The organism is Comamonas sp. B-9 (assembly GCF_000410635.1).
In the GTDB taxonomy this organism is placed as follows: Bacteria; Pseudomonadota; Gammaproteobacteria; order Burkholderiales; family Burkholderiaceae_C; genus Comamonas.
Window position 1 is genome coordinate 58,313 of the sequence record NZ_KE148657.1, and the last position, 55,197, is coordinate 113,509.

Consider the following 55,197-nt stretch of genomic DNA (forward strand, 5'->3'; position numbering starts at 1 on the left):
CAGCCCGTGGTGGTCGACAACCGGCCCGGTGCCAGCGGCAATATCGGCGCCGACCAGGTGGCCCGCGCGACCGATGACCACAGCTTTGGCATTGTGGGCAATGGCCCGCTGACCTCGTCGCAGGCGCTGTATGCCAAGCTGCCCTACGACCCGGTCAAGGACTTTGCGCCGCTCGCCCTGGTGGGTGTATCGCCGCTGGCCTGGGTGGTGCCGGCAAGCGCAGGTGCGCAGACCGACAAGGCGCTCGCCAGCCTGCGCCAAAAAGGCAATGCGGCCAGCTACGGCTCCACCGGCCTGGGCTCGGGCGGCCATCTGGGCATGGAGCTGCTCAAAGATGCGCTGCATTTCGATGCCGTGCACATCCCCTTTACCGGTGCGCCCGGTGTTGTCGGCGCGCTGATGGGCGGCCAGCTCGACTGCGCGCTGCTGCCCATCTCGTCGGTGCTGCCGCTGGTGCAAAGCGGCAAGCTGGCGGCCCTGGCCGTCACCTCGGCCCAGCGCACGCAGCTGATGCCGCAGACGCCATCGATGCGCGAAATCGGCGCCCAGGATGTGAATATCGAAGTCTGGAACGCGCTGATGGCCCCGGCCAGCATGCCTGCCGCCATCCGCAGCCAGCTGAGCGACGCGCTGCTCAAGGTGCTCAACACCGCTGACATCCGCGATCAGCTGCTGCGCCAGGCCTGGACCTTAGAGGAAGCATCGCCCGCAGCGCTGCAAACGCGCATCAGCAGCGACCGCAAGATGTACAACGCCTTGATTGCGAAAAAGAAACTGCAGCTGGAGTGATACCCGCACTGCTGCAACACCAAGGGCCATCGCAGGGCCCTTTTCTGTGACTAAAACAGTTTCAGCGGCGCACCTGCAAGGCCCCCGGGTTGACGATGTTCGATGGCCGCCCTTTGATGAAGTTGACCACGTTGTCAAAGGCCACGCCAAAGTACTGCTCGTAGCTGTCCTGCTCGACATAGCCAATATGGGGCGTGCAGATGCAGTTCTCCAGCCGCAGCAAGGCATGGCCCTGCAGGATGGGTTCGCTCTCGAACACATCGACGGCCGCAATGCCGGGGCGTCCCCGGTTGAGTGCAGCAATCAGCGCATCGGGCTGCACCAACTCGGCCCGCGAGGTGTTGACGAAGGTGGCCGAGGGCTTCATCTGCGCCAGATCGTCAAAGCTGATGCAGCCCTTGGTCTGCTCGCTCAGGCGCAAATGCACGGTCAGCACATCGCTGTTGGCAAAGAAGAACTGCTTGCTCGAGGCCACCTTGTGGCCATCGGACAGTGCCTTGGCGCGCGAGCCATCGCTGCCCCAGACCAGCACCTCCATGCCAAAGGCCTTGCCATAACCGGCAATCAGCTGGCCAATGCGGCCATAGCCCCAGATACCCAGGGTGCGGCCGCGCAGCACGTTGCCCAGGCCAAAATTGGGCGGCATATTGGCCGCCTTGAAGCCCGACTGCTGCCAGGCGCCATGCTTTAAGTTGGCGATGTACTGCGGCAGGCGGCGCGCTGCGGCCATGATCAGCGCCCAGGTCAGCTCGGCGGGCGCCACGGGCGATCCCACACCCTCGGCCACCGCCACACCGCGCTCGGTGCAGGCTGTCAAATCCACATGGGAGCCGATGCGCCCGGTCTGGGCAATCAGTTTGAGACGCGGGAGCTTGTCGAGCAGCAGGCGGTTGATATGCGTGCGCTCGCGGATCAGAACGATGATGTCGGCATCCTTGAGACGCACCGACAGTTGCCCCAGACCCTTGACCGTATTGGTATAGACCTTGGCCGAATAGGCGTCGAGAACGGATGCACACTGCAGTTTGCGCACTGCATCCTGATAATCGTCCAAGATCACAATATTCATAGGAAGACCATTCTCATCGAACGCCAACCAGGCGGCTTTGCCCCACGCAAGCCCCCTGTACACGGCAGCGCGCTGGCAACATTCACCGAAAAACCGGTTTCCGAGCACCGCTGAGTACCGCATCAGCTATGAACATCATAGCATTGAATAATCTCAGCACTCTGCCATGCCCACCAGCGGGCGACAAGGCTGCAACAGCGATCACCTGGCGGCAGCAGCCATCGATGCCGCCGGCTGCTATGCAAATCTTTGCACAGGCCCGTGCCTGGCCGCTGTCATCGCTCCGGCTGCCTCCTGCGTTGTGCACTGTGCGTACAGCGCCCGCCAGACTGTTGCTTTCAACGCAAATTTAGATGCCGGGGCGCTGCAACGCTAGCGCTGGCTCACGCCGAGCGCTATAACAATTGCTTGTTACTTTGCTTTGTTGGTTGATAGCACTATGACGAATTTGGTCGCTCCATCCCGCAGTCGTTGCCCACAACAGATGTTGGCGCAAACCATGCAGGAATGGGGAGGAGCGGAGGATCTCTGGGTATTTGCCTACGGCTCGCTGATCTGGCGCCCGGAGTTCGAATTTCTGGAATGCCGCCACGCGCGGGTCTTTGGCTGGCACCGCGCGCTCAAGATGTGGAGCCACATCAACCGGGGCACGCCCGAGTGCCCCGGCCTGGTGTTTGGCATGTTCTCCGGTGGCAGTTGCCGAGGCATGGCCTTTCGCATCGCCCGTCAGCATGTGCCCGAGATGATGCCTCGCCTGTGGCAGCGCGAAATGGCCACCGACTCCTACGATCCCAAGTGGCTCGATTGCCAGACCGAAGACGGCCCCGTCAAGGCGCTGGCCTTTACGCTGTCCAAATCCAGCCCGCGCTGCACGGGCACCTTGAGCGAAGAAGACTACCGCCGCATCTTTGCCCAGTCCTGCGGCATCTATGGCACCACCTTGGATTACGCCGAGTCCACCTACACCGCCCTCAAAAGCCGGGGTATCCAGGACCGGGCGCTGGAGCGCCTGCTGCGCCTGTCGGCCTCACGTGCCCATGCAGGCCAGGAAGCGCGCAGCCTGCTGGGCCAGCCAAGCCGCAGCACGGCCAGCTCTGCCGCATAAACCCGATTGCAAAGGCCCAACCAGCGCGCCAGAGGCGCTGGTCTGAGGGCTGGTCTCCCAAAACTGCGGCACAAAAACAAACACCCCGCCTTTCTACAGCCAGATGGCCCGAAAGCGAGGTGCATGTTGAGAGGGGATGGACGGTCTTTGGGCCATCCCGGGCGGGAATGTGCAGCTTCCGCGCCCTATTCGCAAGTAACGGCTCCATGGAGGAGCCGTCTACTGGGGTGGGTTGCCGGCTTCAGTATCGGCAAGCAGGAAAAAAGAGCTACTGGCGCCAGTGCTTAGCGCTTGCGATCACGTTCGTCTTCTGGCCAGATGCTGAAAACATTTGCGGTGGTCATGTGAACAATCTCCTAAAGATGCGTGTTCAACGCCGGGGATGACGAGGCGGTTGACAGCAGGCCCCAGAAATTTGCATGTTTACATATGGTTTACTTAAATATATTTAACCCATGAAAAACAACACTGGAAAATGTATCGAAAGCTTGATTCAGGCTACATTTTTCGCATGTTATTGATATATATCATTGGCTTAAATCGTAAACGTAGAAAGTAACTTAAGTTAACAGCAACGCCATTTGATGTTCAATAAATATTGCATTTCGTCGTAGTATCGACAAATTTCAGGTCATTTCGATTTCAAATGGTCAATTATTTAGCCATTTAGACGTAAATACGGGCAAAAAATCGGCTACCTAGCCACCCTGACCGCTGCTTACAGAACCCGCCAAACGCAGGTGTTCAACGCACAATCACCTGCTTTTGCGGGTTCCAACCATGGTTCAGCGGGCCATGGCCCTGGCCGGTATGCACATCGGCACCCGATTCAATGGCGCCCAGAATATACTGCCGCGCCAGGCTGACGGCGGCCGGCAGCGGCTGCCCCAGGGCCAGCTGGCAGGCAATGGCCGATGACAGGGTGCAGCCCGTGCCATGGCCGTTATGGGTGTGGATGCGGGTGGAAGCCAGGCGCAGACGCTCGCCGTCGGCAGTGGCCAGCAGGTCCACCACCTCATTGCCGGGCAGATGGCCGCCCTTGATCAGCACAGCCTTGGCGCCCAGGGCCAGCAAATCCTGCGCGGCCTGCTCGAGCTGGTCGGCATGCACCAGGCTGCGGCCCAGCAGCAAACCCGCTTCGTCCAGATTAGGGGTGATGAGCGCAGCGCGCGGAAACAGCTCGCGCACCAGCTCAGCCACGGTGGCCTCGGCAATCAGCCGGTCACCGCTGGTGGCGACCATCACCGGGTCCAGCACCACATGGGGCAAGGCATAGCGGTCAATCGCCGAGGCCACCACGGCGACAATCTCGGGCGCATGCAGCATGCCGATCTTGACGGCATCGCAGCCAATGTCCTCCAGCACCGCATCGAGCTGCTCTTGCAGAAAGACTGGTGGCACGCCATGGATGGAGCGCACGCCCTGCGTGTTTTGCGCGGTCAGCGCCGTGATCGCGGTCATGCCAAAGCAGCCCAGCGCCGACATGGTCTTCAGATCGGCCTGGATACCTGCCCCCCCGCCACTGTCGGAGCCGGCAATCGACAGCACCCGGGCATAGCGCGGCAAGGAGACGGGAGAAGAGGGGTTCAGTGAGGCCATGGCTGCAGTCCAAAAACAATGCCGGGCAACACTGGCCCGGCCTGGGCAAAATTATCCACGATTGTGACGACGGCTTGACGCAGCCCCATGCCCCCGGCGCAGCGCTGTGTTTTAATGCAGCCTGAGACGAAACAGGGGTGTCCCTGCAGCAGTTTGGCTGCAGCGCGACTGAGATCAGACCCTGGAGCGCGCCGCCATGGCAGCGCTCCGCAACCCGATCCAGGTCATGCTGGCGTGGGGAGTTTTCGGCAGCTGCGCGCACTGTTTTGTCTATTGCCAACTACAAAACATGCCCTCTCAGCCCTTCATTTCTCCCCAATCCCGTATCACCATTTTGGGCGCTGGCCTGCTGGGCCGGCTGATGGCGCTGGAGCTGTCGGGCCGGGGCTTCTCCATCGATCTGTATGACCGGGGTGGGCCGGATGCCGAGCATGCCGCAGCGCGTGTGGCCGCCGCCATGCTCGCGCCGCTGGCCGAATCGGCCGTGACCGAGCATGGCGTGGTGCGCATGGGCCAGTATGGGCTGCAGCGCTGGCCCGCGTTGCTTGCGCAGCTGGAGGCGCCGGTGTTTTTGCAGCAGGCCGGCACCATGGTGGTCTGGCACCGCCAGGATGCGGCGGAAGCCCAGCGCTTCCATGGCATCTTGCAGCGCACCCAGGCGGCCATCCCCGAGCTGCCGCCTTTGCAGACCCTGGGTGCCCCCCAAATCGCCGAGCTGGAGCCAGCGCTGGCCAGACATTTTCAAGCCGCCTACTACCTGCCAGGCGAAGGCCAGCTGGACAACCGCCAGCTGCTGGCTGCGCTGGTGCCTGCACTGCAGGCGCGGGGCGTGCGCCTGCACTGGCAGCAAGCGCGTGAGCTGAATGACTTTGCGCCCGGCACGCAGGGCCAGCCCGATCTGCTGATCGACACACGTGGCCTGGGTGCCAAGCCGCAGTGGAGCCAGCTGCGCGGCGTACGTGGCGAAGTGCTGCGCGTACATGCGCCCGAGGTGCAGCTGCGCCGCCCCACCCGCCTGATGCACCCGCGCTACCCGATCTATATCGCGCCCAAGCAGGACCACCACTTTGTCATTGGCGCCACCGAGATCGAGTCCGACGACATGTCCCCGGCCAGCGTGCGCTCGGCGATGGAGCTGCTGAGCGCCGCCTACACCGTGCACAGCGGCTTTGCCGAGGCGCGCATCCTGGAGATCAACACCCAGTGCCGCCCGACTTTGCCCGATAATCTGCCAGCCATCCGCCAGGTGCGGCCCCGGGTGCTGGAGGTCAATGGCCTCTACCGCCACGGCTTCATGATCTCGCCCGCCGTGCTGGACTGCGCGGTCGAGCTGCTGCTGACGGGCGAGGCCCCCCTGGCAGCACGCTTTGGCATGGATGTGCGCCTGCTCGCGACGGCCTGATGGCCCGCAGCCCTATGATGAGCCTTGAATGATGACGATACAGATCCTCTTGAACAACCAGGCCACGGCCTTGCCCGAAGGCGCGACCATTGCGGTGGCGCTGGCCCAGCTGCAGCCGCGCCCGCCTTTTGCCGTGGCCGTCAACACCGAATTTGTACCCAAGGGACAGTACGACAGCCGCCAGCTGCAGGCAGGCGACAAGCTCGAAGTCATCTCGCCTGTCACCGGCGGCTGAGCTCGCGCGCCATTTGCCCGGGCTACCTCGCCAGCGCCCCTGACCCGTATTTACCCAAGGCCTTTGCCATGAACGCCAATCTCTCCTCCGACGACGCCCTGGTGCTCTATGGCCAGCGTTTTCAAAGCCGCTTGCTGCTGGGCACCTCGCGCTATCCATCGCCCGCCGTGCTGGAGGCAGCGGTCGCCCGCGCCCAGCCGGCCATGGTCACCGCATCGCTGCGCCGCCAGGGCAGCAATGCCGCCGAGACCGGCAGCGATTTCTGGGCGCTGCTCAAGCGCCTGAATGTGCCGGTGCTGCCCAACACCGCCGGATGCATGCGCCTGCAAGAGGCCATCACCACCGCGCAAATGGCGCGCGAGGTGTTCGAGACACCCTGGATCAAGCTGGAGCTGATTGGCGACGACTACACCTTGCAGCCCGATACCTTGAATCTGGTGGAGGCCGCCTCCATCCTGATCAAGGACGGTTTTCAGGTGCTGCCCTACTGCACCGAGGACCTGGTGCTCTGCCAGCGCCTGGTCGATGTGGGCTGCCAGGCCGTCATGCCCTGGGCTGCCCCCATTGGCACGGGCCGTGGCCCCGTCAACCCGTACGCGATGCAGACCTTGCGCGAGCGCCTGGATGTGCCGCTGATCTGTGACGCGGGCCTGGGCCTGCCCAGCCATGCCTGCCAGGTGATGGAATGGGGCTTTGACGGCGTGCTGCTCAACACGGCCGTCGCGCTGTCGCAAGACCCGGTTGCCATGGCCGGCGCCTTTGCCGATGCCACCGCCGCTGGCCACGCCGCCTTCCGCGCCGGCGCGATGCAGGCGCAGGACATGGCCCAACCCAGCACCCCGGTGCTGGGCACGCCGTTCTGGCACCAGAGCAACTAAAAGGCCATGCCAATGCAGCCCACCACCACGGCCACCACCCCAGCCCAGATCGCAGAGGCCATCACAGCGGCCCACCAGGCCGCCTTTGCCAGCTTTCCGCCGCAACCCACGCCCGCGCTGCCCGCAGACCGCCAGCACGATGCCGTCTATGCCGGCGCCTTGGCCGCTTGCAGCGCACTGGGCTTTATTGCCATCGATGCCGAATGTCTGGCCAGCGCCTGGAGCGCGCAGAGCGGCCGCACCGGCCAGTTCGATCCCCAGGCCTGGCCCACGCAAGCCGCCGATTTTGGCCTGCTGACCAGCGGCGGGCCCGAGGCCTTTGCACCCTGCCCCCAGCGGCTGGGCCTCTATGCCGTGCTGCCAACGGCCGAATGGGTGGGCCGTCTGGCGCGCGCAGGCGTGCCGACGGTGCAGCTGCGCTTCAAATCCGACGATGCCCAGGCCATTGCTGCAGAGATTGCCGCTGCCGTGGCCGCCGTTGAAGGTACCGGCGCCCTGCTCTTTATCAACGACCACTGGCGCCAGGCGATTGCAGCGGGCAGCTATGGCGTGCACCTGGGCCAGGAAGACCTGGATGCGCTCGGCGCAGCAGAGCTGGCCGAGCTGCGCGCCAGCGGCGTGCGCCTGGGCGTCAGCACCCATGGCTATGCCGAGATGGTGCGTGCCAGCCAAGCGCAGCCCAGCTATATCGCGATGGGGGCGGTCTTTCCGACCACCTTGAAGAAAATGGCCACCGTCCCGCAAGGCTTGGCGCGCCTGGAGCGCTATGCCGCCTTGACGCGCAGCTACCCCCAGGTCGCCATTGGCGGCATCTCGGCAGCGGAGTTTGCGCAGGTGCGCGAGAGCGGTGTTGGATCGATTGCCGTGGTGCGCGCCATCGTCAACGCGGACAAGCCCGAGGCCGCAGCCGCCGCCTTGATGGCGCTGATGGGCTAAGCGCGGCCCGCGCTACACCACATACAGCAGCACGGCATCACGCCGCTGGGCCGCTGCCTGCCAAAAGCCGCGCAACGCGGCCTGCCGGCGCACCCACAGCCGCAGGGCTTCCAGATCGGGCGCGCTGCCATCCTGCGCCTTTTGCCAGGCATGCATGCGCTGCACCAGCTGGGCCGCGCTGATGGCGGCCAGCCTTTGCGCACTGTCCGTCACCAGGTCGGCCGGCCAGGCCCAGCACTGCTGGGCCAAGGTGCCCTCCACCGCCACACCGGGCTCGATCTCGGGCAGGCGCTGCATGTCCTGCTGCCACAGGCTGCCCTGGTCCATCATGGCGAGCGGCCCGCCTTGCGCAGCACTGCGCTGCAGGTAGTCATCCATCGCCGAAGGCTCGACCAGCAAGCCCCGCAGGCCATGGCGCGGCAGCGCATAAAAAAGTCCTTGCACGCTCATACCGCCTCCCTGATCGCTGTTTTTAACTGCTGCAGATGCAAGGCGTTATCCGGGTCACAGATCTGCACCAGCAGCAGCGCTTTTTTCAGGTAGCTGCGGCGGGCATCGGTCTGCCCATGCACCGCCAGAAATGCGGCAAACACCTCATAGGCCCGCGCTGCTGCCAGCGAGTAACCCCGGCAACTGCGCTGCTGTATGCGCAAGGCCTGCTGCACCAGGGGCTTGACCCGCGCGGGCTGGTGGCGGATGGCAAACGCGGCGTAGCCGGCCAGCATGACAGACACCGCCTCCGGATCGGGCATGCGCTGGCCTTGCTGGTCCAGCCGGTCAAAGCTGTCCGGGTACGGCCCCAGCCGCTGCCAGCATTGCAGCGCCTGCGCCGTCTCGCCCAGCGCTGCATGGCTGGCGGCCATGCGCTGCAACAGCGCGCACAGTGCCAGGGCCTGGGCTGCGGCGTTGCCCCCGCTGCGCACATCGACCAGGGCCTGCGCTTGCGCATAGTGCTGCACAGCACGCTGGTGGTCGGCCTCCGCCTGGTATCCATCGCCCAGGCGTTCCAGCGCCTGGCGCCGCAGCGTGGCGGGCACAGCAGCCCCCTCGCGCGCGGCCAGCGCCAGCAAGGCCTGGCCATGCCCACGTTGGCGCGCCGTATCGCCCAGATGCTGGGCCATCTCCATCGCATGCAGGTGGTGCTGCGCCAGATCGGTCAGATCGCCGCTCTGGGCGGCCTGCAAGGCAATGGTCTGCTCACACAGTGCCAATGCCTGGGCCCAGTCCTGCGCTTGCATCAGCAGCGGGTACTGCCCTGGCTGCAGTGCAGGGGTGGCAGCGGCGCCCGGCGCCATCTTGGGCGAGCGCAGGCGCTGCAAGCAGGCTTGCGCCTGCTGCACCGGTTGCGCCAGCTCGGCAAAAGCCACGCCCAGATGCACACCCATCTGCAGCTTTTTGCGAGCGGCATCGAGGTGTTCGGTTTGGTAGAAGGTCATCCCCTGCAGCAGATAGGCCATTGCCAAATGGGGATCGCTTTGCGGTTTGCGGCTGCGCTGGGCCAGGTACCTGACCAAGGTGTCCGCCTCGGCATGCGCGGTCTGCACATCCCGGTGTGCCAGCGCATCGCCAATATGCTTTTGCGCCATCTGGATGGCCAGCGACTTTTTGTCGGCCTGCAGATCCACTACGGGCTGCGACCTGGCGTCCGGCAAGACGGCTGCGGCTCCCAAGGCCTGGGCCACAGGGGCAAGCGCCGGCGCTGCGGCAGCCTGCGCGCTGGCTGCTGGCTGCGATGCCTGCGCATCGAGCTGGGACTGCGCAAAGGCGGACAGGCGCGAATCCATGTCTTCTTCGACCCGAAAGTAGTCGAACAGCCAAAAGCCGTCCCGCAGCAGCCAAAAGACCACCGGCCCGAGCAGGTAAGGCACGTAGCGTGCAAGGGGGCCTCCCCATAGCCACAGCACCGCGCACAGTAGGCTTAAGCCCAGTTGCGCCACGGCGCTTGCATAGCGTCCCAGATAAAAGCGGTGAGCGCCCAGCCACCCCACCGCCAACAACAGGCCCAGAGCCCATCGCGGATTTTTTTCCCCCATCCCTCATCCCTTGTGCTTTGTTTGGTCTGCACTTTGCCGCCCAGGCATGCACCGCATTAGCGCTGCACAAGGCGGCATATATCGCGGGAAGTATAGCAACCGCTACCGGCTGCGCCAGGGCTGCCAGCGGACGTTTGCAGCGCCTGTCGCTGGGGCGCCGGAAGGTCTGGGAGAGGATTTCGAGGCCTAAAAATCAGGCCTGCGCGAGGGCGTTACAGAGGCCAGCCGCTGCGCCGCTGCCGCGCAATACCCGTTGGCAGCGGCCGGCAACGACCAGCTGCCGCCGGCATTGCCGTATCAAATATTTACCAAAACGGGGGCGCCGGTTTGGCGCTCGGGCTTGGTGCGGGCCGCTTGCATGACTTCATGCGCTGGCAGATGCTTCATGCGGTGGTCGCTCCAGACCTGGCGCCAGCGGCGTGCACCAGGCATGCCCTGGCGCAGGCCCAGCATATGGCGGGCAATGGCGTACCAGTGCGTGCCATGCTCGGCAGCTTCACGCTCCATATAGCGCACCATCGCCTCTTCAACCGATTCGCGGCTGATGCCGCTGTTGAGCTCGGCGCCATAAAACTGGGCATCCCAGGTCGCGAGCCACCAGGGGTTGTGGTAGGCCTCGCGCCCCACCATCACCCCATCGACCTGTTCGAGCTGTGCCAGCACGGTGGCGTTATCGGCAATGCCACCATTGATCGCGATGGTCAGCTGCGGAAAGTCTTTTTTCAGCTGGGCCACGACGTCGTAGCGCAGCGGCGGAATCTCGCGGTTCTCCTTGGGCGACAAGCCCTTGAGCCAGGCATTGCGGGCATGCACGACAAACACCTCGCAACCCGCATCGGCCACCGTGCCGATGAAGTCACGCACAAAGCCATAGCTCTCGTTTTTGTCGATGCCAATGCGGTGCTTCACTGTCACGGGGATATCCACCACATCGCGCATGGCCTTGACGCCATCGGCCACCAATTCCTTCTCATTCATCAGACAGGCGCCAAAGGCACCGCGCTGCACACGCTCACTGGGGCAGCCGCAGTTGAGGTTGACCTCGTCATAGCCCCAGTCCTGCGCCAGCTTGGCGCATTGGGCCAGGTCCGCAGGCTCACTGCCGCCCAGTTGCAAGGCCACCGGGTGCTCCTCTGCAGAAAAGCGCAAGTGCCGCGCCACATCCCCATGGATCAGCGCACCGGTCGTCACCATCTCGGTGTAGAGCAAGGTCTGGCGCGTGAGCAGACGGTGAAAATAGCGGCAATGGCGGTCGGTCCAGTCCATCATCGGCGCAACGGACATTCTCCATGGGCTATGTTGTTGATTTTTAATCATTTTATAAAAAGCAATTTTCTTAAATTGGCCAACATGTGCAAAGATAGCACACGATTTGCACACGTTTCTGCTACATTGAGGGCACTGTTTTTCACACATCAACTGCACAGTGCCCACCCTCACTCAACTACCTAGCGGCAAGTGGCGCGCACAAGTACGAAAGCTCGGTTTCTACAAGAACCAGACGTTCGACAAGAAACGCGACGCTCAAGACTGGGCCAATGCAATCGAGGCCGAGTTCTCACAGGGCGTCAACAATGGCTATCGCCCCATTCCCAAAGAAGCAACCGTCGAAAACCTTATCAATAAGTACAGGAAAGAGGTTAAGCAGGACTATGGGCGCACAAAGGCCGCAACGCTCGACATGCTGGTGCGCGAGTTGGGGGCCATCAAGCTCGCAAGACTTAGCCCACTGCATCTCCAAGACTTCATCGATCGGCGTCTTGAGCAAGGTGCTGGCGGCGTGACAATCGCGGCTGATCTCAGCTTTCTGAGCGCAATTTTAAAGTGGGCGCGTCATTCCCGCCGACTAAGCATCAATGACCGCATGGCACTTGAGGCAAGAGCCAGCATCAAGCATCGCGGCATCAAAACCCGAAGCAAAGAGCGCGACCGAGAGCCAACCCCTGCAGAATTAGACAGGCTATACACCTTCTGGCGAGCCTCCAATAGCAGCGTGCCTATGGAGGACATATCCCGCTTCGCCCTGGCAACAGGAATGCGCCTGAACGAAATTTGCTCTATCGCCATAGAGGACATTGATACCGCTATTCCCGCAGTCTGGATACGCAACCGCAAAGACCCAAAAGAGAAGCAAGGCAACGACCAACAGGTGCCCCTACTGCCTGACGCATGGGCGTTGGCGCAAAAGCATATGGGAAGCCGACAAGTGGGGAAAGTGTTCGACTACAACGCGGGCACCTGTAGCACGTACTTCACTAGAGCTTGCACAGCCGTTGGTATTGAAGACTTGCACTTCCACGATCTGAGACACGCTGCCACCGCCGCGCTATTCCGTATAGGGCTCGACATTCCACGAGTTGCGCTGATGACTGGTCATAAAACCTGGGCCATGCTCGCACGCTACACCAAGATCAAACCGGAGGATATCTTGGAGAAACTGAAGGAAAAGGAGCGCGAGAAGGAAGGCTAGAACTACGACAACCTGTACAACCAACACAAGATTCTTTTGCAAGAAAAATTGTAATTTCTCATCAAAAAAACAACACAACTCAGGACAAGGACAGACAACCGTAGTTGATCGGATATCCGATTTGATCCGTGAGCCTATCCACAAATCAAATTTTCAGATGCCGAAGGACTGTCGTGTGACGGATTGGGAATTAGCTCTCGGGGGTATGGCATGGATACTAGCTGCGCAAAGGATTTCCATCACTTGCGCGAAAGAGTCCAAAAAAATGCACACACGTTATCCACAGATGAATTAGTCACCAAAAGGTTTAGCTACGCCTAACATAGCAAATTGCTTCTAGTAGCTGCTACTCTTGTCCACAGGTGTCTCTTCTTGTCATTTTTGACGGGTTACTGGGTACACTATGTGCAGTGTCCACACCATATGTGGACACGAAAACGACAAACCCCAGTTCCTAGGCTGGGGCTAGTCGACGGAAGCCAGAGCTACCTTGAGTGAAGTTTGGTCGCCTCACAAAAGGAAATTATGGACTGACACCTGTATGTGTCAACACTAGTTTTACATACAGGTAGGTCTTTGCTCTGGCGTTTTTCAACCTTGTAGAAGGCAAAACGCCATGTCAATCGATACCTCTAACGCCAGTCTTAAAGAGCTGGCACGTCACCTTGAATGCTTCACCGAAGCTGAGCTTGCCTATCTGGGTGGGTACAGCGATGGGAGCATTGACTCGCTACGCCGCCGTGGCGCGCTGCCTAGCCACATTCGCTTCGGCAACAACCGCTTCTACCCCATCCACGCTGTTCGTGAATTCTTCAAGGGCCGGATCAACGTCCGTTCGCTCTCTGTCGAAGATCGTCTGTAACGCAGGAGGCGGTACTCATGAACACGTACAAAGAAGCTGCCCCTGTGGCAGTAAAGGCGCAGCCTTGCCAAAAAGCGGCACATAGCTGTATCGACCAACTGGATGCCCTCAACGAATCTATTGCCAAAGCACGGGCCATGATCCATATGACCTTTGGCGAGTCTGGCGATAACTTCCGGGGTTTTAACCGTGAGTTTCAGGACAACTATCTATGGGCTCTCTCTGACCATATAGAGACCGCCAGCAAACACCTGGCCCAGCTGCAGGACGAGTTGACTGGCACGAGGGGAGGTGCCGATGGCAGTTGATCAATCTCGCAAACCTGATCCCCAGGGCTACTTCGAGGCCGAAGGCTTGAAGCTGAGCAAGGGCAAGAAGTGGGTCACCACGGGCTGTGCATTCCATGGTGGCAGCGACTCCATGCGGATCAATCTGCACAGCGGTGCATTCGTATGCATGGCCGGTTGTGGTGCCCGAGGTGGCGATGTGCTGGCCTATCACATGGCGGCTTATGGAATGGGGTTCATAGACGCGGCAAAGGCGCTGGGATGCTGGATCGAGGATGGCTCCCTCGCACCAGCAAAACCAACGCCTTTTACTGCCCGCCAAGCCTTGGACGTTTTGGCAGTCGAGAGCAATTTGATTGCGATTGCAGCCGCAAATATTGCCCATGGCATGGTGCTGTCGCAAGACGACCGACAGCGCGTTCTGCTGGCTGCAAACCGCATCCATCAAGTGGGGGAGGTGTTTGCATGAATAACCTCAGCACAGCATTTAATGCCGTCGATTCAAGCATGGCCGAGGCGCTGGCCTACCGCCCACCAATACGTGAACTCACTTTCCCGCCCATGGAGGACGACGGCCACCATACACAGCCAGACAGACTCGCCAGCCGTGTGATTCTCCAGCGCGGCACAGACCTGCACCCCGAGCCGATCCGCTGGCTGTGGCAGCACTGGCTGGCGCTGGGCAAGCTGCATATCTTGGCCGGTGCACCTGGTCAGGGTAAAACCACCTTGGCGTTGACCATGGCCGCGACCGTGACCATTGGCGGGCGCTGGCCAGACGGCACGCGGGTTGAGAAAGGCAACATTCTGATCTGGAGTGGAGAGGACGATCCGGCAGATACCTTGCTCCCCCGCCTGCTGGCCGCTGGTGCTGACCGTGACCGCTGCTACTTTATTCAGGGTGCTCAGGGCGTGGATGGAAAGATGCAGCCATTCGACCCTGCCCGCGACCTGGACGGGCTGCGCCAGGCAATCGCAGAGATCGGCGGCATGCGCCTGCTGATTGTTGATCCGGTAGTTTCGGCAGTGACTGGCGACAGTCACAAAAATACTGAGGTTCGCCGAGCTTTGCAGCCGCTGGTCGATCTCGGTGCGGAATGCGGCTGCGCTGTGCTGGGTATCAGCCACTTCTCTAAGGGTGGTCAAGGCTCAGACCCGGCGCAGCGCGTGGTGGGCTCTGTGGCCTTTACCGCTGTGGCTCGTGTCGTGCTGGTGGCTGCCAAGGTCAAGAGCATGGAGACCGGCGAGGACGCCCGCATTCTGGCGCGGGCCAAGTCCAACATCGGCCCAGACGATGGCGGCTTTGAATACGCGTTGGAGCAGGTCGAGCCAATCCCAGGCATCCAGGCATCGCGTATTGGGTGGGGTAAGGCGGTGGACGGCACTGCCCGCGATCTGCTGACCGATCCAGACGATGACGGCAGTGCGGAGGACAGCAACGACATTTGCGAGATGCTCAGAGCGTGCCTGACTTCAGATTGTTGGACACCCGCCGATGAAGCACAGCGAAGTGTTCTGAAAGCTGGTTTCAGCAAAAAGCAAGTCTGGACGGCCAGCAAGAAACTCGGAGTTATCCGCAAGAAAGGGGAAAACGGGGCGCGTGACGGCTGGTACTGGCGACTGCCCCAAGATTCCAGTTCTGTCCAAGATTCCGCCCAAGATTCCAAGATTCCCAACTTTCAAAACGTGGAATCTTGGAATCTTGGCAAGGAATCTTCTCCAAATGATCCAGGTGAAAAGACCGAGAAGGAGAAATTCTGATGACCGCAGAAACCATCCTTTTCGAGCTGCTGGAGTGCGGCATCACCCCCACTGTGACGCCAGACGGCGATGGCATAGAGGTTGATGCGGGCTTGCTCAACGATGCCCAGCGGGCGGCAATCCGGGCTAACAAATACGAACTGATTGCCTGCATCCAGGACGCTGTCCGGATCACTTCGGAGCTGATAACCGCTGCCATGCGTGCATGCGACTTCTGGAACGACTCACCTCAGGCCCGTGAGCAGATGCGCCGGGAGATTCTGGAAACCCGGCCCGAGCACCGTGAGGAGCTATTGCGGATGTTCAAATCCGACTACCAATAAACAAAGCACCTTCGGGTGCTTTTTTGTTGACTTTCGGTGCCCCAAAGTGTTATTGCAACTTAGTTGCGATTGCCTATTTTTTGTGCAACAATCAGAGCTAGAGATTACTGTATATAAAAACAGCTTTCTCAAGCTGCGAGGGAGGGAGCCTCTATCGCAGGGTTCACGAACCTACTCAACAAAAAATATGCGAATCAATGACATCAAAGAGCGCAAAGCTCTCAAGACCGCCGAGCTGCGTGCCCTGGCCGACAAGGCCACCACCGAGAAGCGCAACCTGTCCGCCGACGAGGCGGGTAAGTTCGACGCCATCAAGCAGGAAGTAGTCGCCCTGGAAGCCGACGAGGCCCGCGCACAATTCCTGCACGACCAAGAGCTGCGCAGCAATGGAACCCCGGTGGACGAGCGCCGCCGCGACCTGGAAAAGTCTGTCAGCGTGGCCGATGCGATCCGCGCCCAGGTGGAGCAGCGCGCCCTGACTGGTGCCCTGGCCGAGTACAACCAAGAGCAGGCCCGCAGCGGCAATGGCCCCAAGCGGGGCGGCGTCCTGGTGCCATCCTCTATCTTTGAGAAGCGCGCCACAATGGCCACGGCCGGCAATGCCGCTATCAAGCCCGACGACTACCGCCCCCAGGAAATGATCGGCCTGCTGCGCAACTCCGCTATCGTCCGCTCGCTGGGTGCCCGCGTGTTGACCGGCTGTGTCGGCGATGTGGTGCTGCCAAAGCAGACCGGATCGAGCACGGCTCAATGGATTGCCGAGGGCGAAGCGCTGACCGAGAGCAACCCCACCTTCGCCAACATCAAGCTGACACCGAAGCATGTGGGCGCGCTGGCCTCGTACAGCCGCCAACTGCTGCAACAGGCCAACCCCTCAATTGACCAGCTCCTGCGTGACGACTTTGTGCAGATCGTGGGCCTGGCCGTCGATAAGGCGCTGATCCACGGCCTGGCTGCGAATGACGAGCCGGTGGGCATCCTGAACACCGCTGGCATCCAAACCGCATCCCTGGCGACTCTGAGCTGGGCCGCTGTGGTGGCGATGCTGGAAAAGCTGGGCCTGGTCAACGCAACCCCCAATGCTTTCCTGACTCATGCGGGCGCTGCCACCAAGCTGCAAACCACCTTGAAGGCATCGAGCGCCGGTAGCGCGTACCTGATGGAGTCTGGCCGCATGGCTGACCTGCCAGTGCATGTGACCAACCAGCTCGACGCCAAGGGCACCACCACCAAGACGGGCCGCATCATCCTGGGCGACTTCTCGCAGATGGTCATCGCCGAGTGGGGCAGCACCGAAATCTTGGCAAACCCGTATGGCGCGGGCTTTGACAAGGGCGAGGTGCAAATTCGCATCCTGCACACGATGGACGCGGCTGTACGCAACCCGCAAGCCTTTGTTGTCGCTGACGACGTAGCGCTGTAAAGGAGGCCCACCAATGGAGTTCCGCTCTATTGGTGGCATCCAAGCCCAAGGCCGCAAGGTGGAGGGCTATGCCGCCGTATTCAATTCTGAGGCTGAGCTGGGCGAGTTCCGCGAGTGCATCGCGCCCGGTGCATTCCGTTCTTCCATCGCCAGTGGCCGGTCTATCCGCGCCCTCTACAACCACGACTCGGGCGCTGTGCTGGGCAGCACCCAGGGCAAGACTTTGGAGCTGCAAGAGGATGCTAAAGGACTTCGTTTTTCTCTTGAGCTGCCAGATACCACGGTGGGCCGCGATGTGGCCGAGCTGGTCAAGCGTGGCGACGTTAGCGGGTGCTCTTTTGGTTTCCGCGTAGCACCTGGTGGCGACAAGTGGGAGCAGCGTGGGCACACGATGGTGCGCACGTTGACCGACGTCGACCTGGCAGAGATCACCCTGACGGCTGACCCGGCCTATCGCGACACCACCCTGGCACTGCGCTCTATGCCGCGTGAGCAAGAGCCAACGCATGAGCCGCGCATCCTTTGGCTGGAGACCGTGCGATGAACCTGATTACTCGCGCCCTCTCCGCTGTGGGCCTGGAGCGCCGCAGCACCACCAACCCAAACGACATGTGGGGGCCGTACCAAGCCCTGCGCAATGGCCCGGTGAACGACCAGACGGTGCAAGGTGTGAGCGCTGCCTATGCCTGCGTGCAAGCCGTATCCGAGGCCGTGGCAACGATCCCCCTGGCCGTGTACCGCCGCAATGGCCCAGACCGTGAGGCTGTGGAGGATCACCCCCTGCACCACGCCATGAACATGCAGGCCAACCCCGAGCAGTCTGCACTGGAGGCCAAAGAGTTCGTGCAAGCCAGCGTGATGCTGCGCGGCAATGGCTATGCCCGCCTGGAGTTCGGCAGCAATGGCCAGCTCAAGCACTGGTGGCCGTGGGACGTTGACCGCGTGCGACCTATGCGCCTGGCCAATGGTGGCATTGCCTACGACTACACCGACCGCGACGGCAGCGTGAAGCGCTACGGCCATGACGAGGTGCTGCACATTCGCCACCGCCTGGGGCCTGATGGCGTGCTGGGCATCTCCCCTGTTGAGGCATGCCGCGCCTCGATGCAACTGGCGATCACCGAGCAAGAGCATGGTGAGGACACCTACCGCAACGGCGCAAAGCTGCTGGGCGTGCTGCAAGTACCCGGCAAGCTGGCACCTAACCAGAAGCAGGACATCAAGGAAGGCTGGCAGACCAACCGCAGTGGACAGACTCCGATCCTGGAGCATGGTGCCGAGTACAAGCCTCTGTCTATGAGCCTGGCTGACGCCCAATGGCTGGAGGCGCGCAAGTTCTCTGTGGAGGAAATAGCCCGCATCTTCCGTGTACCGCCTAGCGTGGTGGGCCACCTGGTGGACAGCAACTACAGCACTTCTTCTGAGCTGTACCGCCAATGGGTGAGCATGGGCCTGCGCCGTCCTTTGGTGAGCTGGGAGCAAGCGATCACTGCCAAATGCCTGACAGCTTTGGGCCGCAAGACCTACACCCTTGAGATGGACTACGAGAACCTGCTGCGCGGTAGCTCGACCGAGCGGGCCGAGTTCTATGAGTCTGCTATCGGAGCGGGCTGGATGGACGCAGCAGAGGTACGCCGCAAGGAGTATCTGCCCAAGATGGAGGTAAGCAATGGCAAAGCTAAAGATGCATGACTCCATCAAGGCGCGCGGCCTGCGCATTATGGGGACGCCCTTCGAGGAAAGGGGCTACAAGATGCTGCACGAGGTTAAGCGCAAGCCCAAGGCAACAGGCCGGGATGCTGACCCGCGCCGGGTGCTGCCGCTCAATAGCTATGCCTGGCAGAAGCTGCGCGCCTCTGTCCTAGCTGGTGAACCTCTGTGCCGCCACTGTGCCAAGCAGGGACTGACAGTTCCCGCTACTGACGTTGACCATATCAGCGGCGACCCAAGCGACGACAGCCCAGGCGCGCACCAGGCGCTGTGCCACGAGTGCCACTCACGCAAGACCGCCTCCGACCAAGGCAAGCGCATCAAGCCTGCTATCGGCCTGGACGGCTTTCCCCTGACCGGAGATTGGGCCACGCCATGACACAGACACCCGCCCTACTGATGCCTGCCCAGCCCGCCAACCCCTGGGGGTGGACGGTGGCCGAGCTTCTCAAACATTGCGAGAGGCATCCCGCCCCAGACCGTCCGGTTCCCCTTCTTCAATTGCTTGCTGCATAAAAAATAGGCAACTATGACAACAAAAGCCACCCGCAAGCGCAGCGACAGCACCGAGGCCCGCGTCAAAGCCATGCAGGCAGCCGCTGCTGCGCAAATTTGCGCACCGCAAGGGGTGAACCTGCGCTCCTGCGATAAACCATTCTGGAAGGCGATTACAGAGGCCCGTCCGCGCGATACCTGGACTGATGTTGACCTGTGCCACGCTGCCAACCTAGCCCGAACGATGGCAGATATTGAGCTGTTGCAAATTTCAGTTGACGAGGACGGCTTGATTTTGGAAAACAAAATTAACCCCGCTGCCGAGCTGCTGGAGAAACTGAGCCGCCGCGCTGTCAGCTTGTCCCGCATGCTGCACGTTCACACCCTGGCGACCGTGGGCCGCTCTGGTGACGCTGCCGGACTGGCTGAGCTGGAGCGCCAAGCCCGCGCCCAGCACCACGAAGACGACGGCCTAATTCCCAAGGGGCCAGTGCAGTGACCCGAGGCGAGCGCGTCATTGCCTTTATCGAGCGCTTCTGTCTGGTGCCAGAAGGTGCGCTGGTGGGCAAGCCGATGGTGCTGGATGTATTCCAGAAGGGCTTCATTGTGAGTGTCTATGACAACCCAGCGACGACTCGCCGCGCCATCCTGAGCATGGCCCGCAAGAACGGCAAAACCGGCCTAATCGCTGGCATCTTGCTTGCGCACCTGGTAGGCCCAGAAGCCCGCCAAAACTCGCAGATCGTGGCCGGTGCCATGAGCCGCGATCAATCTGCCCTGGTGTTCAATCTGGCCTGCAAGATGATCCAGCTCTCCGAGCGCCTGTCGGGCCTGGTCAAGATCACCCCGAGCGGCAAGCGCTTGCACGGCCTGCCGATGAATGTGGAGTTTCGCGCCCTGGCTGCTGACGGTAAGACTTCGCACGGCCTGTCGCCCGTCCTGGTGATTGGCGACGAATGGGGCCAAGTGAAGGGGCCACAGTCTGACTTCATCGACGCCCTACTGACCGCCCAAGGTGCCCACGAGAACCCCCTGCAGCTGGTGATTAGCACCCAGGCCGCCAGTGACGCCGATTGGCTGAGCCTGGAGATTGACCAAGCCATGCGCGGCGATGATCCAACGCTGGTGTGCCATCTCTACACCGCGCCCGCTGACTGTGAGCTGCTGGACGAGGACGCATGGCGAGCGGCTAACCCAGCCCTAGGCACGTTCCGCAGCCGCTCCGACCTGGAGCAGCAACTGCGCGAGGCCGTGAACATGCCCAGCAAGGCCAACACCGTGCGCAATCTTTTGCTGAATCAGCGAGTAGCCACTAGCAGCCCGTTTGTCTCTGCCGATGTGTGGAAGGCAAACAAGGGAGATTCCCTCATTTCTGCCCCCCCGCCTGATGTGCCACTTTTCGGGGGTCTGGACTTGTCCGCCCGCACCGACCTGACAGCCTTTGTCCTGGTGGGCCTAGTAGACGGAGCTTGGCATGTGTGGCCCCACTTCTGGACACCCGAGCAGGGTTTGCGGGAGCGTGCCAAGCGTGACAGAGCGCCCTATGACCTGTGGGTACAGCAAGGGCTGATGACGGCTGTGCCTGGTGCTGTGATCGATTACGAATGGCTGGCCAAAGACATTCAACGGATCTGTGACGGCCTGGACATTCAAGCCATTGCCTACGACCGGTGGCGCATCAACCTGCTGCAAAAGGAGCTGACCGATATCGGCTGCGACCTGCCGCTGGTGGGGCATGGCCAAGGCTACAAGGACATGAGCGTATCCATCGAGGCCGCAGAGGAAGCGCTACTCAATCACCAGCTCGCCCACGGCATGCACCCGGTGCTGACGATGTGCATGGCCAACGCCACCACCGTCAAAGACCCGACCAATGCCCGCAAGCTGGACAAACAGAAATCTACCGGGCGTATCGATGGGGCCGTGGCCCTGGTGATGGCCCTTGGCACCGCTGCGCGCGCTGAGCAAGAGCAGTTCGCAGAGGTGAGCTTTATTTAACCCGTGGCCGGTGCGGTGGCCGCAAGGCCAGTCAGCCGGCGCTGGATTATTCGGCGAGTGCCAGCTCTACAAAACCCCGAATGCCGGTGGCCCTAACTTTCAGGGGCGCGACCGGCAACCATAGCAAAGGATTCCCATGCCACTGATTACTCTTGAAGAAGCAAAGCAACAATGCCGCGTTGACGGCGATCATGAGGACGCGCTCATGCAGACGATGGTTACTGCTGCCACGGCCTACGTTACCCAGGCGTGCAACCGCACCGACCTAGAGGGCAACGCGATGGCGAAGTCTGCCGCCCTGCTAGTAGTGGCCGACCTGTACGCCAATCGCGAGGCACAGAACGATGGGCCGCTGTCGCAAAACCGGACGCTGGACACTTTGATAAACATGGCCCGCGACTACAAGGGCTACGTGCAATGAGGGCGGGCCTGTTGCTAAACCGGGTAACGATCCAGAAGCACCAGAGGATAAAAGACGCGGCGGGTCAGTACATCGAGTCCTGGGTGACAGTCGCCCAGGTGTGGGCAAACATCCGGCACCTGAACGGCAGCGAGTCGATCAAGGCCAACGCTGTCACCTCTGTGGTGAATGCCTCTATCCGGGTGCGCAGCCGTACCGCAGTAGATGCAAGCTGCCGGGTGCTGCACGACGGCAAGACCTACGATGTTGAAGCAGTGCTACCTGGGCCACGCCAGACCTACATAGACCTGGTGTGCAAATTGGTTGCTACTTAGAACTTGGCATAGGAGGCATCCGAACAGCAAATCTACCAGAAGGCTCAACGACCGCCCTCGCCCTGACAAACACTGGCGAATGCGTATTAATGATGACCGTGCCCTTGCCATCAGAGAACTCTACCAACGGACCGTCAACAGAAATAACTGTGCGGTAACTGCTTGTGATATCTGGATGCCCGTTGTCATCTCGCGTATCCAGCATTTCGACGTTGTACTTGTCACCTTCATTGAACATTTCGTCCCCTCAGCTATGTGGTACGAGAATTGTGCACTATGTGGAAACGGCACGCGAGTTAAGCGCATCAAAAGTACATACCCTGCTAATCATATGGCAGCGCGCACAAACACACACATTGCACACAAGCCCCAAAGACCCGCATGAACACTGGGGTTTAGTACCGATCCATCATCGGCGCGACGGACATGCGCCAAGGGCTGTGGGGTAGAGATTCGGTCATGGTGGTAGCGCGGCCAAAGGCTGGCCCGAAAATGGGTGGCCTGCGCAGGTGGTGGCAGCATGGGCAGGCAATCGGCTATTTTAAATCTTCCGAAAGAGGCTGCTGGCCAGCACGAAAAATGGCCTGCAGATGCCGCCTCGGTGCAAGGATGGATTGCCGGATTGAAACCACCAGCAATCCATCCTTGCACCGAGGGTAAAAATCCAGGAGCGGCAAATATCAGATAAAAATGACGCGGCCGTGCGCTCTCTTTGCATCTCTGTACCCACGGGCACAGGCACTCAGTCAGGCGCCCTCCTTTTGTGACCACCATTGCCATGAAGAAGAAAACCCATTCCGAAGCCTTTCGCCGCCAATTGGTTCATGAAGCGCTCAACCGCACCCCATCCGGCGGATTCTCGGTACTGGAAAAACGCCATGGCCTGCGTTCGGGCACCCTGTTCGACTGGGTGGCAGAGTTTGGCACCGACCTGGCACCCACGGCCTTCACTGCGCAGCATGTCTGGATGGGCAACTCTGCCACCAATGCCCAAGCATTCAACCGCTATTTTGACTATGACCCCGGCTACTGGAGCATTGACGATGAGCGCCTGGCGCATAGCAGCGAGGATCTGACCGGTTGCCGCTTCTGCCAGGATATGGGCAGCCGCTATTTGTACGACGAGGACCTGCTGCTCGTCATCCACAAGCGCGCCCCCATGCCCGTGGCAGATCTCGTGGGCTTGGGCGCATTCCGCTCAGACACGGCAGTCGCTGCCATCATGGAGGCCTGCTCTCGCCACCACCTCGCGTCGGCCAACGCCATGTTTGTCTATTCAGACCCGTCTTGGCAGGTGGCAGACTTGGACAAGCGCTACAACGGTTTGCACTATATGGGTCTGGTTGCCCGCTAAGCGAAGTACCAGCGAAGTACCGCAGGTAGGCAAGGCGCCCTCTGCTTTGCCCCCGTGGTTTAGGCCAAGGACACGCTAGTAGTAGTTCCCCAGCAGTGACGCGACCTCAATCAGCACCAGCACCGCAAACATGCGGGCCAGGCCGCCCAGGTCGGAGGCAGGGCCCAGCATCTCATCGCGGCGCATGCCGTAGGGCCGGTTCATCGCCGATGCGGTCGGAATCAATGCCACTGCCAACCCAAACAGCAGGGTCTTGAGGCCGAACAGCCAGGTCACCATGGGGGTGAACACGCTGGCAAACATGCGCGTGTAGAGCTCAAACCCGACCCAGCTCAGGCCATAGACGCTCAGGTAGACCATGACCAGCGACACCACGCAGGACAGCGCGGCCAAGGTGACGGAGGCATACATGCTGGCTACGACCAGAGGCAGCATCTCCGTGCGCACAGGGTCATAGCCATGTTGGCGCAGGCGCTCAAAATGCCCGTCCTCGCGCATCTTGGCCAGCGATGCGCCAGCGGGGATGGAGCAGCGCATGGCCACAAACAAGGCCGCCGTCAGCGGAATGAGCTCGAGCACCAGCACGCGGATGACCATCTCGACAGCGACGCGCGAGAGGCCGTAGCTGGTGGCGGTGACAAAGACGATGCGCGCTACCACCAGGCATAACAAGGCGGCCAGCGCGGTAAAGCCCAGCAAGATGGGCGCCGTGTCGACATACATGCGGCGCATCAGCCGCGCGCGCGTTTGCGGGCCGTAGCTGCTGGGCGACATCAGCATCACCAGCACGACGGCGCCCAGGTAGAAAATGCGCCACCAGGCCACCGCCCAGCGGCGCGCCGTGCGCCAGGTCCGGTGGGGCCATTGGGGTTGGAGCAGACTTGCCAGCATCAGCCGATCATAGGCGATAGACGCCAGCATGGGCAGTGTTCAGCCGCATGGCTGGCAGGACCGAGCGCTGCTGCCACCCGCTGCCAGCGCGTCTCAAGACTTCTGGCGTGCCTTCCAGGCCTGCACCGCCTTCAAGGTCTGCTGCACATGCTCGAGCGGATCGCTGCCCTCATGGGCATAGATTACCTTGCCGTCCGGTGCGATCACATAGGAGATGCGTGACGCAGTACCCGGCCGTGCGGCGGAGCCCGCGTCATAGGCCTGGATGGCCTTGGCATCGGGGTCGGAGGCGACGCTGAACTGGTCGCGGCAGGCTTCGCTGGAGAAGCGCTGCATCGTGGCAATGTCGTCATGCGAGATGCCGACGACCTGCGCGCCGGAGGCCGCAAAAGTAGGCGTGGCCTCGGCAAAGGCATGGGCCTCGATCGTGCAGCCCTGGCTGAAGGCCTTGGGGAAAAAATACAGGACCACCGGGCCGCGCTTCAAGGCCTCGGCCATGTCAAAGCGCTGCACCTTGCCAGCCAATGCCGACTGCGTGCTGAACATCGGTGCCTGGGCACCAACGGCCAGCGCCGCCTGGCTGGGCAGGCTCACCAGGGCCGCGCAGCCCATCACCACCGAGGCCAAAGCCCCCAAGAGTTTTGCTTTCATAGTCGATCCTTTTGTTGTCATCCACCTACGCCTCCAGCCTGGGCCATCGGCGACAGATCCTGTTTTGTGCCTGCTGCCCATCGCTCCACACGACAGCCCCTAGAATATGCCACCTGGCGTGATGGCATGCATCATCACCCCTTTGACCGTTTATGCAACTACCTCCTTGGCCGACTCTGCAAAAGCCATGCGAAGGTGTCACTCTCAAGGAGACAACAAAATGATGAAACAGATTCTGCAGTGCGCCGCAGTGGCGCTCACGGTGGGGACCGCTTCGGCTGCCATGGCACAGGGTGCGGGGGCAGACTACCCCGGCAGCAAGCCCGTCCGCATGGTCGTGCCCTTCCCGCCAGGCGGCGGCACCGACATCATCTCGCGCATCATTGCACAAAAGCTCAGCGAGCAAAACCACTGGACCGTGGTCGCTGACAACCGGGCCGGCGCGGGCGGCACCATCGGTATCAGCGAAGTGGCCAAGGCCCAGCCAACGGGCTACGACATCGTCATGGGCCAGAAGGACAACGTGGTGCTGGGCTACTACCTGTACAAGGGCCTGCCCTGGAACCCCGCCAAGGACCTGACCCCGATCGCCCATGTGGCCTACTCGCCGGTCATCATCGCGACTTCGGAAAACAGCAAGTTCAAGACCTTGAACGATGTGATCGCCGCCGCCAAGGCCGATCCCGGCAAGATCACCTATGGCTCGCCCGGCAATGGCACCAGCATCCATATCGCTGGCGTGCTGTTTGAGAAGGCGGCCGGCGTCAAGCTGACCCACGTGCCGTACAAGGGCTCCAACCCCGCGCTGCTCGATACCCTGTCCGGCAACGTCGATCTGCTGGTGTCGTCCGTGCCCTCGGCCATTGGCCAGATCAAGGCCGGCAAGCTGCGTCCGCTGGCAGTTACCTCGGCCAAGCGCAGCAGCTCGCTGCCCGATGTGCCTACCGTTGCGGAACTGGGCATGAAGGGCTTTGATGTGAGCACCTGGTATGGCCTGTTTGGCCCCAAGAACCTGCCCGCGCCCATCGTCAGCAAGCTCAACACCGAGGTCAACAAGCTGTTGGGCCAAAAGGAAGTGCAGGATTCCATCCTGGCGCAAGGCGCCGAGCCCCAGTCCATGTCCGTATCGGACTTTGACAAGTTCTTCCACAAGGACTTCCAGGACGCCAAGGCCATTGTTGAGGCCTCGGGCGCGACCATCCAGTAAGCCCCAGGGCTGGCATACGACAAGGGCACCTCGCAGGTGCCCTTTTTTGTGGCCAGGCCAAAGGCCCGAATGGCTAATGGCGATGCCAGCCTTCAGGCGCCGTCTCCCTGGAAAGCCTCGCGGCGCAGGGTCACCACCAGCGTATCGCGGTGGCCCGGTTCCTCACCCACTGGTTGGATCGGTGTGCTCTCATGAATCATGCGGGCATCGTCGAGCAGCATCAGCGACCAGGGCTCGGTCAAGGTAAAGCGCAGGCCTTGCGGGCCCTGGGCATCAAACACCCGGGTCTCCCCGCCCTTGATGCCTTCGCGTGCCACGAGAAACACGGCCACCAGGTCCACGCCATCGCGGTGCGCGCCTTCGGGGGTGGGCCTGCCAATGCCTTCGGCGGTGTCGATGCGGAACTGGTGGGCCTCGGTGTACCAGGGTGCCTGCCCAGTGCTGGGAAACAGCGCCTGCGCGGTATGCCCCAGCGCCCGCATGATCTGGCGCCAGGCGGGCAGCACCTGGGTGCTGGCTGCGACGGGTTCAAACCAGCGCTGCATGCCGCCATGCAAGGCGTTGTATTCCACCGGCTGCCAGTGGGCGCGGTGCGTCACCGCCTGCACCTGGTCGTCCTGCACCACATAGCAGGAATGGCGGCGCTTGCGGTAGCGGCCACCGTCTTTCAGGTAGGCATCATGGGGCATGGCCTCCCAGTGGCTGCTGAGTGCTGCCAGCGCATCGGGTGGGCAGGCTGCCCACTGCGCCACGGCCGCAGGGCTGAGCACCGCATAGCCATAGGCGCGCAAGGTGCCGTCCACCTGGTCGGCATCACAATAAGGAGGAGGAAAGGACTGCATGTAAAACTCCGTCAAGCGGGCGAGCTTACGGCGGTCACAAAAGCATTGCGTGCTACACAACTTTGGGCAGCGCCGCAGCGCTGCCCGGTAGCCATCCCCTCAATGAAAACGGCAGCAAGCCGGGTGCCGCCGCAGAGGTTACTGGCGCACCACCAACACGGGGATCAGGCTGTCACTCAGCACGCGCTGGGTCACGCTGCCCAGCACCAGCTTTTCCAGGCCCTTGCGGCCATGCGACCCCATGACAATGAGGTCGGCCCCCGTGGTTTTGACGGCTTCCATCACGCCATCGTGCACGGAGTGGCCCTCGCCCATGACGGTATCGACGGGGATGCCCGCCTGCTCCATCGCAGTTTTGACGGCATCCAAGGCAGTGTGCGCATCGGCAGTGGCGGCAGACAGGTACTGCGCCTGGCCATAGGCAAAATCGGCGCCCACGCCGGTAAAGGGATAGGGATCGATCACATACACCGCAGTGACCTGGCTGCCAAAGGCCTTGGCAAGACCGGCGGCTTTGTTGACGGCGAGCATGGAGGTGGCAGACCCATCGACCGGCACCAGAATATGTTTGAACATAGTGTCACTCCTTTTTGTTGTTGCATGCATAACTTACTCTAAAACGCAGGGCCCGGCAAACCTGGCAGGCCCAGCAGCACTGCCACCTATGCGGCAATTGCGAGCGGTTTGCGCTGCATCAACGATAGCACTGCGCCAGCCCGCGCCGCATAATGTTTGCTCCGCCCTGCTGGGCACTGACGCGCGTATTCGCTATGACAACATCCCTGCGTTCTCTTGGCCGATCCCCTCTGCAAGTCTCGCCGCTGTGCCTGGGCGGCAATGTGTTTGGCTGGACGACTGACGAGGCCACCAGCTTTCGCCTACTCGATGCCTGGCTGGATGCCGGCATGAACTTTGTTGATACCGCTGACGTGTACTCGCGCTGGGCGCCTGGCCACAGCGGCGGCGAATCGGAGCGCGTGCTGGGCAAATGGCTGCGCAGCTCGGGCAAGCGTGCGCAGGTGGTGTTGGCCACCAAGGTCGGCAAGGACATGGGCGATGGCAAGGTCGGCCTGCGCCCGGAGTACATCCGCCAGGCGGTCGATGCCTCCTTGCAGCGCCTGCAGACCGATTACATCGACCTCTACCAATCGCATGACGACGACGCGCAGGTACCGCTGGCCGATGTGATGGGCACCTTTGGCGAACTGATTGCCGAGGGCAAGCTGCGCGCCGTGGGCGCCAGCAACTACAGCGCAGCGCGTTTGGCCCAGGCGCTGCAGACCAGCGAGCAGCATGGCCTGGCGCGCTATGAGAGCCTGCAGCCGCTTTTCAACCTCTACGACCGTGCCGTGTTCGAGCAAGAGCTGCAGCCGCTGTGCGTTGCGCAGGGCGTGGGCGTCATCAATTTCTACAGCCTGGCTGCCGGCTTTTTGACCGGTAAGTACCGCAAGGCCGAGGACGCGAGCAAAAGCCCGCGCGGCGCCAAGACCACCCAGCTGTATCTGAACGACCGGGGCTTGCGCATTCTGGCCGCGCTCGAACAGGTGAGCAGCCGCACGGGCGCCCCGATGGGCGAGGTGGCCGTGGCCTGGGTCATGCGCCAGCCGGCCATTGCCTCGCCGATTGCCAGCGCCAGCAACCTCGAGCAGCTGCAGTCGCTGATCCGTGCCAGCCAGTTGCAGCTCGATGCCGATGCGATGGCCACACTCAACGCCGCCAGCGCCGAGGCTTGAGCGAAGGCAAGCGACAAGCCTAGGCCAGCAGCGCCGGCAAAATCTGTGCCGAAGGCAGGCGCCAGCAGCGGTCGGCCACGCTGTCGAGTGCGGTCGGCTCGGGGTTGATGACCACCACATGGGCGCCGCCCCGGGCGGCGATATGGGCCAGTCCGGCCGCCGGGTAGACATGGCCGGAGGTGCCAATCACCAGCATCAGGTCACAGGCCTTGGCGGCATCTTGCGCCTGCTGCAGCTCGGCATGGGGCAAGGCCTCGCCAAACCAGACCACCGCCGGGCGCAGGTAGTTGCCGCAGCCAGGGCATTGCGGCGGCGCATCGCCTTCGGTAAAGCGGGCATCGCAACAGGGCTTGGGCGGCAGCAGCCAGCGGTTGTCCATCAGATTGCCATGCAGGCACAGCACTGGCGTACTGCCCGCACGCTGGTGCAGGCCATCGACGTTCTGCGTGACCAGGGTCATCCGGCCGGGGTGGCGCGCCTGCCATTGGGCCAGCGCCACATGGCCGGCATTGGGCATCACCTGGCGGACCAGATCACGGCGGTACTGGTACCAGTCCCAGACCCGCTGCGGATGGGCCAGAAAACCCGCCTCGCTGGCCATCTCCTCGGGGCTGAACTGCGCCCAGTAGCCCGTCTGCGCATCGCGGAAGGTCGGTACACCGGACTCCGCACTGGCCCCTGCGCCCGTCAGCACCAGCAGATGCCGCGCATTGTGCAAGCGCTGTCGCAGGCTGGCAATTTCTGTATCGGCAAGCGGCAGCGCTGCGGAGGTATCCAAGGGATCAAAAGACATAGAGGCGGCAGTGAAGAACAGGCGCCCAGCATACGGCAAGGCTTGGGCTCCACCGCTCCAGTCCAGCATCGCCGTGCAGGGCGAGCTCTAGCGGCTTACATTCAGAAACGCTCATCACGATTTGGAGATGGACACGATGGACGGGCCGAGCCCAGAATGGCTGACCCACGACCAGGAGACAAGAATGCAATTCATCCCCTATCTGAACTTTGATGGCGATTGCGCCGAAGCCATGGCCTTTTACGCCCAGCTGTTTGGCGGCCAGATCATGCACCAGATGCGCTTTAGCGACATGCCGCCTGGCGAAGGCATGCCGCAGCTCCCGCCCGAGGCGCAATCCCGCCTGATGCACGCCCATCTGCAAGTGGGCAGCCAGGCGATCATGGCCTCGGACACCATGCCTGCGATGCCCGGCGCCAGCGCCGAGACCTGCGGCGGCGGCTATGCCAAACCCCAGGGCATGTGGGTCTCCATCGGTGTGGATTCCGCAGCCGATGGCGAGCGCATCTTCAACGGTCTGGCGGATGGTGGCCAGGTTGCGATGCCGTTTTCTGCCACCTTCTGGTCGCCCGGCTTTGGCATGGTCACCGACCGTTTTGGCACGCCCTGGATGGTGAATGTCCAAACGCAGCCCGCGGCCTGAGGCCCTTTCCATCCCACTGCCAGACCCGCAAAACGCACCAAGCCAGCCACCATGTCCGTACAGCCCCATCTCCACGATCTGGTGCTCAGCCGCCTGATCAACGTCCCCGCCGCCACCCTCTACCGCTGCTGGACCGAGCCTGCACTGCTGGCCCAATGGTTTGTGCCCAAACCCTGGACGATTGCCAGCGCCGACATCGATGTACGCGTGGGCGGCGGCAGCCAGATCGTCATGTGCGACCCGCAAGGCAACGAATACCCCAATGCCGGCGTGTACCTGGAGGTGGTGCCCGAGCGCAGGCTGGTGTTTACCGATGCCTATACCGCTGGCTGGGTGCCAAGCGCCAAACCCTTTATGACCGCCATCATCGAGTTTGAGCCCGATGGCGGCCAGACGCGCTACACCGCGACCGTGCGGCATTGGAGCGAAGAGAGCCGCAAGCAGCACGAGGCCATGGGCTTCCACACCGGTTGGGGCACGGCCACCGACCAGTTGGTCGCCCTGGCTGCCACGCTGTAGCAAAGGCTCGCTCGCTGCGATATAGCGCCCACGCATAACGGCGCCGTTGAGCGCCCAGGAGACCACCATGCCCTATGTCGATGGATTTGTACTGCCCGTGCCCCGCGCCAATCTCGATGCCTACCGCGCGATGGCCGAGGCCGCTGGCAAGGTCTGGATGGAGCACGGCGCGCTGCAGTACTGGGAATGTGTGGGGGACGATGTGCCTGACGGCGAAGTCACCTCGTTTCCGATGGCGGTCAAGCTCCAGTCCGATGAGGTCGCCTGCTTTTCCTGGATCGTCTACACCTCGCGCGCCGAGCGCGACCGTATCAATGCTGCAGTGATGGCCGACCCGCGCCTGGCGGACCTGCAACCGGCCAATATGCCGTTTGATGCCAAGCGGATGATCTTTGGCGGATTCGCGCCGGTCGTGCAGTTGGGGACTTGACAAGGCCACCCGGGCCACCTGGGCCACCCTGGGGCCGCTGCGCCGTATCAGGCCACTACGCCGGCCATCTCCACATGTACCAGCAGCCCCTTCAAGGCCTCGCTCTTGCGCAATTGCAACTGGCCTTCGTAGCCTTGCACGATCTGCTGGGCAATCGACAGGCCCAGGCCCGTGCCGGCCACCGTTTCATCAAAACGCTGGCCCCGCGCGCCAGCTGCCTGCATTTGCGCGGCTGTCATGCCCGGGCCATCGTCTTCCACCTGCAGCACCAGGCCTTGGCTGGCGTTGCGCTGCACCGTCAGCCGCACCTGCGAGGCAGCCCATTTGCCCGCGTTATCCAGCAGATTGCCCAGCAGCTCCTCCAGATCGGCGCGCTCGCCCCGCCACCACAGCGGGCTAGCCTCCTCCACCAGCTGCCAGTCCAGGTCACTCGCCTGGTGCAGCTGGCGCAGCATCGCCAGCATCTGCCGCGCGCAGGCCAGCACATCCACAGGCAGGCCGGCGCTTGGGCCGTGCACCAAGGTGGCATCGCTGAAGGTGCGGGCCTGGTAGCGGTCAATCAGCCGCGCCATCGCCGTGGTCTGCTGCAGCACCAGGTCCGCCGGCAGGGCTGCCCCACTGCCGGCATGGGCCATCAGCAGCGACAAGGGTTTTTTCAGCGCATGGTTCAGGTCGGCCGCGTGCGAGCGTGAGCGTTCCACCACCTGGGTGTTGCGCGCGAGCAAGGCGGCCAGTTCCTGCTGCAAAGGCTGCAGGTCAGCGCCCAGCGGCAGCTGGGCAATCTGCTCGGTGGCGGGCGCCGCGCCGGGCAGCGGCTTGCCCAGGCCGGCAATCACATCGACCAGGCGCTTGAGCGGCGCCAGGCCCACGCGCAGCTGCAGCCAGACCAGCGCGCCAATCAGCAAGAGCAGCATGGCGCCGGTGATCCAGAGAATCTGGTCAATGCGGCGCAGGCTGGCGATCAGCGGCTGAGCCGGGCCAAAGACCTGCAGGTGCATCGGCGCGGCACCCGCCGCCAGCTGCAGCGAAAAATGCTGCACCCACAGCGGCTCCTGCTGCGGGCCCAGGGCCTGCTGCAAGCGCTCGCTGCCCCAGAGCCCTGCCCGCTTTACCACCAGGTCGGGCTGGTCCCACAGCGAGCGCGAACGCGCCAACACGACCGGCGCAGCAGCCGTGCGCAGTTGCGCAGGCGCCTGGCCCTGCAGCTGCCAGTACCAGCCCGAGAAAATGGCGCTGAACTCGTCGCTGCCGCCGGCTGCCTCCTGCACCCGGCCATCGGGCAGCAGCGCCAGGCGCGCGTGGATGCGCTCGGATTTTTCCTCCAGGCTGCGCGACATGCTGCCCAGCAAGCTGGCATGCACCTCGTAACGCAGCCACCAGCCGCCCAGCCCCATCACCAGCAAACTGGGCACGATGACCAAGGCGGCCATGCGCGCAGCCAGCGACCAGCGCCGCGCAGGTGAGCGCCGCGCGGGCGGGCTCTCGTGGGCAGAACTGGGGGACAAGGCCATGGTGCGGCGGGGCTTCAGCAACAGCTAGCTGGGCGCGTTCAGCCGAAAACCCTGGCCGCGCTCGGTCACCAGCAGATCGGACTGGCGCAGCTTGCGCCGTATGCGGCCGATCAGCACATCAAGCGTGTTGGAGTCCGGGTCCAGATCGCGGGCATAGACATGCTCGCTGATCTCGGTGCGCGTGAGCACGCGGTTGGGGTGGTGTATCAAATAGGCCAGAATCTTGTGCTCCTGCGCCGTCAGCTGCAGCCCCTGGCCATCCTGCAAAAAGCGGCCGGCCGTTACGTCGTATTCCAGGCAGCCCGCGCGCAGCACCGTGGCCGCACTGCCGGCGCTGCGGCGCAGCATGGCGCGCAGGCGCAGCACCACCTCGTCGAGCATAAAGGGCTTGGTCAGGTAGTCATCGGCCCCCGCGCCAAAGCCGGCCACCTTGTCGCTCCAGCGGTTGCGCGCCGTCAGGATCAGCACCGGCCACTGGCAACCCGCCTCGCGCCAATCGCGCAACACCGTCAGCCCATCGCGCTGGGGCAGACCCAGGTCCAGCACGGCCGCGTCGTAGGGCTCGGTGCTGCCCGCAAACGATGCGGCATCGCCATCGGCCTCCACATCGACCGAAAACCCGGCACGCACCAGCGCCTGCTCCATTTGCGCGGCCAGCTCGGCATCGTCTTCCACCACCAGGATTCGCATCTGCGCTCAGTCCTCCAGCTTTTGTTGGATCACCTGCAAGCTGCGCGCATCGACCTTGAGCTCCAAGGTGCTGCCATTGCTCTGCAGCAACTCGATCTCGTAATAAGAGGCCTGGATCTCGTCGTGCTCCAGTTCCACCTCCAGCACCTGGCCCGAGAACCGGGGTGCCAGTGCCTGCAGAACCTCGTCCACGCGCTTGAGCGGCGCGGGGTTGCGGGCCTTGGCCGGGGCCATTGGCAGCACCGCACCCGTGGCCGCATCCATCACCAGCTTGCGGTAGCCCTGCTGGTCTGCGCTGAGCTTGATTTCATAGACGCCCCGGCCCTGGCTGTCGCGCTCAAACTCCACATCGGTGATGCGGCTCGCGTGCTGCTGCGCCAGCTTGGCCAGGTACTGCGCCAGCTCCCGCATGCCCAGCGCCTGCGAGCGGTCCTTGGCCACGCGCTGCACAGTCTGGCCACTGGCCGCATCGATCAGCAGCTCCTGCTTGAGGCCCTGGCTGTCCACCAGCTTGATCTCGTAGCGCAGCTCGCCCTTGGGGCCGCGCTTGGTCTCGACATCCACCACACGGCCGGCCTGGCTGGCGGCAATGTCGCTCAGGATGGCCGACAAGGGCTTGTACTGGCCAGTGGCCACCGCCGCACGCACGGCGTCATGCTCGGCCGCCTGGCTGACGCCGCCCAGCAGCAAACTGCAGGCCAGAGGCCAGGCAGCGATGCGAGAAATGCGGGGGGGAATTTGCGCCATGGCAAGCATTATGACAAGCGCGACTAAACAGACCATGAACGAACACTTCACACTGCGTTTAGGCAAGGTTTTCAATACTTCAGTCCATGACGAATCAGCCAGCTGCTGGTTTGCATGCCACATCATTGAAGGGATTGAACCATGAAGAAGACCACCATCGCCTGGATCCTGGGTGCCGCCGGCCTCGCTGCCAGCCTGCCATTTGCTGCCCAGGCCTACAACGCCCAGGAAGTGCTCAACAGCATCAGCGCCAGCGGCCTGGTCGCTCCGCAAGACCTGGAAAAGCAATACGGCTACTGGACCGCCAAGGCCACCCAGCCAGACGGCAGCCGCGCCTATGTGCTGGTGAGCGATGCCGACGGCAGCCTGCTGGCCCTGCGCAAGGCCGAGCTGGGCAGCACCTACCCCGGCGCCAGCCAGGTTGCTGCCAAGCTGCAAGCCATGGGTTACGGCCAGATCAAGGAAGTGGAGTTTGACGACGGCTTCTGGGAAGCCAAGGTGCGCGGCGCCAATGGCGTTAAGCAAAAGCTGGTGCTGCACCCGGTAAGCCTGGATGTGCTGTCCCAACCCGGCCAGCCTGCCCCTACCCCGGGCGCCGGTGCGGGCAGCGCCATTTTGAGCGCAGCGCAAATCCAGCAGCTGCTGACCCAGGCGGGCTACACCCACATCCATGACCTGGAGCTCGATGACGGTATCTGGGAAGCCGATGCGATCAATGCCCAGGGTTTCCGCGTCGATCTGAAGATCCACCCCGAAACCGGTGCGGTGCTGCGCGAGAAACTGGACGACTAAGTCGATTGGGCCAAAAGCAAAAGGCTGAGCCCGATGGGGTTCAGCCTTTTTTTGGGTGCAGCGCCTGGGACGCTTGCCAGTGGGAAGGGTTTGTTAACCAGCCTTGGCAGGCGTGCGCTGGCGCAGCGCCTCATACAGGCAAACGCCGCTGGCCACCGACACATTGAGGCTGGACACGGCCCCCATCATCGGGATGCCGATCAGCTCATCGCAGGTCTTGCGGGTGAGCTGGCGCATGCCATCGCCTTCGGCGCCCAGCACCAGGGCCACGGGGCCCTTGAGGTCCACCTGGTACAAGGTGTTGGGGGCGTCATCGCTGGTGCCGATAATCCAGACATTGCGCTCCTTGAGCTCTTTCAAGGTACGCGCCAGGTTGGTCACCATGAAGTATGGCACCGTCTCGGCAGCGCCACTGGCCACCTTGGCTACGGTGGCATTGATGCCGACTGCATGGTCCTTGGGCGCAATCACCGCATGGGCGCCGGCACCATCGGCCACGCGCAGGCAGGCACCCAGGTTGTGCGGATCGGTCACGCCGTCGAGCACCAGCAGCAGTGGCGAGGTGACGCCGGCTTCTTCCAGGTCGTCAAGCAGCTCATCCAGGGTGCGGGTGTCCTTGATCTCTTCAACACGGGCAGCCACGCCCTGGTGGCCGTGCGAGCCGGCCAGCTTGGCGATGCGCGGTGCATCTGCCTCGATCAGCCGCACCCCCGCCTCTTTGGCGCGCTCCAGAAATTGGCGCATGCGCGCATCGCGGCGCGTGGACTCGAAATAGACTTCGATGATCGATTTGGGCGCAATCTTCATGCGCACACCAACGGCATGGAAGCCGAACAACACTTTGGGGGATGACATAGGGCAGCATTATCGCTGCTTGCCCATACCCCGGGGGCGCAGCGACAATCCACCGCAAGGGCGACCAGCCGCGCCTTCGCAAAACGGCTCACTCTGCCACGCTCCCAGCCCATGACCTCTACCCCCTCCACTGCCTTTGCGGTCCACCATCTCGATGTGCATGGCAGCGCTGATGCCCAGCCGGTGCCCGAGCCCCATTTGCAGCCCTTGCAGTTTCTGCAGCACCTGTACCGGGTCGCCGTGCGCGATGCACTGCCGCTGGAAGGCCTGCGCAAGCATTTGCCGGCGGTGCCCAAGGGCCGCACCCTGGTGATTGGGGCGGGCAAGGCCGGCGCGGCAATGGCACAGGCCATGGAACAGCTCTGGCCTTTGGAGGCGCCGCTGTCGGGCCTGGTCGTCACGCGCTATGGGCATGTTCCGCCGCGCCCGCTGGGCCTGGCCCAGCGCATCGAGGTGGTGGAAGCGGCCCACCCCGTGCCCGATGCCGCCGGCCTGCAAGCGGCCGAGCGCATGCTGGCCTTGACCGAAGGGCTCAGCGCCGATGACCTGGTGATTTGCCTGATCTCGGGCGGCGGCTCGGCGCTGCTCACCTTGCCGGCCGAGGGCCTGACCCTGGCCGACAAGCAGCGCATCAACCGCGAGCTGCTCGAGAGCGGCGCCCACATCGGCGAGATGAACTGCGTGCGCAAGCATCTCTCTCGCATCAAGGGCGGGCGCCTGGGTGCCGCCTGCCATCCGGCGCAGGTGGTCAGCCTGCTGATCAGCGATGTACCCGGTGATTCGCCGGCCATCATCGCCAGCGGTCCGACGGTGCCAGACCCCAGCACTTGCGCCGATGCGCTGGCAATCCTGGAGCGCTATGCGATTGCGGTACCCGAGCCCGTGCGCGAGGCGCTGCGCAGCGGCTTGCTGGAAACCCCCAAGCCCGGCGACCCACGCTTTGCCGGCCACCAGGTGCAGCTGATTGCCACTCCGCAGCAGTCCTTGCAGGCAGCGGCCGCTGCCGCGCGCGATGCCGGCATCGCCTGCCATGTGCTCAGCGACGAGATGGAGGGCGAATCCCGCGAAGTGGCCAAGGTGCATGCCGCGCTGGCCCGTGCTGTGGCCCTGCATGGCCAGCCTTTTGCCCGGCCCTGCGTGATTCTGTCTGGCGGTGAGACCACGGTGACGCTGCGCAAACCGGCCGAAGGCACCGCGCGGGGCCGGGGCGGCCGTGCCGGCGAGTTCTGCCTGGGGCTGGCCCAGGCACTGCAGGCCGTGCCCGGTGTATGGGCGCTGGCGGCCGATACCGATGGCATTGATGGGGTGGAAGACAATGCCGGCGCGGTGGTGACACCGGACACGCTGGCCCGGGCCGCTGCGCTGCAGCTCAAACCTGCTGCCTACCAGGACCGCAATGACAGCTATGGCTTTTTTGGCCCGCTGGGCGATCTGGTGGTGACCGGACCGACCCACACCAATGTGAATGATTTTCGGGCGCTGCTGATTCTGCAGCCGATGGATGCGCCCATGAAAAAAGCGGCCAGCTAATGCTGACCGCTTTGTCGTGGCTTGCCGAGATCAACGGCTGCCAAAACGGCCACGGCAACCGCGCGTGACCCAGATGCGGCGAGCCCGGTCGTCATAGCCCCAGGTATAGCCTTCGCGGCAGCTGTCGCTGGACAGCTGCTCGAGCAGCACCGGGCGGCCCCAGCGCGCATTCCAGTCGCAGCTGTTGTCGCGGCGGTCATCGCTGCTGCAGGTCAGTTCACGGCCCTGGCCATAGCCAGGGTTGGGCCGGCCGCCGCCGTAGCCGCCACCGTAACCGCTGCTGATGGCGAAATCGGCACGGCAGCCCCGGCTGACCCAGACAGAATCACCGCTTTGGCCCCAGCTGCGGCCCTCGTCGCAACGCGCGTCGGAGAGCTGGCGGGCAACCTCGACCCGGGCACCACGCGGAATGGCGCATTCACGCATGCGGCCGTCATTGCTCTCGCAGCGCACCAGCTGGTTGCTGCCGCCACCGCCCCAGCCACCGCCACCTCGGCTATCGGCAAAGCGGGCGCGGCAACCGTCGGTCACCCAGACCACACCGCCTCCGCGGTGGCCCCAGCTGCGGCCTTCCACGCAGGATGCGCTCGACAAGGTTTCGCTCACGACCGGGTCACGAAACGGAGTGCGGCACTCACGCGTGCGTCCATCCTGGCTCTCGCAGGTCACCTCGCCGTCGCGCCCATACTGGGCCTGCGCGGTGGGGGCGATGGCCACCAAAGCCAGTGCCAGTGCGCCCAGCGCAGCGCCACTCCATGTTGTTTTCGCCATTGCTCTCTCCTCGTTATGGTCTTCGATGGGGGCCAAGGTTAACCCGAAATGGCCGCTGGTTTTGTAAGCAAAGTCAGCAAAAAAGGCGAGCCGTAGCTCGCCCGGGTCATGGCGGGTTGCCACCCAACGATGCTCAAGGCATCACTGGCGGAATATAGGCCAGGGTCTGGCCCAGGAACCACAGCAGGAACAGCACCACCGGGATATGCACCAGCAGCTGCACAAAGGTGAAGCCGATCAGGTCGCGCGCCTTGAGGCCCAGCACGCCCAACAGCGGCAGCATGTAGAAGGGGTTGATCAGATTGGGCAGTGCCTCGGCCGCGTTGTAGATCTGCACGGCCCAGCCCAGGTGGTACTGCAGGTCATTGGCCACCTGCATCACATACGGCGCCTCGATGATCCACTTGCCGCCGCCCGAGGGGATGAAGAAGCCCAGGATGGCCGAGTACACACCCATCAGCAGCGCGTAGGTGTCATGCGTGGCGATCTGGGTGAAAAAGGTCGAGATATAGTGCGCAATCGTGTGGCCATCAACGCCCTTGACCTCGGTCATGATCGCGGCGATCGAGCCGTAGAGCGGAAACTGGATCAGCACACCGGTGGTGGTGGGCACGGCGCGCGCCACCGCATCCAGAAAGCTGCGCGGGCGCCAGTGCAGCAAGGCCCCGACCATCAGAAAAATCAGGTTATAGGTGTTGAGGCCCGAGATCGCCTGGATCGCCGGCTTGCTGGAGAACTCTTCGACCATCCAGCCGACTGCCAGCAGCACCAGAAAAATGATCAGCAGCGGGCTGTGCTCCAGCCATTCACCGGGGCGGGTGGGCTTGGTCACCGGTTGCGCCTCGGCGCTGATGTCCACCTGGCAGGCGGCAGCATCCTTGGCATTGGCTGCGCCCGGCGCCGTCACATAGGCAATCAGCAGCGAGATCAGCACCAGGGCCAGCAGCATCACGCCCGATTGCCACAGGAAAATCGTCTCGGTGAACGGGATGACACCGGTGATCGCCAGGATCGACGGCGGCAGGCTGGCCGGGTTGGCCTGCAGCTGCGCAGCCGACGAGGAAATGCCCAGCGCCCAGACGGCGCCCAGGCCCAGGTAGGCCGCAGCGCCGGCTGCGCGGTAGTCCATTTTCAGGTCGGTGCGGCGGGCCAGCGCCTTGACCAGCAGGCCACCAAACACCAGGCTCAGGCCCCAGTTGAGCAGCGAGGCCACCATCGAGATCAGTGCCACCCAGGCCACCGCACTGCGGCCATTGCCCGGCACCTTGGCCAGCGCTTCAATCAGGCGCGATGCGGGCTTGGAGCTGGCCACCACATAGCCGCCAATCACCACAAAGGCCATCTGCATCGTGAACGGGATCAGGCTCCAAAAACCCTTGCCAAAGGCCTTGCTGGTCTCCTGCACCGGCACGCCAATGGCCAATGCCGCTGCCACCACGATCGCAATCCCCACCACGGCAAACACCCAGGAATCGGGAAACCATTTCTCGGCCCAGGCCGCACACCGCATCGCAAACCGCGCCGAGCGGCTCTCTTCCAATTGCACCGACATAGTCACCTTTCTGTCTCGCGTTAATTTCAAAGCGCGGCGATCTTCTCATGCGGGCAGGTCAATTTCGTTAAGTGCGACTACGTACCGCCATGCGAAATGGTCAGAGCGGCGAAGTGCTGGCTGCTGTGCGGACGCAAAAAAGCCCCCTGCACTGCAGGAGGCTCGTTGGGGATTGCGAAACCGCTTAAGCCGCTATCAGACCCGCTCGGCCACCCAGGCTTGAACGCCCGCCAGCGCTTGCGCGAGGCCCGCTGGGTTGGTGCCGCCGGCCATCGCCATGTCGGGCTTGCCGCCGCCCTTGCCACCCACTTGCTGGGCGACAAAGTTCACCAACTCACCGGCCTTGACCTTGCCAATGCTGTCCTTGGTCACGCCTGCGGCCAGCTGTACCTTGTCGCCGTCTACAGCCGCCAACACGATGGCAGCGGTGCCCAGCTTGTCCTTGAGCTTGTCCATGGTGTCGCGCAGCGCTTTCGCATCGGCGCCATCCAGGGTGGCCGCCAGCACCTTGATGCCCTTGACGTCCACCGCCTGGCCGGCCAGCTCGTCGCCCTGGCTCGACGCCAGCTTGCCCTTGAGCTGGGCCAGTTCCTTCTCCAGCGCCTTGATCTGGTCGAGCGCGCCACCGATGCGGTGGTTGAGCTCGGCCACGGGCGCCTTCAAGGTCGAAGCGGCTTCATCCACGGTTGATTCGAGCAACTGCAGATAAGCCAGCGCGTTCTCGCCGGTCACCGCTTCAATACGGCGCACGCCCGCAGCCACGCCGCCTTCGGCGACGACCTTGAACAGGCCGATATCGCCGGTGCGCTGCACATGGGTGCCGCCGCAGAGTTCACGGCTTGAGCCGATGTCCAGCACGCGCACGGTCTCGCCGTACTTTTCGCCAAACAGCATCATTGCGCCGGTCTTTTGTGCGCTCTCGATGTCCATCACGCGCGCGCCGGTTTCGGTGTTCGCCAGGATCTCGGCATTCACGCGCTTTTCGATCTCGCGCTTTTGCGCGTCGGTCACGGGGCTGTTGTGGGCAAAGTCAAAACGGGTGCGTTCCGCATTGACCAGGCTGCCCTTTTGCTGCACATGGTCGCCCAGCACTTCCCGCAGTGCCTTGTGCATGATGTGGGTGACCGAGTGGTTGCGCATGGTGGCGGCGCGCAAGGCGGTATCGACCTCGGCCTGCACTGCATCGCCCACCTTGAGGCTGCCCGCAGCGAGCTGGCCATGGTGGCCGAACACATCGGCCTTGATCTTCAAAGTGTCTTCCACGACAAAGCGGTTGGCACCGGCCGAGATCACACCCTGGTCGCCCACCTGGCCACCCGATTCGGCGTAGAACGGCGTGGTGTCCAGCACGACCACGGCGGTCTGGCCGGCGTTGATCGCGTTGACGCTGCTGCCATCGACATACAGCGCCACGACCTTGGCGGCCTCGCTCAGCTGCGTATAGCCGGTGAAGGCATTGGCCGCGCCGGTGTATTCCAGTGCGCGGTCCATCTTGAACTTGCCTGCGGCACGGGCCTGGCTCTTTTGCTGCTCCATTGCGGCATGGAAGCCTGCCTCGTCCACGCTCAGGCCGCGCTCACGCGCCACGTCGTTGGACAGGTCCAGCGGGAAGCCGTAGGTGTCGTGCAGCTTGAAGGCCACATCACCGGGCAGCACCTTGGCGCCGCCGGCCAGTGCGCTGTCCAGAATGTCCATGCCGTTGGCCAGGGTCTCGAAGAAGCGCTCTTCCTCGACCTTGAGCACCTCGGTGATGCGCGCTTCCTGCTCGCGGATCTTGGGGTAGGCATCGCCCATCACGGCGACCAGGTCCTTGACCAGCTTGTGGAAGAACGGCGTCTTCTGGCCCAGCTTGTAGCCGTGGCGGATAGCGCGACGGATGATGCGGCGCTGCACATAGCCCCGGCCTTCGTTCGACGGGATCACGCCATCGGCCACCAGGAAGGCGGTCGCGCGGATGTGGTCGGCGATGACCTTCAGCGATGGGGTTTCCAGGTCGTCGATATGGGTCTCGCGTGCAGCGGCCTTGATCAGCGCCTGGAACAGGTCGATCTCGTAGTTGCTGTGCACATGCTGCAAGATGGCAGCCAGGCGCTCCAGGCCCATGCCGGTGTCGACGCAAGGGGCTGGCAGTGGTTTGACCGAGCCGTCTTCGGCCATGTCGAACTGCATGAACACGTTGTTCCAGATTTCGATGAAACGGTCACCGTCTTCATCGGGCGAGCCTGGAGGGCCGCCGGCAATGTGCGGGCCGTGGTCGTAGAAGATCTCCGAGCAAGGGCCGCAAGGGCCGGTGTCGGCCATCATCCAGAAGTTGTCGCTCTTGTAGCGGCCGCCCTTGTTGTCGCCGATGCGGATCACACGCTCTGGGGGCAGGCCGATCTCCTTGGTCCAGATGTCGTAGGCCTCGTCGTCTTCTTCATAGACGGTGGCCAGCAGCTTCTCGGCCGGCAGCTTGTAGACCTCGGTCAGCAGCTCCCAGGCCCACTTGAGCGATTCGCGCTTGAAGTAGTCACCAAAGGACCAGTTGCCCAGCATTTCGAAGAAGGTGTGGTGGCGCGCGGTGTAGCCCACGTTTTCCAGGTCGTTGTGCTTGCCGCCCGCACGCAGGCAGGTCTGCACGCTGGTCGCCCGGGTGTAGGGGCGCTTGTCGGTGCCCAGGAACACATCCTTGAACTGCACCATGCCGGAGTTGGTGAACATCAGCGTCGGATCGTTGCCCGGCACCAGCGGGCTGGACGGAACAATGGTGTGCCCCTTGGACGCGAAAAAGTCCAAGAAGGTCTTGCGGATCTCAGCGACGGAAAAAGTGGGTGTACTCATGGTGTGATGCAGTGGTGGCGCCTGTCCGGCTTCCCCTGAAGCGGTGCGGGCGCGAATCTTCCATTATAGGGTTTGGGCTGAACTACAGCGCCTGGGGAGCCCGAGCAAGGCAGCCTGAGGCGGGATACGCGTTTTGGCGGCCTTATTGGGGCACGGGCAGTGGCGCCGCCTTGCGCTTGCCTTCCAGCTCCTTCATGCGCTTTTTATGGGCTTCGAGCTTGCGCTGCGCAGCCTCCTGCTTGGCGTCGTATTCCTCTTGCGCGGCACTGATGTTGTCGGGGCGCTCTTCGTTGTGGCGCTGCTGGGTGCGCTGCTTGCTGTCCAACTTGCCGGCCTGGCTGGTGGCGCGGCGGGCGGCATCCTGCTCGCGGCGCTGCTGCTGCTCGGCAATGCTCTCGGCATTGCGCTTGGGCGCATGGCTGCTGCGCTGGGCCGCCTGCTCGTCGTGCTCTTTCTGGCGCTGCTCCAGATCGGGCTGGTTCAGGGCACCTCCATCCAGTGTGGGGTGCTTGCGCTCAAAATCGCTTTGCTTGTTGGCGCGGGCATCGCGCTGGTTCGCGGTTTTCTCGTCGCGTTCCTGCGCATTGATGGCCAGCTCGCGCTGGCGCAGCGCGCGCTCTTCGGTGTTGTACTGGCGGCGCACCTTCTGCAGGCAGTCGGTCACCGCAAAGTGCTGGTAGCAGATCTTTTCGTTGTTGGCCAGGCGCGCTTCGCTGTCCTTGCGCTCCAGCGTGATCTGGGCACGCGCCTGCGTGCGCTCCTGCGCATTCGAGGTTTTGCCGGAGGCCGCATGGGCCAGGCCGGTGACAGCCAGCAGCACCAGCACGGTGACAGTGTTCAAACGAGGCATAGGGCCCTCTCTTCTCAGGTCAGCGCGGTATCGACCACGCGTCTCTCCAGCGACAAATACTCCTGCGACTGCATCTCGTTGAGGCGCGAGACGGTGCGCGGAAACTCATGGGACAGCGGCCCTTCGGTGTAGAGCTGCTCAGGCGGCACCGCAGCCGACATGATGAGCTTGACCCGGCGGTCATAGAGCACATCGACCAGCCAGGTAAAGCGGCGGGCGGGCGAGGCCATGTTGACGAACATCTGCGGCACATTGGACAGCAGCACGGTGTGGAACTGGGTCGCCAGCTCCAGGTAGTCGTTCTGTGAGCGCGGGTTGACACAGAGCTCATGGAAATCAAACCAGATCACGCCACCCGCACGGCGGCGCGGCTTGAGCTCGCGCGATTCGATCTTGAAGACCGGCTTCTCATCGGGCACCTCGGCCAACTGGCCAAAGGTCTGCTCCATCGCTGCATCGGCCTGCGGGCCCAGCGGGCAGTGGTAGAGCTGGGCCAGCTCCAAGGCGCGGCGGCGGTAGTCGGTGCCATTGTCGACGTTGATCACATCCATGCGCGCATTGAGCAGGTCGATGGCCGGCAGAATGCGGTCGCGGTGCAGGCCATCGGGGTAGAGGCCGTCGGGCGTGAAGTTGGAGGTGGTGACAAAGCCCACGCCGTTGTTGAACAGCGCCAGCAGCAGGCGGTAGAGGATCATCGCATCGGTGATGTCCGCCACATGGAACTCGTCAAAGCAGATGAGCTTGTACTTCTTGGCGATCTTGGCGCCCAGCACATCGAGCGGGTCCTGCGTACCCTTGAGCAAGGTCAGCTCGCGCTGCACCTCGCGCATGAACTCATGGAAATGCAAACGCACCTTGCGGCGCAGCGGCACGGCGTTGAAGAAGCAATCCATGATGAAGCTCTTGCCGCGCCCCACCCCGCCATACATGTACACCCCGCGCGGGATGTCGGGGTGGTTGATCAGCTTCTTGATCGGGTTGGAGCGCTTGTTCTTGTACTGCTCCCACTCATCGGCACAGCGCTGCAAGGCGTCCACCGCACGCATCTGTGCAGGATCACTCTGAAAACCCTTGGCCTTGAGTTCGGCCTCGTATGCATCTCTTACCGCTGTACCCATGGGTGTCTCAATCTCTTGTTGCTATAAATGACATAGCCTCTGGCGCAGAACCAATCTGCACCAGAGGCCATTTTCGCCTAAAATTTCAGGATCAGAAGTTCAGGGTGCGCTTGTCCACGGCCAGTGCCGCTTCCTTGGTCGATTCCGACAGCGATGGGTGGGCGTGGCAGATACGGGCGATGTCTTCGCTCGATGCCTTGAACTCCATCGCCACCACGGCTTCGGAGATCAGCTCCGAGACCATGGGGCCGACCATGTGCACGCCCAGGATTTCGTCGGTCGTGGCGTCCGCCAGGAACTTGACCATACCGGTGGTGTCACCCAGTGCACGTGCGCGGCCGTTGGCCAGGAACGGGAAGGTGCCTGCCTTGTAAGCCACGCCATCGGCCTTGAGCTGCTGCTCGGTGCGGCCCACCCATGCCACTTCGGGGCTGGTGTAGATCACCGATGGCAGGGTGGCGAAGTTCACATGGCCGTGTTGGCCGGCAATGCGCTCGGCCACGGCAACGCCCTCTTCCTCAGCCTTGTGGGCCAGCATTGGGCCGCGCACCACATCGCCCACGGCCCAGACGCCAGGCAGGTTGGTCTTGCAGTTCTCGTCCACGACGATAGCACCACGCTCGTCCAGGGCCAGGCCCACGGCTTCGGGGTTCAGGCCGATGGTGTTGGCCACGCGGCCGATGGACACGATCAGACGGTCCACATCCAGCTGCTGGGCTTCACCCTTGGCATTGGTGTAGCTGATCTGCACGCCCTTCTTGTCGGCCTTGATGTCGCCCACCTTCACGCCCAGCTCGATCTTCAGACCTTGCTTGTCGAAGGACTTCTTGGCTTCCTTGGCGATTTGCTCGTCCACGGCGGGCAGGAACTTGTCCATGCCTTCGAGCACGGTCACTTCGGTGCCCAGACGGCGCCAGACCGAGCCCATTTCCAGGCCGATCACGCCAGCGCCGATCAGCGCCAGCTTCTTGGGCACAGCGCCCAGGCGCAGTGCGCCGTCGTTGGAGAGAATCTTGTCTTCGTCGAAAGGCACGCCAGGCAGTGCGCGGGCATTGGAGCCAGTGGCCACAATGATCTGCTTGCCGGTGATGGATTCTTCTTCCTTGCCGGCGACCTTGATTTCGTAACCGCCGTCAGCGGCCTTCACGAAGGAGCCACGGCCGTGGAAGAAGGTAACCTTGTTCTTCTTGAACAGGTACTGGATGCCGTCGTTGTTCTGCTTGACGATGCCATCCTTGCGGGAAATCATCTTGGCCACATCCATGGCGACCTTGCCGGTCGAGATGCCGTGGTCGGCAAAGTGCAGGTTGGCGTGCTCAAAATGCTCGGACGACTGCAGCAGGGCCTTCGAGGGAATGCAACCCACGTTGGTGCAGGTGCCGCCCAGGGCTGGGCCGCCGGCGGCGTTCTTCCACTCGTCGATACATGCCACTTGCATGCCCAGCTGGGCTGCACGGATGGCCGCTACGTATCCGCCGGGGCCGCCGCCGATCACGACGACATCAAATTGCTTGCTCATGATTAATCCAATGGTGTTAGTTCAAAACTGCCCTGGTGCAATGCCACACCGAAGAGGCCCGTTTTGGTGGTCAGTTGTTCGTCGTTTTGACGACCAAACGACAAGGTGGTGCCGGGATGGGTGCGGCAGACGAACATGAAGGAGCCGGACTCCAGACATGCAATCTTGCCGCCAGCGCGCATCACCGCCCAGCCCATCTCTTCATAGCCCTGGGCCTTGAAGGGGGTGAGCGGCAGCGGCGCGCCGGGCTCGCCGACAAACGAAATGGCCCATTGCGGGCCATTGCCGTCCGCCTTCGCGCCGGGCACCTCCTTGGCGGAGGTGATCGGGCGGATGCGAATCTGTGATGGAGCGGGCAAGCCCCGGCGTGCAGCCTGGGTGCCTGCTGCCCACTGGAAGCGGTAGTCCCCGCTCCAGCTTTGCGTGGCCACATCCTGCGCTGCAGGGCGGGGCAAGGTACCGCAGGCGCCCAGCACAAGTGCGGACGCTGCAGCCACCAGAACGCGTAGCATCACTGCCCGACGACCCGATTACAGGTCGAACAGCAGACGCGATGGATCTTCCAGCGCATCCTTCATCGCCACCAGACCCAGCACGGCTTCGCGGCCGTCGATGATGCGGTGGTCATAGGACATCGCGAAGTAGTTCATCGGACGCACCACCACTTGGCCGTTTTCGACCACAGCACGGTCCTTGGTCGCGTGAACGCCCAGGATGGCCGATTGTGGCGGGTTGATGATGGGGGTAGACATCATCGAGCCGAAGGTGCCACCGTTGGAGATGGAGAACGTGCCGCCGGTCATGTCTTCGATGCCCAGCTTGCCGTCCGCAGCCTTCTTGCCGAATTCGGCGATCTTCTTTTCGATGTCGGCGAAGCTCATCTGGTCTGCATTGCGCAGGATGGGCACCACCAGACCGCGTGGCGAGCCCACGGCGATACCGATGTCGAAGTAACCGTGGTAGATGATGTCGGTGCCATCGACCGACGCGTTCAGCACGGGGTACTTCTTGAGGGCATGCACGGCGGCCTTCACGAAGAAGGACATGAAGCCGAGCTTGACGCCGTGTTCCTTGGTGAAATCGTCCTGGAACTTCTTGCGCAGGGCCATCACGGGCGCCATGTTCACTTCGTTGAACGTGGTCAGGATCGCGTTGGTCGACTGCGATTGCAGCAGGCGCTCGGCGATACGGGCACGCAGACGGCTCATCGGCACGCGCTGCTCTGGACGCTCGCCCAGGTCTTGGGCAGCGGCGGGCGATGCCACCTGGGGCAGCGACTTGGTCGGTGCACCGGTGGGGATCACGGCGGCGGTGGACTTGACGCCACCGGCCACGGCGGCCAGCACATCACCCTTGGTGACGCGGCCATCCTTGCCGGAGCCGGCGACAGCGCCGACCGACAGGTTGTTGTCCGCCAGCAGCTTGGCTGCAGCTGGCATGGCGACGTCGCCCTTGTTGCCACCAGCGGCTGCAGGCGCAGCAGCAGGGGCGGGAGCGGCAGCAGCGGGAGCGGCAGCAGCGGGTGCAGGTGCTGCGGCAGCGGGGGCTGCAGCGGCGCCGGCCACGGCTTCGGTGTCGATCTTGGCGATCAGCTGGTCAGCGATGACGGTTGCGCCGTCGCCTTGCACGATCTCGGTCAGCACACCAGCGGCAGGCGCTGGCACTTCGAGCACGACCTTGTCGGTTTCGATCTCGATCAGGATTTCGTCGACAGCAACAGCTTCACCGGCCTTCTTCTTCCAGGTGAGCATGGTGGCTTCAGCGACCGACTCGGACAGCTGGGGAACTTTGACTTCTACGATTGCCATAACAATTCTTTCTGTATTCGTTAAATGCTGAGGTCGTGCTTACTTGGTCAGCACAAAGCCCTTGAGCTTGCCGAATGCGCCTTCAACCAGCGCCTTTTGCTGCTCTTGGTGCAGGTGCGAATAGCCCACGGCAGGCGATGCCGAAGCGGCGCGGCCGGAGTAGCCCAGCTTTTGGCCGTCGAGCATGTTCTCGTGGATGTAGTGCTGCACGAAGAACCATGCACCCTGGTTTTGCGGCTCGTCCTGGCACCACACCACTTCCTTGGCGGCGCTGTACTTCTTCAGTTCAGCGGCAAAGGCCTTGTGCGGGAACGGATAGAGCTGCTCGATACGGATGATGGCCACATCGGTGCTGCCTTCTTCGGTGCGCTTCTTGACCAGGTCGTAGTAGACCTTGCCCGAGCAGGCGATCACGCGCTTGACCTTGTCGGCCTTGGCAACGATGGCCTCATCGCGCTCGCCGATCACGGTCTGGAAGCCACCGGAGGTGAATTCCGACACGGGCGAGGTCGCATCCTTGTTACGCAGTAGCGACTTGGGCGTCATGATGATCAGCGGCTTGCGCAGCGGACGCACCATCTGGCGACGCAGCAAATGGAAGATCTGCGCAGCCGTGGTCGGCTGGGTCACTTGCATGTTCTGGTCAGCCGACAGCTGCATGAAACGCTCCAGGCGTGCCGAGCTGTGCTCAGGGCCCTGGCCTTCATAGCCGTGCGGCAGCATCAGAGTCAGACCGTTGATACGGCCCCACTTGACTTCACCGGAGGCGATGAACTGGTCGATCACCACTTGCGCACCGTTGGCGAAGTCGCCGAACTGCGCTTCCCAGATCACCAGGGTGTTGGGATCGTTGGAGGCGTAGCCGTATTCGAAGCCCAGCACGGCCTCTTCGGACAGGATGGAGTCGATCACGGTGAACGGAGCCTGGTTGTCGGCCACGTTTTGCAGAGGGATGTAGGTGCCCTCGTCCCACTTTTCACGCTTCTGGTCGTGCACGACCGAGTGGCGGTGGGTGAAGGTGCCGCGTCCGCTGTCTTCACCCGACAGGCGGATGGGGTAGCCCGAGGCCACCAGCGAGGCGTAGGCCATGGTCTCGCCCATGCCCCAGTCCACGTTGATGTCACCACGGCCCATCGCTGCGCGGTCGTCATAGACCTTCTTGACCAGCTGGTGCGGGTTCACCGACTCGGGCAGGGTCGTGACGCGCTCGGCCAGACGCTTCCACTCGGCCACAGGAATGGCGGTGTCGGCGCTGTCGGTCCACTTCTGCTTGAGGAAGGGGCTCCAGTCCACGGCGTACTGGCTCTTGAAGTTGGTCAGCACCGGATCGACCGTGTGCTTACCCGCATCCATGGCAGCGCGGTAGGCCTTGACCATGTCATCGCCCAGGGTCTCGCCCAGGCCTTGCGTGGCCAGCTTGTCGGCGTAGAGCTTGCGCGTGCCAGGGTGCTGGGCAATCTTCTTGTACATCAGCGGCTGGGTCAGCGCAGGCGTGTCCTGTTCGTTGTGACCGAGCTTGCGGTAGCAGATGATGTCCACCACGATGTCCTTGGAGAATTCCATGCGGAAGTCCAAAGCCATCTGCATGGCCAGGGCCACCGCTTCGGGATCGTCGCCGTTGACGTGCAGCACGGGCGAGTCGATCATCTTGACGATGTCCGTGCAATACGTGGTCGAGCGCAGATCGCGAGGATCGGAGGTCGTGAAACCAATCTGGTTGTTGATGATGATGTGCACCGTGCCGCCCGTGGTGTAGCCACGGGTTTCGGACAGCGCCAGCGTTTCCTGGTTCACGCCCTGGCCGGCAAAGGCCGCGTCACCGTGCACCAGCACGGGCAGCACTTGCTTGCCCTGTGGGTCGTTGCGGCGGTCCATGCGCGAGCGCACCGAGCCTTCGACCACGGGGTTGACGATTTCCAGGTGCGAGGGGTTGAAGGCCAGCGACAGGTGCACCGGGCCGCCAATGGTCGACACGTCCGAGCTGAAGCCCTGGTGGTACTTCACGTCACCGGCAGTCAGCTCTTCAGGGGCGGTGTGGTCGAACTCGGCAAACAGGTCCTTGGGCATCTTGCCCAGGGTGTTGACCAGCACGTTCAGGCGGCCACGGTGGGCCATGCCGATCACGATTTCCTGCACGCCGGTCAGGCCAGCGGCGTTGATCAGCTGGTCCATCGCCACGATGAAGGACTCGCCACCTTCAAGCGAAAAGCGCTTTTGACCCACATACTTGGTGTGCAGGAAACGCTCCAGGCCTTCGGCTGCGGTCAGGCGGTCGAGAATGCGCTTTTTCTGGTCGGCGTTGAAGGCGGGCTTGCTGCGAATGCTCTCGAGCTTTTGCTGCCACCAGCGCTTCTGGTTCTGCTCGGCGGTGTACATGTACTCCGCGCCCAGCGTGCCGCAGTAGGTCTCGCGCAGTGCATTGAGCAGCTCGCGCAGGGTCATCGATTCCTTGCCGAAGAACGTGTTGCTGATGTTGAACACGGTTTCCTGGTCAGCGTCGGTAAAGCCGTAGAAGGCTGGATCAAGCTCAGGAATTTCGGGGCGCTCTTGGCGCTTCAAGGGGTCCAGATCAGCCCAGCGTGCGCCCACATTGCGGTACGCGGCAATCAGCTGCTGCACGGCGGTGCGCTTGCGGCCCAGCTCCGAATCAGCACCGGAGGCGACCACCACCTTGGTCACGCCTTGTTTGGCGCGCTCAGCAAAGGCGTTGACGACGGGGAGATGAGGGACGTCCTTGGCATTGCTGCCGTCCAATGCGGGGACGTTTTGCAGTGCATCAAAGTAAGCGCGCCAGGTGTCTGGTACGCTGCCTGGGTTATCGAGATAGTTCTCATACATCTCTTCGACATACGGGGCATTGCCGCCGAAGAGATAGGTGTTGCCTTGGTAGGCTTGATACACAGAATTCGTATCGCTCATTTTCTCCGCTGACCTCCGCTTTCCTCTGGAAAGCATTAGCTGGTGCATATAAACAACCTTCCGCGACACGGCTGAACCGATTGGCGGATGCGACTGTGGCTGGGAAGGGCCGATCAACCGGTATTGTGCCACTTCCGCCCGGGCTTGTCCTTCGATGGCCTTGGCGCCTGCCGCTGCCTGCCCTCAATAGCGCAGGTGGATGCTGGAACCATATACATTTGCGCTATCCATTCACACCGATGCGCTTGATGTTCAACAACCACTCTCTTCACGACAAAGCATTCATCTTGCTGCTAATAGGCGTCAGCATTGCTTTTTTTGCCGTGCTTTTCCCCTTTCAGGGCGCCGTTTTCTGGGCCGTGATCTTCGCTGTTGTGTTTACGCCTCTACACAAAAAAATCCTGGTCCGCCTCCCCAAATACCCGACTATTGCGGCCTTGATTACGCTGGTGCTCTGCCTGGTGCTGGTGATCCTGCCGCTGATCCTGCTGTCGATCTCGCTGGCCAAGGAAGCGGCCACCATCTATGAGAGCGTGCACTCGGGCGAGATGAATTTCGGCCAGTACTTCCAGCAGATCTACAACGCCATGCCCCAGTGGGTGCTGGACCTGCTGACCCGCTTCAACCTCAACGACCCCAAGGTGATCCAGGAGAAGATCTCCGGCATCTCGGTGCAGGCCAGCCAGTATGTGGCCACCAAGGTGCTGGCCATTGGCCAGAACACCATGGGCTTTCTGGTGAGCTTCTGCATCATGCTCTACCTGCTGTTCTTCTTCCTGCGCGACGGCAAGACCCTGATCCGCAAGATCCTGGCGGCCACCCCGCTCGACGATGCCCACAAGAAAAAGCTCGGCGCCAAGTTCATCACCGTGGTGCGCGCCACCGTCAAGGGCAACCTGGCCGTGGCTGCAACCCAGGGCGCGCTGGGCGGCATCATCTTCTGGATTCTGGGCATTGAGGCTTCGCTGCTGTGGGGCGTGGTGATGGCCTTTTTGTCGCTGCTGCCCGCCGTGGGCGCGGCCATCGTCTGGGCGCCAGTTGCCATTTATTACATTGCCACCGGCTCCACCACCGAAGGCGTGGTGCTGGCCGCCTATGGCGCCGGCATCATGGGCATGGTCGACAACGTGCTGCGCCCGCTCTTGGTGGGCAAGGACACCAAGATGCCCGACTACCTGATCCTCATCTCCACGCTGGGCGGGCTGTCGCTGTTCGGGCTTACCGGCTTTGTCATCGGGCCCCTGATTGCCGCGCTGTTCATCGCGGTCTGGGATCTTTTTGCGCCCCAGGCCCACATCAGCGACTCCGCTGAGGTGGACAATAGCGCCAAGTAATCTCTTCTTTTGGCGGGCGCGCCGCGCCTGCCCCTTCTTTGCTGCCCTGCCCCATGCCCGCTCGCGATTTTGAATCCCGCAAACAGGAGTTCCTGGATTTCTACGCCGCCCAGTTGCCCACCCTCAAGGCAGCAGCGGCCTCGTTCAATGCGTTGATCCACGCCATTCTGAGCAACCTGGAGGGCGTCAACATCGCCAAGTTCGAGTGCCGGGTGAAGACTGCCGACGAATGCGTGCGCAAGTTCAAGCGCAAGTACCGCAACTTTGTCGAGGACCAGTCCGAGGACTATGCGATCCAGGACTACATCACCGACCTGATCGGCGTGCGCGTGGTGTGTCTGTATGAGGACGAGCCACCGGCCATCATGTCCCGGGTACGGGAGTATTTCGATGTGATCGAGATCACCGACAAGACCTCGCCGATGGAGGACTCGGAGTCCGAGTTCGGCTACAAGGGCATCCACATGGACCTGCGGCTCAACCAGCAGCAGGCGCAGCTGACCGAGCACCAGGCCTATGCCGACCAGGCTTTCGAGCTGCAGATCCGCACCATCATCCAGGACTCCTGGAGCGAGCTGGACCACAAGATCAAGTACAAGAAATCCATCCCGACCAACCTTAAGCGCCGCATCAACATCCTGTCTGCGCTGTTTGAATTGGCCGACCGCGAGTTCTTGCAGATCCGCAATGAGACCAGCCAGGCGCTGGCGCTCTCGCGCGCCGAAGACGAGATCGACGGCCCCTTTGGCGATGGCCTGGGCGACAGCAACGAGCCGCTCGATGCCTTCAGCTTCGTCGCCTTTGGCCACAAGCACTTTCCCGGCTATGAGTTCGATCCGCAAAAGGTCGAGTTCTTCCTCGACGAGCTGCTGCACGACTTTGCCGTGCGCCACGCAGGCTGGCTGTTTGCCGTGGTGCAAAAGCATGTCACCACCGTGCGCCACTACAAGGCCGATTTCCAGCACCGCTACCCGTCGAGCAGCTTCAACCCCTTCACGGTGATGCGCCACTGCCTCTACCTGGAGGACAAGCAGCGTTTTCGCAAAACGCTGCGCAACTCGGCCCGCGAGGCCTTTGAGGAATGGCTGCAGCGCCAGCCAGCCAACAGCACCAGCGAAGACTAAGAACCTGTTCAAAGTCTCTTCGCAGCCGCGTTGGAGTGCAATTGGGATGAGTTCGAAGGGATGGAACGTAGCTTGAACCGCGGTGCAAGCAAGGGCCAGCGCGCAGACATCGCCCGATTTCACTCCAACCCGTAGGGACAGTGGCTTTGCGGCCGCCCGGGCAGGGGCGGTCTGCGTTGTTGCAAATCCTCGCAATAGCTGGGCTATTGCTGCGGTGTTGCGCCTAGCCTCCCATCCCGCAAAGACACTGTCGCGGCGCGAGGAGACTTTGAACGGGTTCTAAGGGATAGCCCCAGCCCAAAATATTCGAGCAAGTCTATCAACCATTAGTTAAAATCAATGCTTGTAACACGCACCGCCCGCCAGGCTCGATTGCAGCGGGCATGCGGGTTGCAGGCGGGTGTAACACAGCGCGGAGCGGCGCGCTAACCTCGCGTTACGCCCCCTCCCCGTGTTTACGAGCATGCCTGGCCCCACTTTCTGACACGCGCTGCTGCTATATTGCATTGCAACAATCACGGAGTTTTGATGCTGTACCAACTGTATGAAACCCAGCGGGCCCTGATGGAGCCCTTTGCAGAATACGCCCACGCCACCTCGAAGATGCTGAGCAATCCGCTGTGGCCGATCAGCCAGACGAACACTGCCCAGCGCGCCTCGGCGGGCTTTGACCTGTTCTACCGGCTGGGCAAGGACTATGAAAAGCCCGCCTTTGGCATCAACACCATCGAGGCCAATGGCCATGAGATCGCGATCCACGAGCGTGTCGAGCTGACCAAGCCCTTTTGCGAGCTGCGCCGCTTCAAGCGCTTCTCCGACGACCAGACCAGCCTGGCGGCGATGAAGCAGCAGCCCGTGGTGCTGGTGGTGGCGCCGCTGTCGGGCCACTACGCCACCTTGCTGCGCGAGACCGTGCGCACCATGCTGGCCGACCACAAGGTCTACATCACCGACTGGACCAATGCGCGCCTGGTGCCGCAGACCGAAGGTGTGTTCCACCTCGATGACTACGTCAACTATGTGCAGGAGTTCATCCGCCACATCCAGGGCATCTATGGCAACTGCCATGTGGTGAGCGTCTGCCAGCCCACCGTCCCGGTGCTCGCAGCCGTCTCGCTGATGGCCAGCCGCGGCGAGAAGACCCCGCTGTCGATGACCATGATGGGTGGCCCCATCGATGCGCGCAAGTCACCCACCACGGTGAACAACCTGGCCACCACGCACGATCTGCAGTGGTTCGAGTCGAATGTGATCCATTCGGTGCCCGGCAACTTCCCCGGTGCCGGCCGCCTGGTCTACCCCGGCTTTTTGCAGCACATGGGCTTTGTCAGCATGAACCCTGACCGCCATGCGATGAGCCACTACGACTACTTCAAGGACCTGCTCAAGGGCAACGAAGACAGCGCCGAGCACCACCGCAAGTTCTACGACGAGTACAACGCCGTGCTCGACATGGATGCCGCCTACTACCTGGAAACCATCAAGACCGTGTTCCAGGACTTTGCACTGGTCAAGGGCACCTGGGAGGTGCGCTCGCCCGAAGGCAACCTGGAGCTGGTCAAGCCGCAGGACATCCGCCACAGCGCGCTGCTGACGGTCGAAGGCGAGCTCGATGACATCTCGGGCTCGGGCCAGACCCAGGCCGCGCATGACCTGTGCACCGGCCTCAAGGCGGTCGACACCCGGCACTTCGAAGTCAAGGGCGCGGGCCACTACGGCATCTTCAGCGGCAAGCGCTGGCGCACCATGGTCTACCCGATGCTCAAGGATTTCATCCTCGCCAACAACCGCATCGAGGACCGCCCTGCAGGCAGCGTAAAATCGGCCACTTCCAAGCAGAATACTTTGCACACGGTGTGATCGATACCCCCAAAACCAGCGACCAGCCAGCCTCAGCGCTGGCTGTTTTCATTGGCGCCATTGATGCGGCCTTGCCGCAGACCCAGTGCACGCGCTGCGGCTACCCCGACTGCCGCCACTACGCCCAGGCCATTGCCCAGGGCGAGGCGCAGATCAACCAATGCCCGCCCGGCGGCCAGGAAGGCGTGGCGCGGCTGGCGGCCATCACCGGCCAGCCTGCGCTG

Annotated in this window: 55 protein-coding genes and 1 pseudogene (1 of these 56 running past the window's edge); 32 read left to right on the forward strand and 24 right to left on the reverse strand. The window is 62.6% G+C overall.

The genetic code is table 11. The features are described 5' to 3' along the window. On the forward strand, window positions 1-789 hold the 3' portion of the coding sequence (locus H928_RS0122050) for a tripartite tricarboxylate transporter substrate binding protein (RefSeq protein WP_052330184.1). Its footprint begins 204 nt before the window's first position; the window shows 789 of its 993 coding nt (coding positions 205-993); its start codon lies off the left edge, out of view; its stop codon occupies window positions 787-789. Between the two features lie 61 nt (window positions 790-850). Here the strand turns inward: H928_RS0122050 and H928_RS0122055 are convergent, their stop codons facing one another. Next, the gene (locus H928_RS0122055) at window positions 851-1,858 is read right to left on the reverse strand and encodes a D-2-hydroxyacid dehydrogenase family protein (RefSeq protein WP_021028438.1); all 1,008 of its coding nucleotides are present in this window, start codon (window positions 1,856-1,858) and stop codon (window positions 851-853) included. Between the two features lie 439 nt (window positions 1,859-2,297). Here H928_RS0122055 and H928_RS29295 point away from each other — a divergent pair, with 439 nt between their 5' ends. Further along, window positions 2,298-2,963, forward strand: coding sequence for a gamma-glutamylcyclotransferase (locus H928_RS29295; protein WP_052330187.1), 666 nt, complete (start codon window positions 2,298-2,300; stop codon window positions 2,961-2,963). 744 nt (window positions 2,964-3,707) lie between these two features. Here the strand turns inward: H928_RS29295 and thiD are convergent. Then, window positions 3,708-4,562 carry a bifunctional hydroxymethylpyrimidine kinase/phosphomethylpyrimidine kinase gene (gene thiD / locus H928_RS0122065; protein ID WP_043341522.1) on the reverse strand — a complete coding sequence of 285 codons (855 nt, stop codon included), beginning with the start codon at window positions 4,560-4,562 and terminating at the stop codon, window positions 3,708-3,710. A gap of 289 nt (window positions 4,563-4,851) precedes the next feature. Here thiD and H928_RS0122070 point away from each other — a divergent pair, with 289 nt between their 5' ends. From H928_RS0122070 to H928_RS0122085, 4 genes are all read left to right on the forward strand, one after another. Next, complete coding sequence (locus tag H928_RS0122070) at window positions 4,852-5,964, forward strand: FAD-dependent oxidoreductase (RefSeq protein WP_043341526.1); 1,113 nt, start codon at window positions 4,852-4,854, stop codon at window positions 5,962-5,964. A gap of 37 nt (window positions 5,965-6,001) precedes the next feature. Further along, window positions 6,002-6,199 (forward strand): sulfur carrier protein ThiS, encoded by a 198-nt coding sequence (gene thiS / locus H928_RS0122075; protein WP_027011261.1) that lies wholly within the window; start codon window positions 6,002-6,004, stop codon window positions 6,197-6,199. A 68-nt stretch (window positions 6,200-6,267) separates the two neighbouring features. Continuing rightward, window positions 6,268-7,077 (forward strand): thiazole synthase, encoded by an 810-nt coding sequence (locus H928_RS0122080; RefSeq protein WP_021028443.1) that lies wholly within the window; start codon window positions 6,268-6,270, stop codon window positions 7,075-7,077. Window positions 7,078-7,089: 12 nt separating this feature from the next. Continuing rightward, on the forward strand, window positions 7,090-8,013 hold the full coding sequence (locus H928_RS0122085; protein ID WP_021028444.1) for a thiamine phosphate synthase: 924 nt from the start codon (window positions 7,090-7,092) through the stop codon (window positions 8,011-8,013). Window positions 8,014-8,025: 12 nt separating this feature from the next. Here H928_RS0122085 and H928_RS0122090 read toward each other — a convergent pair whose 3' ends face one another. The 4 genes and pseudogenes from H928_RS0122090 to dusA form a co-directional block, all read right to left on the reverse strand. Further along, window positions 8,026-8,463: a hypothetical protein gene (locus H928_RS0122090; RefSeq protein ID WP_021028445.1), complete on the reverse strand. Its 438-nt coding sequence runs from the start codon at window positions 8,461-8,463 to the stop codon at window positions 8,026-8,028. After that, complete coding sequence (locus H928_RS0122095) at window positions 8,460-9,881, reverse strand: hypothetical protein (RefSeq protein WP_021028446.1); 1,422 nt, start codon at window positions 9,879-9,881, stop codon at window positions 8,460-8,462. Before H928_RS0122095 ends, H928_RS0122090 begins: the two co-directional genes overlap by 4 nt. A gap of 36 nt (window positions 9,882-9,917) precedes the next feature. Continuing rightward, window positions 9,918-10,046, reverse strand: a pseudogene (locus tag H928_RS34155) (NINE protein); the annotation flags it as partial. 297 nt (window positions 10,047-10,343) lie between these two features. Continuing rightward, a complete protein-coding gene (gene dusA / locus H928_RS0122105; RefSeq protein ID WP_027011262.1) occupies window positions 10,344-11,363 on the reverse strand; it encodes a tRNA dihydrouridine(20/20a) synthase DusA in 1,020 nt (339 codons plus the stop codon). A gap of 109 nt (window positions 11,364-11,472) precedes the next feature. Here dusA and H928_RS0122110 point away from each other — a divergent pair, with 109 nt between their 5' ends. The 15 genes from H928_RS0122110 (at window position 11,473) to H928_RS0122185 (ending at window position 23,464) form a co-directional block, all read left to right on the forward strand. Next, window positions 11,473-12,516: a site-specific integrase gene (locus H928_RS0122110; protein ID WP_021028448.1), complete on the forward strand. Its 1,044-nt coding sequence runs from the start codon at window positions 11,473-11,475 to the stop codon at window positions 12,514-12,516. 616 nt (window positions 12,517-13,132) lie between these two features. Further along, window positions 13,133-13,378: a hypothetical protein gene (locus H928_RS29300; RefSeq protein ID WP_021028449.1), complete on the forward strand. Its 246-nt coding sequence runs from the start codon at window positions 13,133-13,135 to the stop codon at window positions 13,376-13,378. Window positions 13,379-13,395: 17 nt separating this feature from the next. Continuing rightward, the gene (locus H928_RS0122120) at window positions 13,396-13,686 is read left to right on the forward strand and encodes a hypothetical protein (protein WP_021028450.1); all 291 of its coding nucleotides are present in this window, start codon (window positions 13,396-13,398) and stop codon (window positions 13,684-13,686) included. Further along, a complete protein-coding gene (locus tag H928_RS29305) occupies window positions 13,676-14,134 on the forward strand; it encodes a hypothetical protein (protein ID WP_043341528.1) in 459 nt (152 codons plus the stop codon). Before H928_RS0122120 ends, H928_RS29305 begins: the two co-directional genes overlap by 11 nt. Continuing rightward, complete coding sequence (locus tag H928_RS29310) at window positions 14,131-15,426, forward strand: AAA family ATPase (RefSeq protein ID WP_306729967.1); 1,296 nt, start codon at window positions 14,131-14,133, stop codon at window positions 15,424-15,426. The genes H928_RS29305 and H928_RS29310 overlap by 4 nt, the downstream gene beginning before the upstream one ends. Next, the gene (locus H928_RS0122140) at window positions 15,426-15,749 is read left to right on the forward strand and encodes a hypothetical protein (RefSeq protein ID WP_021028453.1); all 324 of its coding nucleotides are present in this window, start codon (window positions 15,426-15,428) and stop codon (window positions 15,747-15,749) included. The genes H928_RS29310 and H928_RS0122140 overlap by 1 nt, the downstream gene beginning before the upstream one ends. A gap of 187 nt (window positions 15,750-15,936) precedes the next feature. Then, a complete protein-coding gene (locus tag H928_RS0122145) occupies window positions 15,937-17,172 on the forward strand; it encodes a phage major capsid protein (protein ID WP_021028454.1) in 1,236 nt (411 codons plus the stop codon). A 13-nt stretch (window positions 17,173-17,185) separates the two neighbouring features. Next, window positions 17,186-17,716 (forward strand): HK97 family phage prohead protease, encoded by a 531-nt coding sequence (locus H928_RS29315; protein ID WP_021028455.1) that lies wholly within the window; start codon window positions 17,186-17,188, stop codon window positions 17,714-17,716. Beyond that, complete coding sequence (locus H928_RS0122155; protein ID WP_021028456.1) at window positions 17,713-18,864, forward strand: phage portal protein; 1,152 nt, start codon at window positions 17,713-17,715, stop codon at window positions 18,862-18,864. Before H928_RS29315 ends, H928_RS0122155 begins: the two co-directional genes overlap by 4 nt. Then, entirely contained in the window at window positions 18,842-19,261 is a 420-nt protein-coding gene (locus tag H928_RS30365; RefSeq protein WP_158400610.1) for an HNH endonuclease, read from the forward strand. The genes H928_RS0122155 and H928_RS30365 overlap by 23 nt, the downstream gene beginning before the upstream one ends. Window positions 19,262-19,411: 150 nt before the next feature. Then, entirely contained in the window at window positions 19,412-19,876 is a 465-nt protein-coding gene (locus H928_RS0122165) for a hypothetical protein (RefSeq protein WP_021028458.1), read from the forward strand. Next, complete coding sequence (locus H928_RS29325; protein ID WP_021028459.1) at window positions 19,873-21,375, forward strand: terminase TerL endonuclease subunit; 1,503 nt, start codon at window positions 19,873-19,875, stop codon at window positions 21,373-21,375. Before H928_RS0122165 ends, H928_RS29325 begins: the two co-directional genes overlap by 4 nt. Window positions 21,376-21,511: 136 nt before the next feature. After that, a complete protein-coding gene (locus H928_RS0122175) occupies window positions 21,512-21,796 on the forward strand; it encodes a head-tail connector protein (protein WP_021028460.1) in 285 nt (94 codons plus the stop codon). Next, entirely contained in the window at window positions 21,793-22,110 is a 318-nt protein-coding gene (locus H928_RS0122180; RefSeq protein WP_021028461.1) for a phage head closure protein, read from the forward strand. Before H928_RS0122175 ends, H928_RS0122180 begins: the two co-directional genes overlap by 4 nt. 778 nt (window positions 22,111-22,888) lie before the next feature. Next, on the forward strand, window positions 22,889-23,464 hold the full coding sequence (locus H928_RS0122185; RefSeq protein WP_043341582.1) for an immunity 22 family protein: 576 nt from the start codon (window positions 22,889-22,891) through the stop codon (window positions 23,462-23,464). Window positions 23,465-23,539: 75 nt separating this feature from the next. On the opposite strand, the gene H928_RS0122190 is transcribed toward H928_RS0122185, so the two are convergent. After that, window positions 23,540-24,355 carry an ABC transporter permease gene (locus H928_RS0122190; protein ID WP_027011264.1) on the reverse strand — a complete coding sequence of 272 codons (816 nt, stop codon included), beginning with the start codon at window positions 24,353-24,355 and terminating at the stop codon, window positions 23,540-23,542. A gap of 93 nt (window positions 24,356-24,448) precedes the next feature. Beyond that, the gene (locus H928_RS0122195) at window positions 24,449-25,006 is read right to left on the reverse strand and encodes a redoxin domain-containing protein (protein WP_021028464.1); all 558 of its coding nucleotides are present in this window, start codon (window positions 25,004-25,006) and stop codon (window positions 24,449-24,451) included. 220 nt (window positions 25,007-25,226) lie between these two features. Between H928_RS0122195 and H928_RS0122200 the strand changes: the two genes are divergently transcribed. Continuing rightward, window positions 25,227-26,213 (forward strand): tripartite tricarboxylate transporter substrate binding protein, encoded by a 987-nt coding sequence (locus H928_RS0122200; protein WP_021028465.1) that lies wholly within the window; start codon window positions 25,227-25,229, stop codon window positions 26,211-26,213. 92 nt (window positions 26,214-26,305) lie between these two features. Here H928_RS0122200 and H928_RS0122205 read toward each other — a convergent pair whose 3' ends face one another. Further along, window positions 26,306-27,055, reverse strand: a complete 750-nt coding sequence (locus H928_RS0122205; protein WP_043341584.1) for a 2OG-Fe dioxygenase family protein — start codon at window positions 27,053-27,055, stop codon at window positions 26,306-26,308. 138 nt (window positions 27,056-27,193) lie between these two features. After that, the gene (locus H928_RS0122210; RefSeq protein ID WP_021028467.1) at window positions 27,194-27,631 is read right to left on the reverse strand and encodes a universal stress protein; all 438 of its coding nucleotides are present in this window, start codon (window positions 27,629-27,631) and stop codon (window positions 27,194-27,196) included. A 194-nt stretch (window positions 27,632-27,825) separates the two neighbouring features. Here H928_RS0122210 and H928_RS0122215 point away from each other — a divergent pair, with 194 nt between their 5' ends. Next, the gene (locus H928_RS0122215; RefSeq protein WP_021028468.1) at window positions 27,826-28,788 is read left to right on the forward strand and encodes an aldo/keto reductase; all 963 of its coding nucleotides are present in this window, start codon (window positions 27,826-27,828) and stop codon (window positions 28,786-28,788) included. Window positions 28,789-28,807: 19 nt separating this feature from the next. On the opposite strand, the gene H928_RS0122220 is transcribed toward H928_RS0122215, so the two are convergent. Then, on the reverse strand, window positions 28,808-29,581 hold the full coding sequence (locus H928_RS0122220) for an NAD-dependent deacylase (RefSeq protein ID WP_021028469.1): 774 nt from the start codon (window positions 29,579-29,581) through the stop codon (window positions 28,808-28,810). A 184-nt stretch (window positions 29,582-29,765) separates the two neighbouring features. On the opposite strand from H928_RS0122220, the gene H928_RS0122225 reads away from it, so the two are divergent. The 3 genes from H928_RS0122225 to H928_RS0122235 all read left to right on the forward strand — a co-directional run bounded on the left by H928_RS0122225 (window position 29,766) and on the right by H928_RS0122235 (window position 31,173). Next, a complete protein-coding gene (locus tag H928_RS0122225; protein WP_021028470.1) occupies window positions 29,766-30,224 on the forward strand; it encodes a VOC family protein in 459 nt (152 codons plus the stop codon). A 51-nt stretch (window positions 30,225-30,275) separates the two neighbouring features. After that, a complete protein-coding gene (locus H928_RS0122230; protein WP_021028471.1) occupies window positions 30,276-30,743 on the forward strand; it encodes an SRPBCC family protein in 468 nt (155 codons plus the stop codon). Window positions 30,744-30,810: 67 nt separating this feature from the next. Next, the gene (locus H928_RS0122235; protein WP_027011267.1) at window positions 30,811-31,173 is read left to right on the forward strand and encodes a DUF1428 domain-containing protein; all 363 of its coding nucleotides are present in this window, start codon (window positions 30,811-30,813) and stop codon (window positions 31,171-31,173) included. A 47-nt stretch (window positions 31,174-31,220) separates the two neighbouring features. Here H928_RS0122235 and H928_RS0122240 read toward each other — a convergent pair whose 3' ends face one another. From H928_RS0122240 to H928_RS0122250, 3 genes are read right to left on the reverse strand one after another with little or no spacing between them, the layout of a single operon-like run. Next, on the reverse strand, window positions 31,221-32,684 hold the full coding sequence (locus tag H928_RS0122240; protein ID WP_084635927.1) for a sensor histidine kinase: 1,464 nt from the start codon (window positions 32,682-32,684) through the stop codon (window positions 31,221-31,223). 24 nt (window positions 32,685-32,708) lie between these two features. Then, the gene (locus tag H928_RS0122245) at window positions 32,709-33,374 is read right to left on the reverse strand and encodes a response regulator transcription factor (RefSeq protein WP_021028474.1); all 666 of its coding nucleotides are present in this window, start codon (window positions 33,372-33,374) and stop codon (window positions 32,709-32,711) included. Window positions 33,375-33,380: 6 nt separating this feature from the next. Continuing rightward, window positions 33,381-34,121: a PepSY domain-containing protein gene (locus H928_RS0122250; protein ID WP_027011269.1), complete on the reverse strand. Its 741-nt coding sequence runs from the start codon at window positions 34,119-34,121 to the stop codon at window positions 33,381-33,383. A gap of 141 nt (window positions 34,122-34,262) precedes the next feature. On the opposite strand from H928_RS0122250, the gene H928_RS0122255 reads away from it, so the two are divergent. Next, window positions 34,263-34,913, forward strand: coding sequence for a PepSY domain-containing protein (locus H928_RS0122255; protein WP_021028476.1), 651 nt, complete (start codon window positions 34,263-34,265; stop codon window positions 34,911-34,913). Between the two features lie 93 nt (window positions 34,914-35,006). Here H928_RS0122255 and rlmB read toward each other — a convergent pair whose 3' ends face one another. After that, the gene (gene rlmB / locus H928_RS0122260; protein ID WP_021028477.1) at window positions 35,007-35,768 is read right to left on the reverse strand and encodes a 23S rRNA (guanosine(2251)-2'-O)-methyltransferase RlmB; all 762 of its coding nucleotides are present in this window, start codon (window positions 35,766-35,768) and stop codon (window positions 35,007-35,009) included. A 111-nt stretch (window positions 35,769-35,879) separates the two neighbouring features. On the opposite strand from rlmB, the gene H928_RS29330 reads away from it, so the two are divergent. Further along, on the forward strand, window positions 35,880-37,298 hold the full coding sequence (locus tag H928_RS29330) for a glycerate kinase (protein WP_021028478.1): 1,419 nt from the start codon (window positions 35,880-35,882) through the stop codon (window positions 37,296-37,298). 30 nt (window positions 37,299-37,328) lie between these two features. Here the strand turns inward: H928_RS29330 and H928_RS0122270 are convergent, their stop codons facing one another. The 9 genes from H928_RS0122270 to H928_RS0122310 form a co-directional block, all read right to left on the reverse strand. Then, the gene (locus tag H928_RS0122270; protein ID WP_021028479.1) at window positions 37,329-38,069 is read right to left on the reverse strand and encodes a DUF3011 domain-containing protein; all 741 of its coding nucleotides are present in this window, start codon (window positions 38,067-38,069) and stop codon (window positions 37,329-37,331) included. Window positions 38,070-38,202: 133 nt separating this feature from the next. Further along, window positions 38,203-39,621 carry a short-chain fatty acid transporter gene (locus H928_RS0122275; RefSeq protein ID WP_021028480.1) on the reverse strand — a complete coding sequence of 473 codons (1,419 nt, stop codon included), beginning with the start codon at window positions 39,619-39,621 and terminating at the stop codon, window positions 38,203-38,205. A 195-nt stretch (window positions 39,622-39,816) separates the two neighbouring features. Next, window positions 39,817-42,441, reverse strand: coding sequence for an alanine--tRNA ligase (gene alaS / locus H928_RS0122280; RefSeq protein ID WP_021028481.1), 2,625 nt, complete (start codon window positions 42,439-42,441; stop codon window positions 39,817-39,819). Window positions 42,442-42,583: 142 nt separating this feature from the next. Continuing rightward, on the reverse strand, window positions 42,584-43,291 hold the full coding sequence (locus H928_RS29335) for a hypothetical protein (protein ID WP_148293267.1): 708 nt from the start codon (window positions 43,289-43,291) through the stop codon (window positions 42,584-42,586). A gap of 14 nt (window positions 43,292-43,305) precedes the next feature. After that, window positions 43,306-44,409 carry a cell division protein ZapE gene (zapE, locus tag H928_RS0122290; RefSeq protein WP_021028483.1) on the reverse strand — a complete coding sequence of 368 codons (1,104 nt, stop codon included), beginning with the start codon at window positions 44,407-44,409 and terminating at the stop codon, window positions 43,306-43,308. A gap of 91 nt (window positions 44,410-44,500) precedes the next feature. Continuing rightward, window positions 44,501-45,928, reverse strand: a complete 1,428-nt coding sequence (lpdA, locus tag H928_RS0122295; RefSeq protein WP_021028484.1) for a dihydrolipoyl dehydrogenase — start codon at window positions 45,926-45,928, stop codon at window positions 44,501-44,503. A gap of 2 nt (window positions 45,929-45,930) precedes the next feature. After that, window positions 45,931-46,440 carry a hypothetical protein gene (locus H928_RS0122300; protein WP_021028485.1) on the reverse strand — a complete coding sequence of 170 codons (510 nt, stop codon included), beginning with the start codon at window positions 46,438-46,440 and terminating at the stop codon, window positions 45,931-45,933. A gap of 18 nt (window positions 46,441-46,458) precedes the next feature. Continuing rightward, the gene (gene odhB, locus H928_RS0122305) at window positions 46,459-47,736 is read right to left on the reverse strand and encodes a 2-oxoglutarate dehydrogenase complex dihydrolipoyllysine-residue succinyltransferase (RefSeq protein ID WP_021028486.1); all 1,278 of its coding nucleotides are present in this window, start codon (window positions 47,734-47,736) and stop codon (window positions 46,459-46,461) included. Between the two features lie 39 nt (window positions 47,737-47,775). Then, window positions 47,776-50,655 (reverse strand): 2-oxoglutarate dehydrogenase E1 component, encoded by a 2,880-nt coding sequence (locus H928_RS0122310; protein ID WP_021028487.1) that lies wholly within the window; start codon window positions 50,653-50,655, stop codon window positions 47,776-47,778. A gap of 248 nt (window positions 50,656-50,903) precedes the next feature. Here H928_RS0122310 and H928_RS0122315 point away from each other — a divergent pair, with 248 nt between their 5' ends. From H928_RS0122315 to H928_RS33780, 4 genes are all read left to right on the forward strand, one after another. Further along, on the forward strand, window positions 50,904-51,989 hold the full coding sequence (locus tag H928_RS0122315) for an AI-2E family transporter (protein WP_043341593.1): 1,086 nt from the start codon (window positions 50,904-50,906) through the stop codon (window positions 51,987-51,989). Window positions 51,990-52,042: 53 nt separating this feature from the next. Next, entirely contained in the window at window positions 52,043-53,113 is a 1,071-nt protein-coding gene (locus H928_RS0122320) for a GTP pyrophosphokinase family protein (RefSeq protein ID WP_021028489.1), read from the forward strand. Window positions 53,114-53,641: 528 nt separating this feature from the next. Then, complete coding sequence (locus H928_RS29340; RefSeq protein WP_021028490.1) at window positions 53,642-54,973, forward strand: polyhydroxyalkanoate depolymerase; 1,332 nt, start codon at window positions 53,642-53,644, stop codon at window positions 54,971-54,973. Beyond that, window positions 54,973-55,197, forward strand: a 225-nt coding sequence (locus tag H928_RS33780; RefSeq protein WP_239645052.1) for an RnfABCDGE type electron transport complex subunit B, incomplete at its 3' end; no start/stop codon positions are given. The genes H928_RS29340 and H928_RS33780, both read left to right, overlap by 1 nt.

Excerpts from the sequence above, each read along its gene's own strand:
- H928_RS0122055 (WP_021028438.1), bottom strand. The coding sequence starts at position 1,858 with ATGAATATTGTGATCTTGGACGATTATCAGGATGCAGTGCGCAAACTG.
- H928_RS29295 (WP_052330187.1), top strand. The coding sequence starts at position 2,298 with ATGACGAATTTGGTCGCTCCATCCCGCAGTCGTTGCCCACAACAGATG.
- thiD (WP_043341522.1), bottom strand. The coding sequence starts at position 4,562 with ATGGCCTCACTGAACCCCTCTTCTCCCGTCTCCTTGCCGCGCTATGCC.
- H928_RS0122070 (WP_043341526.1), top strand. The coding sequence starts at position 4,852 with ATGCCCTCTCAGCCCTTCATTTCTCCCCAATCCCGTATCACCATTTTG.
- H928_RS0122080 (WP_021028443.1), top strand. The coding sequence starts at position 6,268 with ATGAACGCCAATCTCTCCTCCGACGACGCCCTGGTGCTCTATGGCCAG.
- H928_RS0122085 (WP_021028444.1), top strand. The coding sequence starts at position 7,090 with ATGCAGCCCACCACCACGGCCACCACCCCAGCCCAGATCGCAGAGGCC.
- H928_RS0122090 (WP_021028445.1), bottom strand. The coding sequence starts at position 8,463 with ATGAGCGTGCAAGGACTTTTTTATGCGCTGCCGCGCCATGGCCTGCGG.
- dusA (WP_027011262.1), bottom strand. The coding sequence starts at position 11,363 with ATGATTAAAAATCAACAACATAGCCCATGGAGAATGTCCGTTGCGCCG.
- H928_RS29300 (WP_021028449.1), top strand. The coding sequence starts at position 13,133 with ATGTCAATCGATACCTCTAACGCCAGTCTTAAAGAGCTGGCACGTCAC.
- H928_RS0122120 (WP_021028450.1), top strand. The coding sequence starts at position 13,396 with ATGAACACGTACAAAGAAGCTGCCCCTGTGGCAGTAAAGGCGCAGCCT.
- H928_RS29305 (WP_043341528.1), top strand. The coding sequence starts at position 13,676 with ATGGCAGTTGATCAATCTCGCAAACCTGATCCCCAGGGCTACTTCGAG.
- H928_RS29310 (WP_306729967.1), top strand. The coding sequence starts at position 14,131 with ATGAATAACCTCAGCACAGCATTTAATGCCGTCGATTCAAGCATGGCC.
- H928_RS0122140 (WP_021028453.1), top strand. The coding sequence starts at position 15,426 with ATGACCGCAGAAACCATCCTTTTCGAGCTGCTGGAGTGCGGCATCACC.
- H928_RS0122145 (WP_021028454.1), top strand. The coding sequence starts at position 15,937 with ATGCGAATCAATGACATCAAAGAGCGCAAAGCTCTCAAGACCGCCGAG.
- H928_RS29315 (WP_021028455.1), top strand. The coding sequence starts at position 17,186 with ATGGAGTTCCGCTCTATTGGTGGCATCCAAGCCCAAGGCCGCAAGGTG.
- H928_RS0122155 (WP_021028456.1), top strand. The coding sequence starts at position 17,713 with ATGAACCTGATTACTCGCGCCCTCTCCGCTGTGGGCCTGGAGCGCCGC.
- H928_RS30365 (WP_158400610.1), top strand. The coding sequence starts at position 18,842 with ATGGCAAAGCTAAAGATGCATGACTCCATCAAGGCGCGCGGCCTGCGC.
- H928_RS0122165 (WP_021028458.1), top strand. The coding sequence starts at position 19,412 with ATGACAACAAAAGCCACCCGCAAGCGCAGCGACAGCACCGAGGCCCGC.
- H928_RS0122175 (WP_021028460.1), top strand. The coding sequence starts at position 21,512 with ATGCCACTGATTACTCTTGAAGAAGCAAAGCAACAATGCCGCGTTGAC.
- H928_RS0122180 (WP_021028461.1), top strand. The coding sequence starts at position 21,793 with ATGAGGGCGGGCCTGTTGCTAAACCGGGTAACGATCCAGAAGCACCAG.
- H928_RS0122185 (WP_043341582.1), top strand. The coding sequence starts at position 22,889 with ATGAAGAAGAAAACCCATTCCGAAGCCTTTCGCCGCCAATTGGTTCAT.
- H928_RS0122190 (WP_027011264.1), bottom strand. The coding sequence starts at position 24,355 with ATGCTGGCAAGTCTGCTCCAACCCCAATGGCCCCACCGGACCTGGCGC.
- H928_RS0122195 (WP_021028464.1), bottom strand. The coding sequence starts at position 25,006 with ATGAAAGCAAAACTCTTGGGGGCTTTGGCCTCGGTGGTGATGGGCTGC.
- H928_RS0122200 (WP_021028465.1), top strand. The coding sequence starts at position 25,227 with ATGATGAAACAGATTCTGCAGTGCGCCGCAGTGGCGCTCACGGTGGGG.
- H928_RS0122205 (WP_043341584.1), bottom strand. The coding sequence starts at position 27,055 with ATGCAGTCCTTTCCTCCTCCTTATTGTGATGCCGACCAGGTGGACGGC.
- H928_RS0122210 (WP_021028467.1), bottom strand. The coding sequence starts at position 27,631 with ATGTTCAAACATATTCTGGTGCCGGTCGATGGGTCTGCCACCTCCATG.
- H928_RS0122215 (WP_021028468.1), top strand. The coding sequence starts at position 27,826 with ATGACAACATCCCTGCGTTCTCTTGGCCGATCCCCTCTGCAAGTCTCG.
- H928_RS0122220 (WP_021028469.1), bottom strand. The coding sequence starts at position 29,581 with ATGTCTTTTGATCCCTTGGATACCTCCGCAGCGCTGCCGCTTGCCGAT.
- H928_RS0122225 (WP_021028470.1), top strand. The coding sequence starts at position 29,766 with ATGCAATTCATCCCCTATCTGAACTTTGATGGCGATTGCGCCGAAGCC.
- H928_RS0122230 (WP_021028471.1), top strand. The coding sequence starts at position 30,276 with ATGTCCGTACAGCCCCATCTCCACGATCTGGTGCTCAGCCGCCTGATC.
- H928_RS0122235 (WP_027011267.1), top strand. The coding sequence starts at position 30,811 with ATGCCCTATGTCGATGGATTTGTACTGCCCGTGCCCCGCGCCAATCTC.
- H928_RS0122240 (WP_084635927.1), bottom strand. The coding sequence starts at position 32,684 with ATGGCCTTGTCCCCCAGTTCTGCCCACGAGAGCCCGCCCGCGCGGCGC.
- H928_RS0122245 (WP_021028474.1), bottom strand. The coding sequence starts at position 33,374 with ATGCGAATCCTGGTGGTGGAAGACGATGCCGAGCTGGCCGCGCAAATG.
- H928_RS0122250 (WP_027011269.1), bottom strand. The coding sequence starts at position 34,121 with ATGGCGCAAATTCCCCCCCGCATTTCTCGCATCGCTGCCTGGCCTCTG.
- H928_RS0122255 (WP_021028476.1), top strand. The coding sequence starts at position 34,263 with ATGAAGAAGACCACCATCGCCTGGATCCTGGGTGCCGCCGGCCTCGCT.
- rlmB (WP_021028477.1), bottom strand. The coding sequence starts at position 35,768 with ATGTCATCCCCCAAAGTGTTGTTCGGCTTCCATGCCGTTGGTGTGCGC.
- H928_RS29330 (WP_021028478.1), top strand. The coding sequence starts at position 35,880 with ATGACCTCTACCCCCTCCACTGCCTTTGCGGTCCACCATCTCGATGTG.
- H928_RS0122270 (WP_021028479.1), bottom strand. The coding sequence starts at position 38,069 with ATGGCGAAAACAACATGGAGTGGCGCTGCGCTGGGCGCACTGGCACTG.
- H928_RS0122275 (WP_021028480.1), bottom strand. The coding sequence starts at position 39,621 with ATGTCGGTGCAATTGGAAGAGAGCCGCTCGGCGCGGTTTGCGATGCGG.
- alaS (WP_021028481.1), bottom strand. The coding sequence starts at position 42,441 with ATGAGTACACCCACTTTTTCCGTCGCTGAGATCCGCAAGACCTTCTTG.
- H928_RS29335 (WP_148293267.1), bottom strand. The coding sequence starts at position 43,291 with ATGCCTCGTTTGAACACTGTCACCGTGCTGGTGCTGCTGGCTGTCACC.
- zapE (WP_021028483.1), bottom strand. The coding sequence starts at position 44,409 with ATGGGTACAGCGGTAAGAGATGCATACGAGGCCGAACTCAAGGCCAAG.
- lpdA (WP_021028484.1), bottom strand. The coding sequence starts at position 45,928 with ATGAGCAAGCAATTTGATGTCGTCGTGATCGGCGGCGGCCCCGGCGGA.
- H928_RS0122300 (WP_021028485.1), bottom strand. The coding sequence starts at position 46,440 with ATGCTACGCGTTCTGGTGGCTGCAGCGTCCGCACTTGTGCTGGGCGCC.
- odhB (WP_021028486.1), bottom strand. The coding sequence starts at position 47,736 with ATGGCAATCGTAGAAGTCAAAGTTCCCCAGCTGTCCGAGTCGGTCGCT.
- H928_RS0122310 (WP_021028487.1), bottom strand. The coding sequence starts at position 50,655 with ATGAGCGATACGAATTCTGTGTATCAAGCCTACCAAGGCAACACCTAT.
- H928_RS0122315 (WP_043341593.1), top strand. The coding sequence starts at position 50,904 with ATGTTCAACAACCACTCTCTTCACGACAAAGCATTCATCTTGCTGCTA.
- H928_RS0122320 (WP_021028489.1), top strand. The coding sequence starts at position 52,043 with ATGCCCGCTCGCGATTTTGAATCCCGCAAACAGGAGTTCCTGGATTTC.
- H928_RS29340 (WP_021028490.1), top strand. The coding sequence starts at position 53,642 with ATGCTGTACCAACTGTATGAAACCCAGCGGGCCCTGATGGAGCCCTTT.